Annotated in this window: 48 protein-coding genes, 1 other RNA gene and 1 pseudogene (1 of these 50 running past the window's edge); 21 read left to right on the forward strand and 29 right to left on the reverse strand. The window is 35.7% G+C overall.

Annotation, left to right across the window (positions count from 1 at the left end; translation table 11 throughout):
• Positions 1–568 precede the first annotated feature (568 nt).
• The 3 genes from FKR84_RS05050 to msrB (FKR84_RS05060) are packed head-to-tail and all read right to left on the reverse strand — an operon-like array spanning position 569 to position 2026.
• Positions 569–1120, reverse strand: a complete 552-nt coding sequence (locus FKR84_RS05050; protein WP_141421214.1) for an LptM family lipoprotein — start codon at positions 1118–1120, stop codon at positions 569–571.
• Positions 1121–1140: 20 nt separating this feature from the next.
• Complete coding sequence (msrB, locus tag FKR84_RS05055) at positions 1141–1533, reverse strand: peptide-methionine (R)-S-oxide reductase MsrB (RefSeq protein WP_141421215.1); 393 nt, start codon at positions 1531–1533, stop codon at positions 1141–1143.
• A 4-nt stretch (positions 1534–1537) separates the two neighbouring features.
• Positions 1538–2026, reverse strand: a complete 489-nt coding sequence (msrB, locus tag FKR84_RS05060) for a peptide-methionine (R)-S-oxide reductase MsrB (RefSeq protein ID WP_141421216.1) — start codon at positions 2024–2026, stop codon at positions 1538–1540.
• A 141-nt stretch (positions 2027–2167) separates the two neighbouring features.
• On the opposite strand from msrB (FKR84_RS05060), the gene FKR84_RS05065 reads away from it, so the two are divergent.
• On the forward strand, positions 2168–2989 hold the full coding sequence (locus FKR84_RS05065; RefSeq protein ID WP_233357671.1) for a M48 family metallopeptidase: 822 nt from the start codon (positions 2168–2170) through the stop codon (positions 2987–2989).
• A gap of 105 nt (positions 2990–3094) precedes the next feature.
• Here the strand turns inward: FKR84_RS05065 and FKR84_RS05070 are convergent, their stop codons facing one another.
• The 6 genes from FKR84_RS05070 to recG all read right to left on the reverse strand — a co-directional run bounded on the left by FKR84_RS05070 (position 3095) and on the right by recG (position 10219).
• On the reverse strand, positions 3095–3331 hold the full coding sequence (locus FKR84_RS05070) for a putative signal transducing protein (RefSeq protein ID WP_141421217.1): 237 nt from the start codon (positions 3329–3331) through the stop codon (positions 3095–3097).
• A 75-nt stretch (positions 3332–3406) separates the two neighbouring features.
• Complete coding sequence (locus FKR84_RS05075; protein ID WP_141421218.1) at positions 3407–4129, reverse strand: hypothetical protein; 723 nt, start codon at positions 4127–4129, stop codon at positions 3407–3409.
• An 81-nt stretch (positions 4130–4210) separates the two neighbouring features.
• Entirely contained in the window at positions 4211–4657 is a 447-nt protein-coding gene (locus FKR84_RS05080) for a hotdog fold thioesterase (protein WP_141421219.1), read from the reverse strand.
• A 173-nt stretch (positions 4658–4830) separates the two neighbouring features.
• On the reverse strand, positions 4831–7257 hold the full coding sequence (gene pheT / locus FKR84_RS05085) for a phenylalanine--tRNA ligase subunit beta (RefSeq protein ID WP_141421220.1): 2427 nt from the start codon (positions 7255–7257) through the stop codon (positions 4831–4833).
• A gap of 213 nt (positions 7258–7470) precedes the next feature.
• The gene (locus tag FKR84_RS05090; RefSeq protein ID WP_233357672.1) at positions 7471–8040 is read right to left on the reverse strand and encodes a hypothetical protein; all 570 of its coding nucleotides are present in this window, start codon (positions 8038–8040) and stop codon (positions 7471–7473) included.
• Positions 8041–8113: 73 nt separating this feature from the next.
• Complete coding sequence (gene recG, locus FKR84_RS05095) at positions 8114–10219, reverse strand: ATP-dependent DNA helicase RecG (RefSeq protein WP_141421222.1); 2106 nt, start codon at positions 10217–10219, stop codon at positions 8114–8116.
• Between the two features lie 91 nt (positions 10220–10310).
• Here recG and FKR84_RS05100 point away from each other — a divergent pair, with 91 nt between their 5' ends.
• Both FKR84_RS05100 and FKR84_RS05105 read left to right on the forward strand, forming a co-directional pair.
• On the forward strand, positions 10311–12389 hold the full coding sequence (locus FKR84_RS05100; protein ID WP_141421223.1) for a M1 family metallopeptidase: 2079 nt from the start codon (positions 10311–10313) through the stop codon (positions 12387–12389).
• A gap of 1 nt (position 12390) precedes the next feature.
• A complete protein-coding gene (locus tag FKR84_RS05105) occupies positions 12391–13299 on the forward strand; it encodes a patatin-like phospholipase family protein (protein WP_141421224.1) in 909 nt (302 codons plus the stop codon).
• A gap of 5 nt (positions 13300–13304) precedes the next feature.
• On the opposite strand, the gene FKR84_RS05110 is transcribed toward FKR84_RS05105, so the two are convergent.
• Entirely contained in the window at positions 13305–13826 is a 522-nt protein-coding gene (locus tag FKR84_RS05110) for a DUF7935 family protein (protein WP_141421225.1), read from the reverse strand.
• Positions 13827–13848: 22 nt separating this feature from the next.
• On the reverse strand, positions 13849–15453 hold the full coding sequence (locus FKR84_RS05115) for an FMN-binding glutamate synthase family protein (protein ID WP_141421226.1): 1605 nt from the start codon (positions 15451–15453) through the stop codon (positions 13849–13851).
• A gap of 137 nt (positions 15454–15590) precedes the next feature.
• Here FKR84_RS05115 and FKR84_RS05120 point away from each other — a divergent pair, with 137 nt between their 5' ends.
• The 4 genes from FKR84_RS05120 to FKR84_RS05135 all read left to right on the forward strand — a co-directional run bounded on the left by FKR84_RS05120 (position 15591) and on the right by FKR84_RS05135 (position 19745).
• Positions 15591–17912 (forward strand): ATP-dependent helicase, encoded by a 2322-nt coding sequence (locus FKR84_RS05120; protein WP_141421227.1) that lies wholly within the window; start codon positions 15591–15593, stop codon positions 17910–17912.
• Between the two features lie 161 nt (positions 17913–18073).
• The gene (locus FKR84_RS05125; protein WP_141421228.1) at positions 18074–18691 is read left to right on the forward strand and encodes an L-threonylcarbamoyladenylate synthase; all 618 of its coding nucleotides are present in this window, start codon (positions 18074–18076) and stop codon (positions 18689–18691) included.
• A gap of 157 nt (positions 18692–18848) precedes the next feature.
• Positions 18849–19253, forward strand: coding sequence for a peptidase associated/transthyretin-like domain-containing protein (locus tag FKR84_RS05130; protein WP_141421229.1), 405 nt, complete (start codon positions 18849–18851; stop codon positions 19251–19253).
• A 15-nt stretch (positions 19254–19268) separates the two neighbouring features.
• A complete protein-coding gene (locus FKR84_RS05135; RefSeq protein ID WP_141421230.1) occupies positions 19269–19745 on the forward strand; it encodes a hypothetical protein in 477 nt (158 codons plus the stop codon).
• A 15-nt stretch (positions 19746–19760) separates the two neighbouring features.
• Here the strand turns inward: FKR84_RS05135 and uraH are convergent.
• The 3 genes and pseudogenes from uraH to FKR84_RS05150 all read right to left on the reverse strand — a co-directional run bounded on the left by uraH (position 19761) and on the right by FKR84_RS05150 (position 23267).
• A pseudogene (uraH, locus tag FKR84_RS05140) lies at positions 19761–20167 on the reverse strand (hydroxyisourate hydrolase).
• A 164-nt stretch (positions 20168–20331) separates the two neighbouring features.
• Complete coding sequence (gene acs, locus FKR84_RS05145) at positions 20332–22260, reverse strand: acetate--CoA ligase (RefSeq protein WP_262710716.1); 1929 nt, start codon at positions 22258–22260, stop codon at positions 20332–20334.
• Between the two features lie 80 nt (positions 22261–22340).
• Positions 22341–23267, reverse strand: coding sequence for a tryptophan 2,3-dioxygenase family protein (locus FKR84_RS05150; RefSeq protein WP_141421232.1), 927 nt, complete (start codon positions 23265–23267; stop codon positions 22341–22343).
• 204 nt (positions 23268–23471) lie between these two features.
• Between FKR84_RS05150 and trxB the strand changes: the two genes are divergently transcribed.
• Positions 23472–24443 carry a thioredoxin-disulfide reductase gene (gene trxB / locus FKR84_RS05155; protein WP_141421233.1) on the forward strand — a complete coding sequence of 324 codons (972 nt, stop codon included), beginning with the start codon at positions 23472–23474 and terminating at the stop codon, positions 24441–24443.
• Positions 24444–24552: 109 nt separating this feature from the next.
• A complete protein-coding gene (gene serA / locus FKR84_RS05160; RefSeq protein ID WP_141421234.1) occupies positions 24553–26445 on the forward strand; it encodes a phosphoglycerate dehydrogenase in 1893 nt (630 codons plus the stop codon).
• A gap of 14 nt (positions 26446–26459) precedes the next feature.
• Here the strand turns inward: serA and FKR84_RS05165 are convergent, their stop codons facing one another.
• Together FKR84_RS05165 and FKR84_RS05170 are read right to left on the reverse strand one after the other, a co-directional pair.
• On the reverse strand, positions 26460–27125 hold the full coding sequence (locus FKR84_RS05165) for a ZIP family metal transporter (RefSeq protein WP_141421235.1): 666 nt from the start codon (positions 27123–27125) through the stop codon (positions 26460–26462).
• Positions 27122–27862 carry a class I SAM-dependent methyltransferase gene (locus FKR84_RS05170; RefSeq protein WP_141421426.1) on the reverse strand — a complete coding sequence of 247 codons (741 nt, stop codon included), beginning with the start codon at positions 27860–27862 and terminating at the stop codon, positions 27122–27124. Before FKR84_RS05170 ends, FKR84_RS05165 begins: the two co-directional genes overlap by 4 nt.
• 45 nt (positions 27863–27907) lie before the next feature.
• On the opposite strand from FKR84_RS05170, the gene FKR84_RS05175 reads away from it, so the two are divergent.
• Positions 27908–29071, forward strand: coding sequence for a THUMP domain-containing class I SAM-dependent RNA methyltransferase (locus FKR84_RS05175; protein WP_141421236.1), 1164 nt, complete (start codon positions 27908–27910; stop codon positions 29069–29071).
• Here the strand turns inward: FKR84_RS05175 and FKR84_RS05180 are convergent.
• Genes FKR84_RS05180 through rlmD form a run of 3 tightly spaced genes read right to left on the reverse strand, consistent with a single transcriptional unit; the run spans position 29068 to position 31692 of the window.
• Positions 29068–29799 carry a DUF6048 family protein gene (locus FKR84_RS05180; RefSeq protein WP_141421237.1) on the reverse strand — a complete coding sequence of 244 codons (732 nt, stop codon included), beginning with the start codon at positions 29797–29799 and terminating at the stop codon, positions 29068–29070. The two genes, FKR84_RS05175 and FKR84_RS05180, sit on opposite strands and share 4 nt — an antisense overlap.
• On the reverse strand, positions 29765–30283 hold the full coding sequence (locus tag FKR84_RS05185) for a DUF6452 family protein (protein ID WP_141421238.1): 519 nt from the start codon (positions 30281–30283) through the stop codon (positions 29765–29767). Before FKR84_RS05185 ends, FKR84_RS05180 begins: the two co-directional genes overlap by 35 nt.
• A complete protein-coding gene (gene rlmD, locus FKR84_RS05190; protein ID WP_141421239.1) occupies positions 30280–31692 on the reverse strand; it encodes a 23S rRNA (uracil(1939)-C(5))-methyltransferase RlmD in 1413 nt (470 codons plus the stop codon). Before rlmD ends, FKR84_RS05185 begins: the two co-directional genes overlap by 4 nt.
• Positions 31693–32074: 382 nt before the next feature.
• Here rlmD and rocD point away from each other — a divergent pair, with 382 nt between their 5' ends.
• A complete protein-coding gene (gene rocD, locus FKR84_RS05195; protein ID WP_141421240.1) occupies positions 32075–33325 on the forward strand; it encodes an ornithine--oxo-acid transaminase in 1251 nt (416 codons plus the stop codon).
• 77 nt (positions 33326–33402) lie between these two features.
• Here rocD and FKR84_RS05200 read toward each other — a convergent pair whose 3' ends face one another.
• The 3 genes from FKR84_RS05200 to FKR84_RS05210 are packed head-to-tail and all read right to left on the reverse strand — an operon-like array spanning position 33403 to position 35932.
• Complete coding sequence (locus FKR84_RS05200; protein ID WP_141421241.1) at positions 33403–33738, reverse strand: CCC motif membrane protein; 336 nt, start codon at positions 33736–33738, stop codon at positions 33403–33405.
• Positions 33739–33756: 18 nt separating this feature from the next.
• Complete coding sequence (locus FKR84_RS05205; RefSeq protein ID WP_141421242.1) at positions 33757–34032, reverse strand: DUF2752 domain-containing protein; 276 nt, start codon at positions 34030–34032, stop codon at positions 33757–33759.
• Position 34033: 1 nt separating this feature from the next.
• A complete protein-coding gene (locus FKR84_RS05210; RefSeq protein WP_233357673.1) occupies positions 34034–35932 on the reverse strand; it encodes a T9SS type A sorting domain-containing protein in 1899 nt (632 codons plus the stop codon).
• A gap of 106 nt (positions 35933–36038) precedes the next feature.
• Here FKR84_RS05210 and FKR84_RS05215 point away from each other — a divergent pair, with 106 nt between their 5' ends.
• Both FKR84_RS05215 and FKR84_RS05220 read left to right on the forward strand, forming a co-directional pair.
• On the forward strand, positions 36039–36233 hold the full coding sequence (locus FKR84_RS05215; protein ID WP_141421244.1) for a hypothetical protein: 195 nt from the start codon (positions 36039–36041) through the stop codon (positions 36231–36233).
• Positions 36214–36768: a Smr/MutS family protein gene (locus tag FKR84_RS05220; RefSeq protein WP_317129104.1), complete on the forward strand. Its 555-nt coding sequence runs from the start codon at positions 36214–36216 to the stop codon at positions 36766–36768. The genes FKR84_RS05215 and FKR84_RS05220 overlap by 20 nt, the downstream gene beginning before the upstream one ends.
• Here the strand turns inward: FKR84_RS05220 and FKR84_RS05225 are convergent.
• Complete coding sequence (locus FKR84_RS05225; protein ID WP_141421245.1) at positions 36765–37763, reverse strand: hypothetical protein; 999 nt, start codon at positions 37761–37763, stop codon at positions 36765–36767. The genes FKR84_RS05220 and FKR84_RS05225 overlap by 4 nt on opposite strands.
• 110 nt (positions 37764–37873) lie before the next feature.
• Between FKR84_RS05225 and FKR84_RS05230 the strand changes: the two genes are divergently transcribed.
• Entirely contained in the window at positions 37874–39034 is a 1161-nt protein-coding gene (locus tag FKR84_RS05230) for a cysteine desulfurase family protein (RefSeq protein ID WP_141421246.1), read from the forward strand.
• A gap of 3 nt (positions 39035–39037) precedes the next feature.
• Here the strand turns inward: FKR84_RS05230 and FKR84_RS05235 are convergent, their stop codons facing one another.
• Both FKR84_RS05235 and FKR84_RS05240 read right to left on the reverse strand, forming a co-directional pair.
• Positions 39038–41503, reverse strand: a complete 2466-nt coding sequence (locus tag FKR84_RS05235; RefSeq protein ID WP_141421247.1) for a TonB-dependent receptor — start codon at positions 41501–41503, stop codon at positions 39038–39040.
• Positions 41504–41514: 11 nt separating this feature from the next.
• Positions 41515–43212: a M23 family metallopeptidase gene (locus FKR84_RS05240; protein ID WP_141421248.1), complete on the reverse strand. Its 1698-nt coding sequence runs from the start codon at positions 43210–43212 to the stop codon at positions 41515–41517.
• A 343-nt stretch (positions 43213–43555) separates the two neighbouring features.
• Between FKR84_RS05240 and FKR84_RS05245 the strand changes: the two genes are divergently transcribed.
• The 6 genes from FKR84_RS05245 (at position 43556) to FKR84_RS05270 (ending at position 48990) form a co-directional block, all read left to right on the forward strand.
• Positions 43556–43846: a hypothetical protein gene (locus tag FKR84_RS05245; RefSeq protein ID WP_141421249.1), complete on the forward strand. Its 291-nt coding sequence runs from the start codon at positions 43556–43558 to the stop codon at positions 43844–43846.
• Positions 43847–43851: 5 nt separating this feature from the next.
• On the forward strand, positions 43852–44145 hold the full coding sequence (locus tag FKR84_RS05250; RefSeq protein WP_141421250.1) for a cell division protein ZapA: 294 nt from the start codon (positions 43852–43854) through the stop codon (positions 44143–44145).
• Between the two features lie 55 nt (positions 44146–44200).
• Positions 44201–44309: non-coding RNA, 6S RNA (gene ssrS / locus FKR84_RS05255), on the forward strand.
• A 49-nt stretch (positions 44310–44358) separates the two neighbouring features.
• A complete protein-coding gene (rny, locus tag FKR84_RS05260; protein ID WP_141421251.1) occupies positions 44359–45933 on the forward strand; it encodes a ribonuclease Y in 1575 nt (524 codons plus the stop codon).
• A gap of 217 nt (positions 45934–46150) precedes the next feature.
• On the forward strand, positions 46151–48310 hold the full coding sequence (locus tag FKR84_RS05265) for a M3 family metallopeptidase (RefSeq protein WP_141421252.1): 2160 nt from the start codon (positions 46151–46153) through the stop codon (positions 48308–48310).
• A gap of 2 nt (positions 48311–48312) precedes the next feature.
• Positions 48313–48990 (forward strand): M15 family metallopeptidase, encoded by a 678-nt coding sequence (locus FKR84_RS05270; protein ID WP_141421253.1) that lies wholly within the window; start codon positions 48313–48315, stop codon positions 48988–48990.
• 78 nt (positions 48991–49068) lie between these two features.
• Here the strand turns inward: FKR84_RS05270 and FKR84_RS05275 are convergent, their stop codons facing one another.
• The 3 genes from FKR84_RS05275 to clpB form a co-directional block, all read right to left on the reverse strand.
• The gene (locus FKR84_RS05275; RefSeq protein WP_141421254.1) at positions 49069–52095 is read right to left on the reverse strand and encodes an AAA family ATPase; all 3027 of its coding nucleotides are present in this window, start codon (positions 52093–52095) and stop codon (positions 49069–49071) included.
• An 11-nt stretch (positions 52096–52106) separates the two neighbouring features.
• Complete coding sequence (locus tag FKR84_RS05280) at positions 52107–53312, reverse strand: exonuclease SbcCD subunit D C-terminal domain-containing protein (protein ID WP_141421255.1); 1206 nt, start codon at positions 53310–53312, stop codon at positions 52107–52109.
• Positions 53313–53428: 116 nt separating this feature from the next.
• Entirely contained in the window at positions 53429–56041 is a 2613-nt protein-coding gene (gene clpB, locus FKR84_RS05285; RefSeq protein WP_141421256.1) for an ATP-dependent chaperone ClpB, read from the reverse strand.
• Between the two features lie 223 nt (positions 56042–56264).
• Between clpB and ytxJ the strand changes: the two genes are divergently transcribed.
• The gene (gene ytxJ / locus FKR84_RS05290) at positions 56265–56657 is read left to right on the forward strand and encodes a bacillithiol system redox-active protein YtxJ (protein WP_141421257.1); all 393 of its coding nucleotides are present in this window, start codon (positions 56265–56267) and stop codon (positions 56655–56657) included.
• 91 nt (positions 56658–56748) lie between these two features.
• On the opposite strand, the gene fahA is transcribed toward ytxJ, so the two are convergent.
• Positions 56749–57671, reverse strand: partial view of a fumarylacetoacetase gene (gene fahA / locus FKR84_RS05295; RefSeq protein WP_141421258.1) — the 3' portion only. It continues 361 nt past the right edge of the window; the window shows 923 of its 1284 coding nt (coding positions 362–1284); its start codon lies beyond the right edge, outside the window; the stop codon is at positions 56749–56751.

Raw genomic sequence — 57671 nt, forward strand, 5'->3', positions numbered from 1 at the left:
GCAGTTGTAAAACGGAGAACGCCATATGTTGATACCTTGAAATATGCAGCTTAAAAATGTTGAAAATTTTAACTAAAAAGCTTTTTTTAACCATAGAATACGGGAGAACCAATCCCCAACTCTAGTTGGGGACTAGGCTTGACCGAATTTTGCTAAAAATTTCCCTCGTTACGGCGCAAACTGAGGGTATTAGCTGGTTTTCATAAATTTTTAAAGCTCAAAGCTCTTACTTGTGTCTATTCAATTTTTTACGGCTGGCGCTAGTTTGCTTAACCCTCCACTCATATCATTTTTTTGTGCATTACTCTCGTCATTCTTCCTCATCGTATGCGAGAACTTCGCTTAGGCCATTAAAAAATAAAAAATCTTATAGCGAGATGTTATACTATAAATCTCTCGAACCCTAGGCTATTATTGGCGTGTCATCCGTTTTTTAATTAATTTAATCGAATATTAGTACTATAGAATAATAAGTTTTCGCACTTTAAGGGAATTACTTTTTTTTGCGTATTGTTCTTGTTGTTTTGCTAGTTTGCTTCAGTAGAAAAAAACTAATATAATTTCTACATTATTTGGTTTGAAGACTTACTTTTTGCAAATCTTTACCTCTGTTTTTCACCGCTTTTTGTAAAGATTCAAAAGAAGAAAGGTCTATTTTTGGGTCTTTTGCAAAATCTGCCGGAACAACTACAATTCTAAAATGTTGGTTGTTAAAATAAATATTTGGATCTATCGCGTTAAAATCTGCCGTGCCTTCTACAAACAATCGAACATCATTAAAAGTGTGGTCAAAATTATAGGCTAATTCTGTCCCGTTATTAAAATAAATGGTTTGCGGTAATTGTTTCCAAACCTTAATAGGTCCGGAAGGGTCAGCTATAGATTCTTCAGACCGGTAAACCAAAACCGCATCCGATTCAAATACTTCTATGCCGTCGTCTGCAAACACATAAATAAATTCGTTATTGAGCGGAAAATCTATAGTAAATTCTGTTGTTGTGCCAATATAGCCATTATTACCATCTTGTCCCGGAGGTCCTTGCGGACCGCGATCTCCTTCACAAGCAGTAAGTCCAAAAATGGTAACCAAAACAAGTGTAAATATTTTAAATGTTTTCATAATAGATGATTTTAAGTTTTTTATTTATCAAAGTTAAGGCTTGCGGAATTGATGCAATACCTAGTTCCGCTTTCGGTTGGACCGTCGTCAAAAACGTGACCTAAATGCCCGCCGCAATTAGCGCACAAAACTTCTATACGCTGCATACCAAAACTATTGTCTTGCACATATTCTATACTTCCTTCTATAGCGTTATCAAAACTTGGCCAACCGCAGTTGCTTTTAAATTTACTTTCGCTTTCAAAAAGCTTAGTACCGCAACCGGCGCAATTGTAGCTACCATCGTCAAAATGAAGATTGTATTTTCCTGTGTGTGGAGCTTCTGTTCCTTTTTTTCGTAAAACCCTGTACTGCTCAGGTTCTAATTGATTTTTCCAATCTTCTGTCGATTTTTCTATACTGTATTTTTTCATGCTTTTAGGATTTTTCGGGAATAAATTTCATTGCATCGCCGTTCATACAATAGCGCTTACCGGTGGTTTCTTTAGGGCCATCGTTAAAAACGTGGCCTAAATGTCCGCCACAATCGGCGCATAAAACTTCGTTTCTGGTGTAGCCCAGTTTGTTATCTTTACTTATAAAAACGCCTCCTTCTATAGGCTGGTCAAAACTTGGCCAACCAGTACCGCTTTCAAATTTATTTTTTGTTTTATAAAGCTCTTTTCCGCAGGCAGCGCAAACAAAAGTACCAGCTTCTTTAATATTGTTAAGCGGGCTAGAGAAAGGTTTTTCTGTTCCGGCAGAACGCAAAACGTTGTATTGGGCGGCAGTAAGTTCTTTCTTCCATTCTTTTTCTGTTTTTTGAATGGGGAATTGTTCGGCCTTTGGTTTCTTTTGAGCTTTACCAGTACAACTTAGCAAAGTAAAACTAAGAACCATTAATAATAAAGAAGGTATCTTGTTCATTTTAAACATTTATCGATTCAACTTTTAAATAAAATTACAAATACCGTTCCGTTATCTACTTATACTTCTGTTAAAGGCATGATAAAATTTTAAATTTAACTGGTGCATTTTTGTAGTTTTAATTCAGAAAAAATCAATGTTATGAAAATTTCGAACATCAGTATAATTTTTAGTGTTTTATTTCTGCTGGTTTCTTGTAATAAAAATCCGTTTACCGGAAAGAAGACCTTAGCCCTGGTATCTAATTCTCAAATTTTGCCAATGGCATTTCAGGAGTATGACCAATTCTTGAAAGAAAATGATGTAGTAAAAGGTACTGCTGAAGCGAGAATGGTAAAAGAAGTTGGGCAAAAAATTGCTGCGGCTTCCGAGCGTTGGTTGAATGCCAATGGTTACCAAGGTTATTTAGAAAATTACAGATGGGAGTATAAACTAATTAAAGAAGACGATATGGTTAACGCTTGGGCAATGCCCGGCGGAAAAATTGCCGTTTATACCGGTTTATTGCCGGTAGCAAAAGATGAGGCCGGTTTGGCAGTAGTGTTGGGGCACGAAGTTGCTCACGCTTTGGCAAATCACGGTCAACAACGTATGAGCGCCGGCCAGCTACAACAATTAGGTGCGGTAGCAGGCAATATAGCTTTTAACGAGACAGAAAAACAGCAAATTTTTAATAGTGCTTATGGTGTAGTTTCACAAGTTGGAGTAATGCTGCCTTTTAGCAGAAGTCACGAAACCGAAGCAGATAAAATTGGTTTAACCTTAATGGCAATTGCCGGTTACGATCCTGAGGTGGCGCCCGATTTATGGCGAAGAATGCAGCAAGAAAGTGGCGGCCAAGCTTCACCCGAATGGTTAAGTACCCACCCGTCTAACCAAACTAGAATAAATAATTTAGAGTCCTGGGCAGCAAGCGCTAAAGCCGAAGCTAGAAAATTTGGAGTTACCAACTTTCAGAAATAAATTAAAATTTTAATAAAATTAAAGCTGTTTAAATTACGATGTTAAGCATTAAAAAAGTTTAAACGGTAATTTAAACAGCTTTTTTACTTTACGGAAAAGGAAAAATTATTCCTCTTCAAAAGCCGCTTTCGCTATTTTTCTAGCTTCTTCTGCGTGCGATTTTTGTACTTGTAATTGCACTTGTCCGGGTAAACCGCCACCAAAACCAGCGCGTAAACCAGATTCAAAATTATTTTTAACGATTGAAGAAATGCTAGCTTTTCTTAAGACATTTTGTAAGTATTGTACATTTACTTCAGAACCGGTATAGATAGTTTCGTAATGAGGATCTTGATTTGCCATATAACTTAGTTTTAAATAAAAATAACTTTTATAGCCTAAACAAAACTTGTTTTAAGTAGAGATTAACGCATTTTTCTATGCATTAAAATATTTACTATTCCAGATAGCGGTACTAAAGTTTTTACCTTTTTTAAAGCCATAAAAAATAACCAAGCCTGCAACCCATTTTGCGGTAAATAACGATAAAATTAGATATTCTGAAAAGCTGTTGTTTTTAGAAAACATATTTTCAGGAAACATTGCGCCTACTGTAAAACCAATTGCTAGGATGGTAATCAAAATATTTTCCATACTTCTAAAAGGCCACATTAGCCATTTTCTTAGCGGATGCAGATCTCTTCCCCATTTGTGAACAAGATAGTAATAATCATTACCAATTGGGGCAAAAAGCAATGGGTCGTCTGCGTTTTTAAGCTGAAAAGCTTTGGCCGGGGCCATTATTTTAAAACCCGAAAGCTGGGTTTCGTGCTCTTTTTCTAAGCGCTTTATTTTCTGTATAGCTTCTAAGGGTAAATCTTCTTTAAACAAGCTACTGTTTAAAAAGCGAAGTCGGTATGTAAAGCAAATCTCTTTTATTTGCTCTATATGATAAATGTTTTCGCTTTTTAGAGCGTCAAATTTAAAAGTATTTCCACCGTTATTGTCGCCGTTACTTTCTAAAGTATCTTTTATTTTTTCTTCGTGTAAAGTATCCTCCGAAAGTATTTTTTCTACTGTGTCTAATAAGCTTTGCTCCGAGATATGTTTGTCCCGATAATTCTTAAGCTTAGTCTCAATATTGGTTCGCGTCACTTTCATCCTCTTTTATTTATACTAAAATACGTATTAAAAATTATCTATTTTGCTCAACCTCAATATTTAACAATTGCTAGAAAAAATTTATTGTTTTTTTTGGTCAGATTTTTTTAACCGAATAAAATTATAAACACCTTTTCCTTCGGCAACCAAATCGTGTTCGCCTTCTTCATAAGCTCGCATCCGGGTAACCATTATCCGGTTGCCTAAGCGCACCAATTCTCCCTCTACAATTAAGGCTTTGCTTTGAGCTGCTTTTAAATAATCTACGCGCAAATCTATCGTGGCCATTTTATCTTTGGTAGTAGTGCTAAATGTGGTGCCAACAATGCCACCAACAGAGTCCATTACTGTGGCAATAATTCCGCCGTGCCAACGATTGTTGCGTACATCGCCAACTACTTCTTTTCTGTACGGAATTTTTACTTTTACATAACCTTCTTCTAAAGCTATAATTTCTAAACCTAAAAATTTGTGTAACGGAATTATTTCTTCCGCCATTTTTTTGATAAATTCTTTGTTTATTTCCATATAGTTAAATGTGTTTTTTTACGGAAATTTAAAACTAAAATTCTAAAAAGAAAAAAATAGTTTAATGCGAAGGGGTGTTACTATTTGCATTTAGTTTCGGTTAAAACAAAAGATAAATAAAAAGCCTGCAAAATTAAATGCAGGCTAAAGTAAAATGTAAAATCGACAAAATTTTATCGCAAACTGGCACCAAGTTGTTTTTCAAACTTTTGTTGAAGTTTGTTCATAATCTTATCAATATGCTTATCTGTAAGGGTTTTCTTTTCGTCTAAAAACGTAAAACTTACCGCATAACTTTTTTTGCCTTCCGGCAAGTTTTTGCCTTCGTAAACATCAAAAAGATTTACGTTTTTTAAGAGGCTTTTTTCGGTTTTAACCGCAATATCATAAATGTCATTAAAGGCAACTTCTTTATCTATTAATAAAGCAAAATCTCTTCTAATGGAAGGAAATTTAGCAATTGGTTTAAAGATCTTTTGTTGTTGATTTACCAGTTTAATAAGCGCGTCCCAATTAAAATCGGCAAACAAAACTTCTTGTTCTATATCAAAATGTTTTAGAACAGAATTGCGCACCACACCAAACTCTACCAAGGTTTGCTTTTTGTAGTCAAGCTTTAAACCTTCACTAAAAATAGCAGAAGAACTAGCCTTTGATTTTGTTTCCGTAAAGCCCAAACGCTCCAATACTGCTTTTATAATTCCTTTAAGATAAAAGAAATCGCTTTTTTGAGTAAGATTGTTCCAACGTTCTTGCGAGCGATTTCCGGTAACTAGCAAAGATAGGTGTTTTTTCTCTTCTCTGCCCGAAGGAAAATTATGATAGGTTTTCCCGAACTCAAACAACTTTAAATCTTCGTTTTTTCGGTTAAGGTTGTATACCACCGCTTCTAAGCCGCTAAAAAGCATAGATTGTCGTAACGCAGACAAATCTTGGCTCAAAGGGTTAAGCATTTCTACCGTATGTTCCGGATTTAAAGTTTGGTCTAAATTGACGTAGGTTTTGGTGGTTAAAGAATTGGCCATCATCTCATAAAAACCTTGCCCCACAAGTTGATTGGCAATTAAATTTTGCAATTTAAAATCTTCAAATCGCGAAGAGTTTGATATAGAAGCGTTTAGTTTTTCGTTAAACTCGACATTGTTATAACCATAAACACGTAAAATTTCTTCAATTACATCTACTTCACGTTGTACATCTACGCGATAGGCTGGTATTGTAAGTCCTAAGCCGGTTTCTGTAACGTTATTTACACGAATATCTAGCGAAGCCAAAATAGATTTTATCGTGTCGCTTGGTATTTCCTGTCCAATTAATTTATTGATTTTACTAAAGGTTAAAAACACCTGAAAATCTTCAATTTTATTTGGATAAATATCATCTATATCGCTAGAAACATAGCCGCCGGCGTTTTCTAAAATCAGTAAAGTAACGCGTTTTAGCGCATATTTAGTGATACTTGGGTCTACCCCGCGTTCAAATCTAAACGAGGCATCTGTATTTAGACCGTGTCTTTTTGCCGTTTTTCTTACGCTAACCGGATTAAAATAAGCGCTTTCTATAAAAACACTGGAAGTTTTTTCGGTTACCCCGGAATGTAAACCGCCAAGAACTCCGGCAATAGCTAAGGGTTTTTCTGTATCTGTTATAATTAAATCCTCTTCGTGCAACTCGCGTTCTACCTCATCTAAAGTGGTGAACTTTGTACCTTTTTTTGCCGGTTTTACCAGAATTTTATTGTCGGTAATCAAGTCGGCATCAAATGCGTGAAGCGGTTGTCCTAATTCGTGCAAAACGTAATTGGTGGCGTCTACGATATTGTTTTTAGGACTAATACCTATAGCTTTTAATTTGTTTTGCAACCAAGCAGGCGAGGGGCCAACTTTTACTCCCGAAATGCTTACGCCGCAATAACGCGGAGCTAAATCGTAATTTTCTACCTCTACAGTTATACGTTTGCTACGGTTTTCTACGTGAAAATTACTAACCGAAGGAGAAACCAAAGAAGTGTTTATTTCTTGCTGCAACAAACCGGCTTTTAGGTCTCGCGCCACTCCAAAATGGCTCATTGCGTCTGCGCGGTTTGGCGTAAGGCCAATTTCGTAAACAAAATCTGTTTCTACGTCAAAGATTTCTTTTAGCGGCGTGCCCGGAGCCAGTTTTTCGTCTAAAACCATAATGCCTTCGTGGCTTTTTCCTAAGCCTAACTCGTCTTCCGCGCAAATCATGCCTTCGCTAACTTCGCCCCGAATTTTACCTTTTTTAATTTTCCAAGCTTCGCCTTCTGGTGTGTAAAGCGTAGTGCCAATTGTGGCAACCGGCACATTTTGTCCTGCTGCAACATTGGGTGCACCGCAAACAATTTGCAACGGCTCATCTGCACCAATTTCTACTGTGGTAAGTTTTAACCTGTCTGCGTTTTGGTGTTTTTCGCACGTTAAAACGTGTCCAACTACAATACCTTCCAGTCCGCCTTTTACAGATTCAAACTGCTCTATGCCTTCTACTTCCAAACCTAAATCGGTTAGGAGTTTGCCGGTTTTTTCGGCATTCCAGTCGGTTTTTATAAATTGTTTAACCCAGTTATACGAAATCTTCATATTGTTGCTCTTTTTCGAGCCGCAAAGATAGTATTAATTCATAAAAAAAAAGATTGGATTGGCGTGCATTTTATAGAAATAAAAGCTTTTAAAATTGTAAGTCAACTTTTATGATGACAATGACAATTGCGGTTAATTTCTATAAAATAGGCTCAACAAAAAAAGATGCCTGAAAAAATCTCAGGCATCTTTTTTTGAATTTTATATTTATTTTTAAAGTACATCAGATGTTTTTTCATACTCCAAATAAAGTTCTACCTCTTGCCATTCTCCGGAGGAGGTATAAAATTCTTTTTTGAGTGTAAAATATACCCAATCTTCTTCCCACGTCATAGTTAAAATTTCTGTTTTAAAATCTGCCGCAAATTCATCCCAATGGTCAGATTGCCCCAACTTAATTGTGTTGTTTGGTACATCAAATTCAAAGGGATAGGCTAAACCTTTATCCCGGATACAGGTTGTAGGAAGATAGTGTTCTATAAACTCAGAGGTGGGTACTTCGAAATATACTTTGTCATAAGTTGCCTTATGTGTAATTCTACACGAATAGGAAACCAAGTTAAGCGTATTATTGCAGTAACGCACCTCTTCAAAAAGGTTGGTTTGCGGCACCCCATCCAAATTTATGTCTATTGGTACACTAGAAGTGGCTGCCCGTAACCTATACAAGCCATGAACTTTTTCTATGAGTTCTTGTTTTTTTAAATCAACAGTGTTTGAATCGTCTTTACTACAAGACAAAACTAGCACCGCCATTAAAAATAAAAGTGTTTTTTTTAGCATAATATTTATGGGTTGGTTATTGCACTCAAATATTGAAAAAGTTAAGATTTATTTAAAACTATTCCAAATCTATCTAACTAATATAATTCCAGATGCTTTTATTTTTATTGATTTTTAAATAGGTGTTTTTAATCGGTTGGTTTTGGGTTTCGGTAAGTTTGGGGTCTTCTTTTAGTAATTGTATAGCTTCTTGTCGGGCTATTTTTAAGATTTGATTATCTTTTACAATATCGGCAATTTTTAGGTTTAAAACGCCACTTTGTTGGGTTCCCATAATATCTCCTGGGCCGCGTAGTTTTAAATCTACTTCGGCAATTTCAAAACCATCGTTAGTTTGTACCATTGTGTCTAAGCGGGTTTTGCTGTCTTGTGAGAGTTTATGGCCGGACATTAAAATACAATAACTTTGCTCTGCGCCACGACCAACCCGACCTCTAAGTTGGTGCAATTGCGATAAACCAAAACGCTCTGCACTTTCTATCACCATTACGCTGGCATTGGGTACATTTACGCCAACTTCAATAACTGTTGTGGCAACCATAATTTGTGTTTCGCCTTTAGCAAAACGGTTCATCTCAAAATCTTTATCTGCCGGTTTCATTTTGCCGTGTACAATAGAGATTTGATAATCCGGCATAGGAAACTCGCGTACAATACTTTCGTAGCCATCCATTAAATCTTTATAATCCATTGCCTGGCTTTCTTCAATCAACGGATAAACAATATATATTTGTCGGCCTTTTTTTACTTCATCTTTTATAAATTTAAAAACTGCCAAACGGTGACTGTCAAAACGGTGCACGGTTTTTATAGATTTTCTTCCCGGCGGCAACTCGTCTATTACAGAAATATCTAAATCGCCGTAAAGGCTCATTGCCAAGGTACGCGGAATTGGCGTAGCCGTCATTACCAAAATGTGTGGTGGCAAGCTGTTTTTCTTCCATAATTTGGCACGTTGGGCAACCCCAAAACGGTGTTGCTCGTCTATAATTGCCAAGCCAAGATTTTTAAATTGTACTTTATCTTCTAAAACCGCGTGGGTGCCAATTAATAAATCCAGCTCGCCGCTTTCTAGTTTTTCGTGTAAAATACGACGGTCTTTGGTTTTGGTAGAGCCCGTGAGCAAGGCAATTTCTATCCCAGATTTATCGCCCATTTCTTTTAGGCTATTATAATGTTGCGTGGCCAGAATTTCTGTGGGCGCCATTAGGCAAACTTGAAAATTGTTATCAAAAGCAATTAAACTAACCAACCAAGCGACCATGGTTTTTCCCGAGCCAACATCGCCTTGTAGCAATCGGTTCATTTGGGCACCGGTACCTAAATCAAATCGTATTTCTTTTACCACGCGTTTTTGCGCTTTGGTAAGTTCAAAAGGTAAATACTTTTGGTAAAAAGTATTAAAATAATCGCCTACTTTATCAAAAACAAAACCTTTTATTTTTTGCTTTCGGGTTTGGTTTTTAACGATAAGTTGTAACTGAATAAAAAATAATTCTTCCAGCTTTAAGCGGAATTGCGCCTTAGATAATTTTTCTGCATTCTGCGGAAAATGCACTTGCAACAAAGCTTCTGATTTGGACAATAGCTTATACTTTTCTATGATTTTCGCAGAAAGCGTTTCCTTAAAACCGGCGCGGTTTTCTCTAAAAATTTGTTGAATACATTTTATAATTACCCGGTTGCTCACGCCTTGTTTGGTAAGCTTTTCGGTAGAAGGGTAAACCGGTTGCATAGCAATACGCGTGTTTTTTTTATGCTCGCTAAGCAATTCCATTTCGGGGTGCGGCATAGAAAAACTGCCGTTAAACCAATTTACTTTACCAAAAATCACATAAGCCTGGTTTATTTTTAAACTTTCTTTTATCCATTTATGGCCGCGAAACCAGACCAGTTCCATTTTGCCGGTATCGTCTATAAATTGTGCCACTAAGCGCTTGCCGCGTTTTTGTTCTACAGTTTTTAGGTGTACAATTTTACCCACTATTTGCACTTCTGCAGAATTGCGTTGTAGCTCTCTAATTTTATAATATCGGGTTTTATCTATATACCTATTGGGAAATAAATTGAGCAAATCTGCATAAGAAAATATTCCCATTTCTTTTTTTAGCAGCTCTGCACGGTTTGGTCCAACCCCTTTTAAATACTCTATTGGCGTATGCAAATTTTCGGAATTCATAAAAACGAAGATAGTAAATTTCAAAAACAGGAATACTACATTGGAATAAAATGATTTTTGTACTTTGCAGTACGATATCAATCAAAAAATAATGAAGTACTTTTTTTGCTGTTGCTTTGCACTTTTAACCCAAATTTTGCCCGCGCAACAATTAGATAAGGTAGATTTTTTACAACTAAACGCCGCCTTAGAAATTTTCCCTGAAAAGGAATTGATACAAGGAGACGTAGAACTAAATTTTAAAATTCTTGAAGCTACAGATTCTATTTATGTAGACGCCAAAAATATGCAAGCCACTTTGCAAAAAGGTTCGACTTTTGACGCTACTTTACACCTTGCAAAAGACAAAATATGGATTTTAGGCAATTTTAAAAAGAACAAAACCTATACGTTGCATTTTAGCTATTCGGTACAACCAAAACAAACCATGTATTTTTTAGGATGGGATAGTGGTGGCAGCAAACAAGTTTGGACGCAAGGCCAAGGTAAATATACTTCGCATTGGTTGCCCAGTATAGACGATGTAAACGATAAATTAATTTTTTCGATAGATTATAAAATTCCGAAAAAATTAAAGCTGGCTGCCAATGGTAAGTTGGTAGACACGTTGGTTACTGCCAACAAGAAGCTTTGGCGTTACCAGATGCAAAAACCTATGAGCAGTTATTTGGTAGCAATGGCTTTTGGAAATTATGCTTATAAAACTATAGAAGCAGAAAATGGCACGCCGCTTAAATTGTATTACGAACCCAAAGATTCTTTAAAAGTAGAACCAACCTACCGGTATACAAAAGAAATTTTTGACTTTTTGGAAGCAGAAATCGGGGTAGATTATCCTTGGCAAAACAACAAACAAGTTCCTGTGCGCGATTTTTTATATGCCGGCATGGAGAATACCAGTCTTACCATTTTTTCAGAAAGTTTTGTAACAGATTCTATTGGGTTTATAGACCGTAATTATGTAAACGTAAACGCGCACGAGTTGGCGCACCAATGGTTTGGAAATCTGGTTACCGAAACATCTTCCACGCATCACTGGTTGCAAGAAGGTTTTGCAACCTATTATGCTTTATTGGCAGAACGCGAAATTTTTGGCGACGATTATTTTTACTATAAACTCTACCAAAGTGCCGAACAGTTACGCGCTTTAAGCGAAAGCGGAAAAGGAGAAGCTTTGCTTAACCCTAAAGCTAGTAGCTTAACGTTTTATCAAAAAGGCGCTTGGGCTTTACATATTTTAAAAGAGAAAATAGGAAAGGAGGCCTTTACGGAAGCAATACGCGCTTATCTAAAAAAATATGCTTATAAAAATGTAACAACAGACAATTTCTTTACGGAAGTAGAAAAAGTAAGCCAAACAGACCTAACCGAATTTAAGAAAAATTGGATGCTACAATCTGCTTTTCAAGCGCGAGAAGCTTTAGAGAGTTTAAAGAAGTCTTCTTTTATGCGAGAGTATTTAGATTTGGCAGCTTTGCGTACAAAAACTTTAGAGAGTAAACGCATAGATCTGCAAAAAGCTTTATCTTTTCCGGTAAACGATTATTTGGGGCAAGAAGCAGTGTATCAATTAGCTTCCGAAAATACTGCTTCTGTTATAAATCTATATAAAAAAGCCTTTGCCAGTAATAATATTTTGGTGCGGCAAGCTATTGCCTTGCGCTCAAATAAAATTCCGAAAAATTTACAAACCCAATACGAAAGTCTTTTGGAAGATGCTTCTTATCTTACCAAAGAAAAAGCTTTGTTGAGTTTATGGCAAAACTTTCCGCGAAAGCGTCATGAATATTTAGATAAAATGCGCGGTATTGAAGGTTTTAGAAATAAAAATATAGAGCTTTTATGGCTTACTTTAAATTTGGCCACTCCAGATTATGAGCCGGCAAAACAACAAGATTATTACAATAAATTATCCGGTTATACAGCGCCAAAATACGATTATGCAGTGCGCGAAAATGCTTTTGGTTATTTGTACCAGATAAATCTTTTTTCGGTAAAAAATTACAAAGATTTATTGCAAGGCACGACGCACGAAGTCTGGCGTTTTAGAAAGTTTTGCAGGCAGTTGTTGGCGCAATTGTTAAGCGAACAAGAGCACAGAGCAGAAATACAAGCTTTGGCAAACGATTTGCCTGCAAAACAACAAAAATATTTAGAAAAACAATTATAGTATGCGGGCATTGGTAATCTCTGGAGGAGGAAGTAAAGGAGCGTACGCCGGCGGGGTGGCAGAGCATTTAATTAGAATACAAAACAATAAATACGATATTTTTGTGGGTTCTTCTACCGGTAGTTTGCTGCTTACCCATTTGAGCATAAATAAGATTAATAAATTATATCAAATTTATACCAATGTTAACCAACGAAGCATTTTTAGTTTAAATCCGTTTATCGTAAAAAAACGCGAAAACAGAGAGTACGTTAGTATTAATTATACCAATACTCTTTTTCAATTTTTAAAAAGTAAACGCACTTTTGGCGAGAGTAAAAACCTGCGGAAATTAATACGAAAAAGCATTACCAGAGAAGATTTTGAAGAAGCAAGAAGGAGTGCAAAAGACTTGGTGGTAACAGTTTCTAATTTATCCCGAAACAAGATAGAGTATAAAAGTATTCACGAATTTTCTTATAAAGAGTTTTGCGATTGGATTTGGATCTCCTGCAACTACGTGCCATTTATGAGTTTAGCAGAAAAAGATGGTTACGAATATGCAGATGGTGGTTTTGGCTGTGTTGTTCCTATACGCGAAGCCATAAGAAGAGGTGCCACAGAAATTGATGCTGTAATTCTAGAGTCTGAAAATCTAGAGCATAATAAAGTGCTGGGACAAAACCCGTTTTCTTTAATGGTAAACTTATACGGTTTTGTAATAGACCAAATAGAGCGTAGTAATATTATAGAAGGTAAATTGGCGGCTGCCAACAAAGATGTTTCTTTAAACCTATATTATACGCCAAGTAGACTTACAGAAAACTCGCTGGTTTTTAATAAAAAACTAATGCGCAGCTGGTGGGCACAAGGTTTTGATTATGCCGAAAAAAAGTCAAAAGAGCTTAAAGAAAACATCTTAAAAGAATAAACTTTTTACCACAGGTTTTTTACTTCTTGCTTTATATAAGCCAAACCAGTAGCACTGGGCGGATTCTTATCTACCAACTCAGACAAAATAACTTCTCGTAGCTTAGCGGGACTGTCTACTTTCTCGCTCATATTAGTTTTTCTTATCAATGCAATGGTAGAATTTTTTGTAGCTTTTATAGCATACCAACATTTATCACTTATATAGATTTGTTGTGCCAAATTATGTTCAAATTCCTGTTCTATATGTTGTATTAATAAATTTTCATAATCGTGTTTATTGTTGTTGTAGGGTTTAATCCTAACCAACAAACTACCCGGGTCTATACGTTCTAAAAAAAGCGTCATACGTTCCATAGCTTGCAAGCGTAGCGGTAAAGAAGTTTTATTGTTTTCCCGTCGTAACATATAATAACGGCGTTCTTCTTCGTTTTTTAAAAAAGAATTAAAAAAATAATAAGCAACAAAACCAACGATTAAGCTGGGTAATACGTACAGTAAAATTTGGAGTAGGTTAATTTCTTGCATAAAAAATTGGAGTAAAATTTAATTAATATCTAATGGTGTTTTTGTCTATTTTTTTCTCTTTAATCATTTCTCTGTAGCTACCACCTAAATCTGGACAATCTTGCAGTGCTTTCATCCCTTCAAAAGGCACTTCTACCTTGTGGTATTCATAAGAATCTGCCAGACTTTTAGTAAAATCTTGATCGCTTAGGTTAATATCTACATCATCCATCGTGTATTGACAAGGATGTTCATAGCCTGAGGCGTGGGTAAGTTCTATAAATTCTTTACGGAAATTTTTAAAATAGAAATTTACTCGCGTAGCTTTATCTTTTACATTAATGCCGGCTTGCAACCATTTGCTTTGGGTAGCAACTCCCGTAGGACAACGATTGGTATGGCAAGCTTGCGCTTGAATGCAACCAATGCTCAACATTGCTTCTCTACCAACATTTATACAGTCTACGCCCATAGCAAAAGCCATAGTTGCCGAAGAAGGGAAACCTAAACGGCCGGCGCCAATTAGCACCAAACGTTCTGTAAGATTGTGATTTTTTAGAATTTTATACAAATCTCTGAAACCATACATAAATGGTAAAGCAACGTGGTCTGCAAAACTCGGCGGGGCAGCTCCGGTACCGCCTTCGCCACCATCTACGGTAATAAAATCTGGTCCGCAATCTTTAGCTTCCATAATGGTAGCCAATTCTACCCATTGGTCCATTTTACCAATAGCAGCTTTAATACCCACCGGCAAACCGGTTTCTTCGGCTATAGCTTCTATCAAATCTACCATTTCATCAATATTTGAAAAAGCCGTATGATATGGCGGGGAAACCACATCTTTATTTAGCGGTACTTTCCTGATTTGTGCTATTTCTTTAGTAATTTTAGAAGCCGGTAAAACCCCACCCTTTCCGGGTTTTGCTCCTTGTGATAGTTTAATCTCAATGGCTTTTATACAAGGATTTTTGTCTACCAACTTTTTTAATTCTTTTAAGGAAAAATTTCCCTCTTTATCGCGCACGCCAAAATAACCGGTTCCTATTTGGTAAATTATATCTCCGCCCTTTTTATGATAAGGAGATAAACCGCCTTCGCCAGTATTGTGATAAGCATAAGCTTTTTTTACGCCTCTGTTTAAAGACTCTATAGCTTTGGCAGATAAACTTCCAAAACTCATAGCAGAAACATTAATTACAGAAGCAGGGCGGTAAGGTTTTCTACGCTTATTGTGTTTACCCATCACTTTGGCGCAAGGTAAAAAATAAGGATCTTCAATATTAGGATGATTTTCCGGCATTCTGTAAGGAATCATCGCATTATTGATAAAAATATAATTGGTTTCAAATATATCTCTATCTGTGCCAAAACCTTCGTAGTTATTTTGGTTTTTGGCAGAAGCGTAGACCCAGCCTCGTTCAATTCTATCAAAAGGTAATTCTTCGCGATTATTGGCAACAATATATTGCCGTAGCTCCGGGCCTATACTTTCTAAGATATATCTAAAATGCCCTACTACCGGAAAGTTGTGCTTAATGGTATGTTCTTTATTAAAAAAAACGTCTTTAATAGCAATAAGCAAAACGAAAATTATAATCCATTGCCACCAAGTAATTTGCCCTAAAAAGTCTAATATGGCATCCATACAGTTGTGTTTTAAAATACTAATATATTTAAAATTATAATGCCACAATTAAAATTATACAATGTTTATAAAATGTTTTGGCTTGCCGGCTTAATTTAGGATTTTTGTAACTTTACGGTTTTAAAAAAGCATTTAGATTGGAAAAGTATTTAGAAGGATTGAATGAAGCGCAATTAGCGCCTGTTTTGCATAAAGAAGGACCATTAATTGTGATTGCCGGAGCCGGTTCTGGTAAGACCAGGGTATTAACCTACAGAATTGCACATTTAATGCATGAAGGAGTAGATCCGTTTAATATTTTGTCGTTAACTTTTACCAATAAAGCCGCGCGCGAAATGAAAAGCAGGATTGCGCAAATTGCCGGGGCTAGCGAGACAAAAAACCTCTGGATGGGAACTTTTCACTCTATTTTTGCCAGAATTTTAAGAATAGAGGCAGATAAACTGGGCTATCCTTCTAACTTTACTATTTACGACACCAAAGATTCGCAAGCACTTATTGGTAGCATCATTAAAGAGATGAAATTAGATAAAGACGTTTATAAATATAAACAGATTTATTCACGTATTTCCTCTTTTAAAAATAGCTTGATTACGGTAAAAGCTTATTTTCAAAATCCTGAATTGCAAGAGGCAGATGCAATGGCAAAACGCCCCAGAATGGGCGAAATCTACGACCAATATGTAAAACGCTGCTTTAAAGCCGGTGCGATGGATTTTGATGATTTACTTTTACGCACCAACGAGTTACTAACCCGTTTTCCAGATGTGTTGGCAAAATACCAAAACAGGTTTCGGTATATTTTGGTAGACGAGTACCAAGATACCAACCACTCGCAATATTTAATTGTGCGAGCACTTAGCGATAGATTTCAAAACATTTGTGTGGTAGGAGATGATGCGCAAAGTATTTATGCTTTTAGAGGAGCCAATATTAATAACATTTTCAATTTTCAAAAAGATTACGACGATGTAAAAACTTACCGATTAGAACAAAACTACCGCTCTACCAAAAATATTGTAAATGCAGCTAACTCTATAATAGATAAAAACCAAACCAAATTAGAAAAAGTAGTTTGGACAGAAAATCAAGACGGTGGAAAAATTATCGTAAACCGTTTACTTACAGACGGAGAAGAAGGCAGATTTGTGGCCAGTTCTATTTTTAAGAATAAGATGAATCACCAACTTAAAAATGGTGAGTTTGCGGTGCTTTACAGAACAAACGCACAAAGTAGAGCTATAGAAGATGCTTTACGGAAAAAAGGTATTCCGTATAAAATTTTTGGTGGAACTTCTTTCTATCAACGCAGAGAAATTAAAGATGTTTTAGGATACTTACGGGTAATTACCAACCCTAAAGACGAAGAAGCTTTAAAGCGAATAATTAACTATCCGGCAAGAGGAATTGGTGCTACTACAATGGATAAATTGATGATAGCTGCCAACCAATACGACAGATCTATTTTTGAAGTTATAGAAAATATTGCAAAAATAAACATCAATATTTCTAAAGGTATTCGTACCAAACTTACCAATTTTGTAAATATGATAAAGCATTTTCAGCTTATTTCGGAAAGAGAAAATGCATTTGTACTTACAGAAAGCGTTACCAAGCAAACTGGCTTGATTCAAGAGCTTAAAAAAGACGGTACGCCAGAAGGTATTGCGCGTATCGAAAATATGGAAGAACTTTTAAACGGTATAAAAGATTTTGTAGAAGAGCAAAAAGAAATAGATGAAGCCACCGGCTCGATAACCGAGTTTTTAGAAGATGTTGCCTTGGCCACAGATATGGATAAAGATACCGATGATGAAGATAAAGTTGCTTTAATGACCATTCACTTAGCTAAAGGATTGGAGTTTCCTTATGTGTATATTGTTGGTCTAGAAGAAGATCTTTTTCCTTCCGGAATGAGTATGAATACCCGGGCAGAATTAGAAGAAGAACGCCGCTTGTTTTATGTTGCCCTTACAAGAGCAGAAAAACAAGCTTATTTAACCTACACACAATCGCGTTACCGTTGGGGAAAATTGATAGACGCAGAACCCAGCAGGTTTATAGAAGAAATAGACGAAACTTATATAGACTCGCAAATACCGGATGATAATTACCGCTACCAGCCAAAAATAGATTCAGATATTTTTGGCGAAGTAGACAAGAGTAAATTACGCCAACAAAAACCCGTAAAAGGCACTCCGCCACCAGCGCACAAACCTACAGAAGAGCAGTTGAAAAAATTACGGCGTTTGCGTCCTGTAGGAAGTGATAGGGTTGCAAAAAACACCAACGATAATTTGCAACTCACCCAAGGGCAAGAAGTAGAGCATTTGCGTTTTGGTAAAGGGAAGGTTTTGCAAATAGAAGGAGTAGGACAAGATAAAAAAGCTGAAATTGATTTCGAAAATGGCGGAATAAAAAAATTACTATTGCGTTTTGCTAAATTAAAAGTGTTGTAAAACAGTTTTAGAAAAACTTCAAGGTTTCAGCTAACAAATTAAGAGCGGAAAAAGCCCGTTTTAGTAAAATTAGTAAAACTTTAAAGAAAAGGAGGTGGCTTATTTGGCTTACTTATGCAAAAAATTTCGTAAATTTTATGGCTTAAAAAAAATCAGATATTATGGCAGAACTTTTAAGAGTTTATGAAGAAAACCCATCGCCAAAAGCTATAAAAAAAATAGTGGAAGTTTTAAAAAATGGCGGTTTGGTAATTTATCCTACAGATACGGTTTATGGTTTGGGCTGCGATATTAATAATACCGCAGCTTTAGAAAAAATTGCGAAAATAAAAGGCGTGAAACTAGAGAAATCTAATTTTTCTTTTATTGTAGAAGATTTGAGCAATCTTTCTGAATACACACAACTTAACAACCAAAATTTTAAAATTTTGAAACGCAGTTTACCGGGACCGTATACTTTTATTTTGCCGGGCAGTAATAACCTGCCTTCTGTGTTCAAAAAGAAAAAAACAGTTGGGATTCGCGTTCCAGACAACGGCATTGCAAAAGCCATTGTACAAGAATTGGGCAACCCAATAGTTTCTACTTCTATAAAAGACGACGATGAGGTGTTGGAATACACCACCGATCCTGAACTTATAGCAGAAAAATGGAATAAATTGGTAGATCTGGTAGTAGATGGCGGTTATGGAGATAATGTTGCTTCTACCGTAATAGATTTAACCGGAGAAGATCCCGTAGTAGTAAGAGAAGGAAAAGGCGATTTATCTATTTTTTAAAAAATTTCAGTAGCTAAAAAACTATAAAGCTATCTATAAGCTTAGAATTATAGGTAGCTTTTTTTGATAGGATTTTTTTATGACTAATTACTTGATAGATGTTTATAAAAAATTGGGGGCAAAATTTTGCTAAAAGTCTATTGATAACATGTTAATTATGAGGAAATTATTCTATTTATTGTTTTTTACTAATATTTTTTTTGGAAATACCTTTGCGCAAGATTTTATTGTGGTAGATTCTGTTAGTCAAAAACCCATTTCTTATGTAGATATACAGCTTGATAAGAAGAAAGGAATTTACTCCAATGCATTTGGCAGGTTTGATTTATCGAAAAATATTGAAGTAGATAGTCTAAAATTTTCACACATAGGCTATCACGATTATGTGGTTGCCACCGAAGCTTTAAAGGATAGTATTTTTCTTGTTCCAAAAACAAATCGGTTAACAGAGGTAAGGATTATAAAACCCAAAAACATTAAAAAAATCGATTTTTTAAAAACAACAAAAAAGTTCGGAAGTAAACATTTAAATCCGAAGCAAGAAATTCTAGTTCACATCTAACCGAAAGAAGAAATAATGGAGAATTTTGTAAAAAAAATAAAATTTTCTTTTGATGAAAACAGTAAAGCGCTCCAAAAGTACTTAAAACGAAAATATAATATATCTCCTGAAAATCAACGAAATATACTGGCAAGGGTAAATGTTTACCAAACACCTAAAGACAAAATTTTTAGTAGTAAACCCTTGAATATAAAATCAGGTACTAAAGAAATCATTTCGGTTAGCCTACAAAACAAACTAGTGAAGTTAAAAAAGCAAGGGTTATATTTTGGTATCGAAATTATAGGACTTGCAAATTCTAACTATAACAATGACAGCAGGATTAGGCTCCGGCCGCAACTAACCGGTAAAACTTCTGAGTTCTACGACGCTACAACTTATATTAGAAATGTTTTTGCAGATAAAAAATTAACACCTTTAAAAGATTTACTGAATTTTAAAGGCAAAGATTTTAAACGCAATCTGAATTTGTCTATAACGGTTTTTGAGTGATAATTTTGAATAAACTTAACTGCCACGATAAGTAGAGTAGCCAAAGGCTGAAAGCGTAATAGGAACGTGGTAATGCTGGTTTTCTGTAATATTAAAAACAACTCCTATAAAAGGATAAAAGCTTTTTTTGCCTTGGTTTTTAAAGTAGGACTCGGTATAAAAAGTAAACTTATACGTGCCGTTGTTTTCTTTAGTAAGTGGCAAAAAATTGTTTATACGACCGTTTTCCATAGTTCTCTTAGCAGAAATATATTCCCATTTACCGTTTTAGCATTCATCTTTTCCAATTTTATTTTTACGTTTTCTGCCGGTATACCTTCAGAAATGTCTAAAATATGCGTAGATAATTGATATTCTTTTTGCTGTGCAAAGCCCGCTGCACTAAGTAAAATGAATAATAGATCTAAAATTCTTTTTTTCATAACTTTCACTTTTAATTTTTTTAAAAATTTAAAAGCTTGTTGTCCTCTTAAAGGTTGAACTTTAGTTAATGTTTTCTATAAACTATTATGCCGTTACATAAAAAAATATCTGGATGAATTTTGCTTATAATTGGTCAATTTTAGAATTAGCAGGAATTAACTTCTTAAGCTTTATTTTTCTGAATTTCTTCTACCACATCGGGATTTAATAGAGTAGAGGTGTCTCCCATATTTTCGGTTTGGTTGGCGGCAATTTTCCGTAAAATTCTTCGCATAATTTTACCGCTTCTGGTTTTTGGCAACTCAGTCACAAATTGTATTTTTTGTGGTTTGGCAATAGCCCCAATATTTTTGGTGACTATATCGCGTATTTCTTGTTTTAAAGCATCGGAAGCGTCTTTGTGATTATACAAAATTACATAAGCATACAAAGCATTGCCTTTAACATCGTGCGGGAAGCCTACAATAGCACTTTCCGAAACTTTTTCGTGCTCGTTTATGGCATTTTCTATAGGGGCTGTTCCCAGATTATGGCCGGAAACAATTACCACATCGTCTACGCGGCCGGTAATTCTATAATTTCCAACGGCATCGCGATAGGCGCCATCTCCGGAAAAATAATAACCCGGATAGGCAGAAAAATATGTTTCTTTATAGCGTTTATGGTTGTTCCATATTGTTCTGGCAATGGCAGGCCACGGCGCTTTAATAGCTAATTTTCCTTCGGCTACTTTTCCGTCAAATTCTATTTCGTTACCATCATCGTTCATTATTGCAGGTTGTACACCTGGCAGAGGCAAAGTTGCAAAAGTTGGTCGTGTTGCTGTTACCCCAGCAAGCGGCGATATCATTATAGAACCGGTTTCTGTTTGCCACCAGGTGTCTACAATGGGACATTTTGTTTTTCCTACATTATCGTTAAACCAGTGCCATGCTTCTTCGTTAATTGGTTCGCCTACAGAGCCTAAAACTTTTAAGGAGTCTAAATTGTGTTTTTCTACGTATTTTATGTCTTGTTTTGCCAGTGACCTAATTGCAGTTGGCGCGGTATAAAAATGGGTGATTTTAAATTTTTCTATAATTTCCCAAAATCGGTTAAAATTAGGATAACTCGGCACCCCTTCAAACATTACCGTGGTGGCGCCGGCGCATAACGGTCCATAAATTATATACGAATGACCGGTAATCCACCCGATATCTGCCGTACACCAATAAATATCTTTTTCGTTGGGTTGAAAGGTGTTTTGAAAAGTATAGGTAGTGCCCACCATATATCCGGCTGTGGTGTGTACCATTCCTTTTGGTTTTCCGGTAGAACCGGAAGTATATAATATAAATAAAGGATGTTCTGCTTCTACCTCTACCGGATCGCATTCCGCGTAAGCTTTTTGCAATTCGTCAAACCAGAATTTATCGCGGCCTTCTTTCATAGGGGTAGCATTTACCGTTCTCCTATAAACGATTACTGTTTCTACAGAAGGTGTATTGTCTAGCGCTTCGTCACAAATTTCTTTGAGTTTGATAGATTTTCTGCCGCGATAATAGTCGTTGGCCGTTATGAGCATTTTACAACCAGAATCGTTTATTCTGCTTGCTACCGCCTTGCTTGAAAAACCCGCAAAAACAATAGAATGAATGGCACCAATTCTAGCACACGCAAGCATAGCAATTGCCAGTTCGGGTATCATTGGCATATAAATACAAACCCTATCGCCCTTTTCTATGCCATTTTGTTTTAAAACATTGGCAAAGTTGCAGACTTTTACTTGCAGTTGTTTATAGGTTATGTGGCGTGATTCTTCGTTGGGGTCATTAGGCTCCCAAATTATGGCGTTTTTATTAGGATGCTTTTCTACGTGCCTGTCTAAACAATTGTGTGTAATATTTAACGTGGCACCTTCAAACCAATTTACTTCCGGCTTTTTAAAATCCCAAGAAAGTACGTTATTCCATTTCTTGTTCCAAGTAAAATTTTCGGCCACTGCTTCCCAAAAAGTTTCGGGTTCTTCTATACTTTTTCGGTAGGTTTTTTTGTATTCCGCAAAGGTTTTTATTTGCAAATTATTTTTGATTTCCATAAAATAGCTAAAGATGTGTGATTTTAACTAAATGTATGAAAAATCCGTAAATAGCTAAAAAAACTTTGGTGTTAAATACTTGCCTGTTTGCTTATTTAAAATGATTCTGCCAAATCTGCTTCTCCCCATCTAATCATTTCTTGTTCGCTCCATAATTTTGGAAAAAACCTACGTTGTTGGTATTTTGGGTGTAAATATTTTTTCCATTCAGAACCTCCTGTGGCCGCTTTGGTTTTACCTTTTTTATCTAGATAATGCTCGGCAGTTTTTAAATGCACTATTGGCCAATCTACATTATAGTAATGGTCAAAAGCTTTGGCTGCTTTTATTAAATCTTCAGACGGATTGGTAAAACGCTGGATTCTTTCTGCTAAAGTTTTACCTTGAAGTTTTTTAGCCAAATCTATAAAACTCTCTAAATACTTTTCTTCAAAAAGGCGTAGGGTAAGGGTTTTTTTACCGGTTTTTCGGTTATGTCCTGCGTCTTTCCAATAAATATTTTCAAAATAATCTTCTATAGTTGGGTTTTCCGGTAGACGTTTTTTGCCTTCTTTATTTATGAGATTTTTTATTGGGGTGCAATAGATTTCCAAATATCTAAATTGCGCACTCTGAAAACCGCTAGCAGGTGCTAATGTTGCTCTAAAGGTGTTATAATCGTCATAATCCATTCCGTAACGCATAACATCAAAAGATGTCATTAAAAGATTGGTGTATCTTTTTAAACGCTTCAGTTTATCTATAAAAGTAGCTTCGCTTTCAATTTCATCTAAAGTAAGTTGTTTTAATTCATGAATTATCAATTTTAAGCTTAACTCGGTTATTTGGTGGTACATAATAAAGATTTCCTCATCTTTAAAATTGGTACGTGGTTTCTGTAAAGATAGCAAAGCGTCTACGTCTATATAATCCCAATAAGTAATTGGTTTGGCGTGTAAAAGTCCGTTAAGGTAAGTTTCGGGATTTTCTCCAAGGACTTTGTATTTCTTTTCTATTTGTTCATTTAGGCTCTTATCGGTCATAATTTAGGGTGGTTTTTTAACAAAAATATTAAATAATATCAACTTTTGCCGTAAATTAAGCCTCGATTATCTTGTAAAACTTAGACAGAATGTACTACTTTTCTGTATTAGTTTTCTTTATAAAGAAATAAGAAGTTTTATAGCAAAATAATTCTCTCTTGTGCTAGAACTTCTTATTTTTACATTTGCAAAAAAGACGAAAGTATGGAAGAGCAATCAATAGAGAGAATAAAGTGTTTAATTATTGGCTCTGGGCCCGCAGGTTATACTGCAGCCATTTATGCCGCAAGAGCAGATTTAAAACCTGTAATGTATACAGGAATGGAGCCAGGTGGACAGCTTACTACCACAACAGAGGTAGATAACTTTCCCGGTTACCCGGAAGGTATAGACGGACCAACTATGATGGTGCAATTACAACAACAAGCAGAAAGATTTGGCACCGATGTACGCATGGGAATGGTAACCGAAGTAAAATTAAGCAAAGACCACGGTGGTATTCATAAAGCTTGTGTAGACAATAAAACTTGGGTAGAAGCAGAAACAGTAATAATTTCTACCGGTGCCACGGCAAAATATTTAGGTTTGCCAAGTGAGCAACGTTTGCGCGGAGGTGGCGTTTCGGCTTGTGCAGTTTGCGACGGTTTTTTCTATAAAGGTCAAGATGTCGCCATTGTAGGCGGCGGCGATACCGCGGCAGAAGAAGCTACCTACTTGGCAAATATTTGTAACAAAGTAACTATGTTGGTAAGAAAAGGAGAGATGCGAGCTTCAAAAGCTATGCAACACCGCGTTACCAATACAGCAAATATAGATTTGCGCTACTTTACGGAAATAGACGAAGTTATAGGGGAGCAAGTGGTAGAAGGTTTACAAATGGTAAACAACCAAACCAACGAAAAAGAAGAAATTAAAATAACCGGATTGTTTATTGCAATTGGGCATAAACCCAACACAGAAATTTTTAACGGTCAGTTAGATATGGACGAAGCCGGGTATTTATTAACTAAAAGTAAAAGTACCAAAACCAATCTTCCGGGAGTTTTTGCCAGTGGCGATGTGCAAGATAAAGAATACCGTCAAGCCGTTACTGCGGCCGGCACCGGTTGTATGGCTGCGCTAGATGCAGAACGTTATTTGGCAACTGTAGAAACAAAAGAAGAAGTGAAAGCTTAAAGGTAAAACTTACCTACTTAAAAACTGCTAATTTTAAATAATACATTTAGAATTAGCAGTTTTTTTGTGGAAAAAAACGAAATGAGATAATTTTTTATAACTTTAGAAAATGGCGGAGAATAAAAATTTTATAATAGATTTTGACAGTACTTTTACCAAAGTAGAAGGATTAGAAGCACTTGCCGAAATTGCGCTACATAACAAACCAAACAAAAAGAAGATCTTAGAAAAGATAGAAACCTTAACAGAAAAGGCTATGCAAGGCGATATTTCTTTTCGGGAATCTTTAGAGAAGCGTTTGGCATTATTACCGGCTAATAAAGACCATTTAAAATTATTAATTGTGCGACTTCAAAAACAAATAAGTACTTCTTTTAACAGAAATCCTACTTTTTTTACGCAGTACAAAAATTCTATTTATATTGTTTCCAGCGGATTTAAAGATTTTATTATTCCGGTAGTAGAACGTTTAGGCCTTAGCGCCAAAAATGTCTACGCCAATACATTTACCTACGATAAAGAAGGAAATATTACTGGTTTTGATGAAGATAACATTTTGTCTACCAACAATGGTAAAGTAAAACTTTTACAGCAGCTCGATTTGCAAGGCGATGTTTATGTGGTAGGCGATGGTTATACTGATTATGAAATGAAGGCAGCCGGCTTAGCCAATAAATTTTACGCCTTTACAGAAAACGTTGCCCGCGAAAAAGTAATGCACAAAGCGGATCATATTACACCTAGTTTAGACGAATTTTTATACGTACACCAAATGAATAGAACTCTCTCTTATCCTAAAAACCGGATTAAGGTTTTATTGTTAGAAAATATACACGCAGATGCTAAAAAGATTTTTGAAGAAGAAGGCTATCAAATAGAATCTTTATCAACTGCTTTAGACGAAGCAGAATTAGCCGAAAAAATAAAAGATGTCTCTATATTAGGAATACGTTCAAAAAGCCTACTAACAGAAAAAGTCTTAAAACAAGCAAAACGTCTTATTGGCGTTGGTGCTTTTTGCATCGGCACTAACCAAATAGATTTAGAAGCTTGTGCCAAAAAAGGAGTTTCGGTGTTTAATGCGCCATTTAGCAATACTAGGTCTGTGGTAGAATTAGCAATTGGCGAAATTATATTCCTATTGCGCAACTTACCAACAAAAATGCAAGCAATGCAAGATGGTAATTGGCAGAAATCTGCACAAAACAGCTATGAAATTCGCGGTAAAAAGTTAGGAATAATTGGTTATGGAAATATTGGTGCTCAACTCTCTGTTTTGGCAGAAAATATGGGGCTAGATGTTTATTATTACGATATCGTAGACAAACTCCCTTTAGGCAATGTAACCAAATGCAAAAGCCTGAAACAGCTTTTAACAACCTGCGATATTATTAGTTTGCATGTAGAGGGAAAAACTGAAAATAAAAATCTTCTTGGCGAAGAAGAATTAAACGCGATGAAAAAAGGTAGTATTTTACTGAATTTGAGTAGGGGAGAGGTTGTAGATTTAAATGCCTTAAAAAAAGCACTTGAAAGCGGCAATCTAGCCGGAGCAGGAATAGATGTCTTCCCCGAAGAACCCAAAACCAATCAAGAAAAATTTACTTCTGTTTTACAAGGTATGCCAAATGTTATACTAACGCCACATATTGGTGGTAGTACAATAGAAGCTCAAGAAAATATTGCCAATTTTGTTGCTAATAAAATAATTAAGTACGTAAATACAGGAAGTAGCACGAGCAGTGTTAATTTTCCTAATTTACAATTGCCGCAGTTACAAGATGCCCACCGTTTGCTGCATATACATTACAACCGTCCGGGAATTTTGGCCGAGATAAATTCTATATTTGGGCAGCACAATATAAATATTGATGGGCAATACCTTAAAACCAATCAGCAAATTGGCTATGTTATTACAGATGTAAACAAAGCTTACGATGAAGCAGTGGTAAATAAATTAAAATCTTTAGAAGGCACAATTAAATTTCGGGTGTTGTATTAAATGCTTGAGATAATTTACAAAAAATATGCAATACAAATCCCTAAAATAATTGATAAGGTTTTAGAAAAATCAAATTGATGGTTTTTAGAAGATTCAAACAAAATTGTTGTAGAAACATGTAAAAATATACCAATAACTAACGCATGAATGTATTTTTCAATATGTTTTAATTCTTCAAAATGTTGGTTTACATAGCTTCCTATAGGTGTCATTAAAGCAAAAATTACTAGAAATAAAATAGATTTTGTGCGACTTAGCTTTGCTTTCAGTAAAAAAGTAGAGATGATTATTGCCACCGGAATTTTATGAATTACTACTCCGAAAAGCAAATGTTCATTTTCGTGCAAGGGGTATCCTTCTATAAGCGCATGAATACACAAACTTATAAAAAGCAAATAAGGAAAGTTTTTTTGATTAGGGTCTTGGTGCATATGGCCGTGTTCTGCACCACGCGATAAAAACTCTAAAAACACTTGCAATAAGATACCAATCATTATAAAAAGCCCAACGGTTTTAGAGTAGGATTGGTAAACTTTTGGTAAAAACTCAAACACTGTTATAGACAGCAATAAAGCGCCACTAAATGATAGCAACAATTGTATGGCAGCTTTGCCGGTTTTAATAAAATAAGCGATTAAAAAACCGATTACTACCGCCAAAATTGGTAAAATAAAACTCATTCGTTGGTGTCAAAAATTAAAATTAAACGATCTGATTTTTCTTCATCGAAAGAATTTAAGTCATAATCGCCAAAATAAGCTTTTAAGTGCATTCCTGCGGCTTCAAAATAGGTTTTAAAATCTTTTAAGGTTAAAGCTTTTACTTTTTCCACAAAGGTAAAATGCTCGCCTTTGTCTTCAAAATTTATCGTTTTTATAATAAAGTTGTTTTCTACTTTTCTCGAAATATGAAAATTTATTCCTTCTACGGTTTTTACCTCTTGCGGCACTAAATTTTTAATGCTTCGTTGGGCATTCATAAAATCTATTACGCCACAACCGCCTGGTTTTAATTCTTGTTTAATAGCATTAATGGTGGCATAATTGTCTTTTTCGTCTTCAAAATAACCAAAGCTTGTAAACAAATTAAACACCACATCAAAATTTTCTTGTAAAGGAACACGCATATCGTGTACGAGAAAATTTAAACTTTGGTTGCTGTGTTTTTTGGCCGTTTCAATATTATTAACAGATAGATCTATACCGGTAACTTGGTAGCCCAATTCATTAAGGTAAATAGAATGCCTGCCTTTGCCGCAGCCCAAATCTAGAATAGAAGCGTTTTTTTTCAAATCTAGATAACGCAACAAATTATCCATAAAGAGTTGTGCTTCTTTAAAATCTCGATTTCCGTATAGAATGTGGTAATATTTGGTGTTGAACCAAGAAGAGTACCAATTTTTTGTCTGCATAACCATAGGCCGCAAAATTAATGTATTTTTGTGCGAAGATAACTTATTGCTATGGGAAATAATTATAAAATGTTGGCAAAAACCTTATATGGGTTTGAAGATTTGCTGGAAAAAGAATTGCGTAACCTCGGTGCGATGGATGTTAAAAAGGGCGTAAGAAACGTGACTTTTGTGGGCGATAAAGGTTTTATGTATAAAGCCAATCTAGCTTTACGCACGGCTATAAAAATTTTAAAACCAATACGAAGTTTTAAAGTCTTTACGGAAGAAGACCTCTATAACAAAATACGCACTATAGATTGGAGTGATTATTTGAGTGCCAACCAAACTTTGGCCATAGATTCTACCGTGCATTCTAAGGTTTTTACCCATAGCAAATTTATAGCTTTAAAAACCAAAGATGCTATTGTAGATCAATTTCGGGAGAAAACCGGTCACAGGCCAAGTATAGATTTAGATTATCCAGATTTACGCATAAACATTCATATAGAAGATAAGTATTGCACGGTTTCTTTAGATAGCTCCGGGCAATCTTTGCATAAAAGGGGTTACCGTTCTGCTACCAATCTTGCGCCAATAAACGAAGTTTTGGCAGCAGGAATGTTAATGCTTTCCGGTTGGGACGGCCGTTCAGATTTTCTAGACCCCATGTGTGGTAGCGGTACCATTTTGGTAGAAGCTGCAATGATTGCTTGTAATATTCCGCCAAACTTAAATAAAAAAGAATTTGGTTTTGAAAAATGGAAAAATTGGGATGTAGAGTTATTCGAAAAAATAGAAGAATCTTTACTGAATAGAATACGCGGATTTGAACACAAAATTATTGGTTACGACAAAGCTTCTTCGGCTGTTTATAAAGCTGTAGAAAATGTAAAAAATGCCAATTTATCAGACTTTATTGAAATTGAACAGTGCGATTTTTTCCGTACAGAAAAACCGGTGAATGGACCGTTACATATGGTTTTTAATCCGCCTTACGGCGAACGTTTAGAACTGCTTAATCTAGAGAAATTTTATGAAGATATAGGCAATACCTTAAAACGGAATTACCACGAGACGCAGGCTTGGTTTATTGTTTCTAATTTAGAAGCTATTAAAAATGTAGGTTTACGACCTTCTAAAAAAATTAAACTATACAATGGTAAATTAGAATCGCGCTTTTTGAAATATGAAATTTACGAAGGTTCTAAAAAAGCTAAAAAAGAAAGCGATTAATCGGGTATTTTCTTTTTATGTTCTTTTTTATAAATAGGAATTAAATAAGAAAGCGAATAGCCCCAACCTACACCAAAACTGCTATTACCGTAAGTACGGTTAAAACCCGGAATAAATAAATTATCAAAATTATCTGGCTCAGTAGCGGTTACGCGCTGTTTTATTTGTACGTGAACACCCAAGAAGAGGTTATTAAAAAGCTCTGCTTTTAAACCCAATTGTAGTTCTGCCCAATGCGCGGACAAGTCGTTAAAATCTTGGTTTACCTCGCGGGTGTCTACTCCAAAATAATTATCTGCCGTATAAATATTATAGCGATATAAAGTATGCGAGAACGTGGCAAAACCATATCGTAAACCAACATAAATCTCGTTTTGCATATTGAGCCAGTTTTCGTAGGTGTTGTAATTAACGCCTATTTTCGCATAACTTCCTTTGCTGGTAATGTCTAAATAAGGTTCTGTGTAATGGTATTTCTCGTTTCCAATTTCCGCGGCAGCGTAAAAATTCTTTAAAAATCTGTAATCGCCAATAAGTTCAAAACCTGTATAATTATCGTCTAACAAGGTTTTAATGGGTTTGCTTAAATCTGCGCCAACCCTAATGCCGTATTTGTCTTGAAGCACCAAAGAGTCTTTAAGGGTATCTTGTTGGTTTTGCGCATTTGTTTTTTGACAAATGCCTACAACCAAACTAATGATAAATATAAAGGTGCGTTGTAAATTCATTTACAATATTATTTGGTTGTTGTACATTTATGTTGTCTATCCAATTGGCATCGTTTTGCTCGCCAATAAGGTTTGCATCTAATTCTAAGAATTCGGTTTTATAACCGCAAGCTCTGCTTACAAAAGCATCTACGGGAGTGTAAATAAAGTTTATTTCATCGGGATTTGGTTCTGGCGTATCTTCTTCTTCGGTGTTTTCTGTGTAGTTAAATACAAACTGATAACGTGTATTTCCCATACTTGTCTTTAGCGGCAATTTTACGATTGTATCGTTAACGGGAGTTTCAAAATAAAAATTTTCTTCGCCAATTGCTTTTGCGTTAAAATTTTCTACTTTTTTAGTTTTGGTAGGGTCTTCTGCATCTCTAAAAACTATTACCAATTTTGGAGTGGTAATAGTTGTTTCGGCGCAAATATCGTCTCTTTCGCAACCAAAAGAGAGCGTTAAAAAAATACCGACCAAAAGAAAAATTATCTTTTTCATGAGCGTCTGTCTAATCTAACCACATTCTCTACGTGGTGCGTTTGCGGAAACATATCTACCGGTTGTACTTTACTTACTTTATAATGTTCGTCTAACAAAGCCAAATCCCGAGCTTGTGTGGCGCTGTTGCAACTAACGTAAACAATACGTTTTGGTAAAATTTTAATTATTTGTGCAACCACATCTTTATGCATGCCGTCTCGTGGAGGGTCTGTAATAATAACGTCCGGTTTGCCGTTTTCTTCTATGAAAGTATCTGTAAATACTTTTTTCATATCGCCGGCATAAAAAGCTACATTATCAATATTGTTTAATTCGGCGTTTTTCTTGGCATCTTCTATAGCTTCGGGCACGGCTTCTACACCTACTACTTTTTTAGCTTTTTTTGCAACAAATTGTGCAATTGTGCCGGTGCCGGTATATAAATCGTACACCAAATCTTCTTCGTTTAAATCGGCAAAATCACGCGTAATTTTATACAATTCGTAAGCTTGTTGCGAGTTGGTCTGGTAAAAAGATTTGGCATTTATTTTAAAACGCAAACCTTCCATCTCTTCAAAAATATGATCGCGGCCTTTGTAGCAAACAACTTCCTGGTCGTAAATAGTGTCGTTTCCTTTTTCGTTAACTACATAAAGCAAAGCGGTAATTTCCGGAAAGCGTTCTGCTATAAAATTTAATAATAATTCCCGATTGTGTTTGTCTTCATAAAAAAACTGCACCAAAACCATAAGCTCGCCGGTAGAGGAAGTTCTAATCATTAAGGTGCGTAGAAGACCTTTTTTATCGCGGGCATTAAAAAAAGAAATATTGTTTTGGGTGGCAAAATCCCGAACTTCGTTTCTAATAGCGTTGCTCGGATCTTCCTGTAGATGACATTTTTGAATATTCAAAATCTTATCCCACATTCCCGGAATGTGAAATCCTAATGCGTTTTTATCTTCAATTTCTTTTCCGCTATTAATTTCATTTAAGGTAAGCCATCTGCTGTCGCTAAAAGAAAACTCCATTTTATTTCGGTAAAAATAGATTTCTTCACTGCCTAAAATTGGAGTGATTTCCGGCAGCTCTATTTTTCCAATTCTTTTTAGGTTATTGAACACCTCGTTTTGTTTTGTTTCCAATTGGTACTTGTAATCCATATTTTGCCATTTGCAGCCACCACAAGTGCCAAAATGTTGGCAAACCGGTTCGGTGCGTTTATCGGAATAGGATACAAAACTGGTGACTTTGGCGTGGTAATACGCTTTTCTTTTTTTGTAAGTTTTTAGATTTACTACATCGCCGGGTACAGCGTGGTCTATAAAAATAACCCTGCCGTCTGGAGATTTTGCAATTGCTTTTCCTTTAGCGCCAGCGCCAGTAACTTCAATTGCTTCAAACTCTTTTTTTCTGTTTTTTCTTGCCATACCACAAAAATAGTAAGAATATTGAATTAGCGCTTTTATCCAGCTTTAAAACTGTAATTATTATTTGTAGGATGGGAAATAGAAAATAGCTATACGCTTTACGCTTTACGCTGTATGCGTTAAATTTTGAATTTTTTAGTCTTTATCAATAAATTAATTCTTTACGTATATGAAGCAAAAAACAAAAACCCGCTTTTCAGTAAAAATTACAAAAAAACTTAGGATAGAATAATTGTTTAAAATTATGCTAAGTAATAAGCAATCTGTTTTATAAGTGCGGCATATTTAGTAATTTGCGCTTTTGGATGATTTCTCTCCAAAATGGGCTTAAAATAGCTTTTTAAGTAGGAATCGATAAAGTAAAAATTGAAAAGATAAAAGAATGTCAGTTTTAGAAATTAAATCATCACAACACGCAATTGAGGTAGAAGAAAAGTACGGAGCGCATAACTATCACCCTTTACCTGCTGTGTTAAGTAAAGGCGAAGGAGTCTATATGTGGGACGTAGAAGGAAAACGCTACTACGATTTTTTGGCAGCTTATTCTGCGGTAAATCAAGGTCATAGTCATCCTAAAATTCTAAAGGCAATGACAGACCAAGCCGGAACTTTGGCGTTAACTTCTCGCGCATTCTATAACGATGTATTGGGGAAATACGAAAAATTTGCTACAGAATATTTTGGTTTTGATAAACTTCTACCAATGAATACCGGGGCTGAAGCTGTTGAAACTGCTATAAAAATTTGTCGTAAATGGGCGTATGAAAAGAAAGGTGTAAAAGAAAAAGATGCACAAATTATAGTTGCAGAAAATAACTTTCACGGTAGAACTACTACTATTATTTCTTTTAGTAATGATGAAGAAGCCAGAAAAGACTTTGGTCCTTATACTCCGGGTTTCTTAAAAATACCGTATGACGATACAGAGGCCTTAGAGAGAACTTTGGAAGCAAACGATAATATTGCAGGTTTCTTAGTAGAACCAATTCAAGGAGAAGCTGGTGTCTATGTTCCTTCTGAAGGTTATTTGAAAAAGGCTAAAGAATTATGTAAAAAACATAACGTATTGTTTATTGCAGACGAAATACAAAGTGGTATTGCCCGTACCGGAAAATTATTGGCAGTAGATCACGAAAATGTAAAACCGGATATGGTAACTTTAGGGAAAGCTTTATCGGGTGGTCTTTATCCTGTATCTGCTGTTTTAGCCAATGATGAGGTAATGAATGTGATTAAACCAGGCCAGCACGGTTCTACCTTTGGTGGTAATCCTGTTGCAGGAGCTGTTGCTATTGCTGCTTTGCAAGTGGTTAAAGATGAAAACCTGGCAGAGAATTCAATGAAACTGGGAGAGTTGTTCCGTAGTGAATTAAACAAGTATATCGAAAACTCTTCGGTAGTTAATAAAGTTCGAGGTAAAGGTTTGATGAATGCAATTATCATTAACGATACAGAAGATAGTTCTACCGCTTGGGATATTTGTATGGCGCTAAAAGAAAACGGTTTGTTGGCAAAACCAACCCACGGTAATATTATTAGATTTACACCACCTTTGGTAATTACAGAAGAGCAATTGAGAGATTGTATTTCTATAATCACAAAAACTTTAGATAGTTTTGAAGGAAAAATTTAAGGTATAAACTTTTATAAATAAAAAAAATCCGGCAAGAACTTGCCGGATTTTTTTATGCTCTATTTTAAATAAATTCACTAAGAAACTTGTTGTCCGTATTCTCTTTGCATTTCTTCAATCATATCAAAATAAGCTTCTATGCCACCCAGAGATATAAGGGTTACGATCATAGTTATTAAAGTTAACGCACTTAAAACAAGGCTGATAATAGCCAAAATACGTGCTGTTTTTACTTGGCCATAATTATCATAAAATTCGGGGTTTTGTATGTATAAAGCTTTATCGCGATTGGCTAAATACAAGGCGATTCCTGCTAAGATAATTCCGCCAAGGCCCCAAAAGCAGCAACCAATAAACGAGATGATTGCTAGTACTAAGGCAATAGTAGCATTAGGTAGTTTTTGATTTTCCATAAAAGATAATTTTAGTTGTTAATAGATTTGGTGGTAAGCATAGTTAGCGATTATTATTAATACGTTAATTATTGCTAATATAGATATTATTTTATCGAAATTTTTGAGCTTTACAAATAAATTGATTGCAATTAAAAGAAATAATGGAATAAGCGAATATAAAGGTGGGTACATAAAAAAAGCTTTGACAAATTCCCCGTCAAGGAGAAATGCCAAAGCTCTTTGTCCGCCGCATCCCGGGCATTGAACTCCAAAATACTTATTAGAGTAGCACGAGAGCATATAGTCTTCCATCTTATCTACCTTTAAATACGGTGATTTTTTTGGTAAGAGTATTGTTTTTAACTGTTGTAATCTTTACTACATAAATAGCTTGCGCTAAATTTTGGGTAGAAAAAGAAAAACGCTCGTTGTTTCCTACATTTTGTTTGTTTAAAATTTGTTTTCCGGTCATATCGAAAACGCTAACCGCTTGTACATCCATAAACTTAGGATTGTAAATCTCTAATTGTTGTGCAGGGTTGTTTTGCACGACTACAAAGTTATCTGCAATTTCATCTTCCACAGAAAGACTACTGTCATCTTGAAATCTAAGTTCAAACCTGCCAGAGTAATCACCTTCCGGTAAAGTTATGTAGAAGTAATCGTTTTTAATTGAATAGTATTGGTCTGTTTCTGTATCGTATAAAAATACGTTATCTGTATCAAAATTTTCGAAATTGTTGATATTAATTGCAATATCCGATTGGTTTGATAAAGTCAAAAATAACGGAATTGCATCTTCTTCATCATACGGTCTAATATCTATCACATAGTTACTCCCGTTTAACAAAGAACCGGCATCTGAGCCTAATCCATCTGTGTTGGCAGCATCCATAGCTATATCGTAACCCGTAGTGGCATTATCTGAAAATGCTACTGCCATTTGTCGCGTATACGCCTCGTTAAATTCTATATTAACACGCATTTTAGGAACCACATTAGGAGCGTATTCTTGCGTTTGTGTTTGGCTATTTGCAGCTCTATCAAAATATGATTCATTGCTAACTCCTTCCTTTACAAATACTCGTTGTGCATTGCTAAATTGAACCGGAGCAATAGTTCCCGCAGGAGCGTTTAATTTAAAACCTTGTGCAATAGGAAGAAATCTTCTGTTAGCTTTTTCATCCGCTGTTTGCGTCTCTCCGCTTCCTACAATAATTTCGCCCGCAGAGGTATAATTATAAAAAACCGGCGGCGTATAAACGCCAGAAGAATTACAATCTCCTCCAGTAGAGTAAGCAGCATAACCACCTACGTAATCTGCTACATAATGCGATTGCACGCTTGGGTCACTATCCCAGAAATATGCGATTCCCGTTGTAGCATTTCTTCTTTGAATAGTTTCAGAACCGCAAGAAAAAGTACCGTTACCGGAATTTTCTATTAAAAAGTAATTTAAATTTATAGCAGAAGGATATGGGTTACCTACAATCATCATTTCACCTTCAGTGGTTGCCGGGGTTAACTCTATTAAACCATTATTTGGCCTTCCTCTAAAATCATAACGTTGATTACTGCCGGGATTATTTTGCACGCCATTTACTATGTTTGGATCTGTACCATCTACTCCTTTCATAGTAAAGCCTTCTCCCGGATTTATGCCATAATTAGCTCCTACTTGTATCCAACTAAAATATTCGTCATCACCGGTGCCAATAAATTTGTAAATCCAGCGTCTAGAAATTGTTAACGGATTGGTAGAACCTTCGTAATTACCAGTTATATTGGCAGGAAAACTTGCCAAAGTAGTATTAGGATCTTCTAAAGCTTGAATTCCAAAACTTTTATTGCCGGCTCCAGTTTCATTTCCCATTAAAACACCTACAGGAGAACCCCAGTAATTATAAGCATAAGCATCACTAGTACCTTCTTGGTATACAGAAAGTAAACCGGTGCCAGAATTAGGGCTGCTTTCGTCTTTTTGAACAAACTGGCCTTTTTCCCTAAGGTAAATACTGGCTATGTCTGTATCGTTGTTTTTTGTTAATTCTGTATTTCCTTCTACACTAACTACAGTACCTTTTACGTAAATGTAAAAATCTTTGGAATCTTCTGTAGCTTCATTGGCATAGCTAGTTGGCTTTACTGTTAGTTGGGCAAAGCCAATAAATCCAACAAATAATAGAAAAGATAGAGTAGAAATTTTTTTCATGGACACTAATTTTATACAAAAATAATACATTTGTGATGATAATGTATGAAAATTATCTGAATTATTAGATTGTTTTCTTAAAAATAATTTAAAATTACTTGGTCTTATGAATTCACAATTGCTTAATACACTTATCATTGTAGCGGGTAGTGCACTTTTATTATATGCGGTAATTACCGCCTCAGATAATGTTTACATTAAGATTATCGGTCTTATTTTGCTGATGTATGGCTTATACAATGCTACACAAAAGTGGGTAAAAGATAATAAAGGAGATGTTAATGATGAAGAAAATGATTAAAGTGGGCGATGCGGTAGAAGTTTTGGACGAAGCTATTTCCGGAAAGGTGAAATTTATAGACCACAATCTGATAAGTATTGAAACAACCGATGGTTTTATTATGGATTTTACGGAGGAGCAGCTAATTCTAAAGCCGAAAAAACCACTTTCTATCAAACAAGAAGATCTTTTGGAAAATTTAAAAGCCAAAAGAATTAAGAAGGAAAATCCCAAAAAATCGGTTAAACCATCTAAGAAGGGCACGGCTCCGCCTATGGAAGTTGATTTGCATATTCACAATTTAGTGAATTCTGTAAAAGGAATGTCTAATTTTGATATGCTAAACATTCAATTAGATACCGCTAGAAGCCAGATAGAATTTGCTATTAGAAAGCGTATCCCTAAAGTAGTTTTTATTCACGGGGTAGGAGAAGGGGTTTTAAAAACCGAATTAGAAACGGTTTTAAGCCGGTACGACAACCTCAAATTTTATGAAGCCGATTTTAAAAAATATGGTTTTGGTGCTACCGAAGTTTATATTTTTCAAAATGCTTAATCAGGCACAATTATCTCATTGTTAGATGTTACATCTAGATAACCGAGTACCAGCGTTTCTAAAACAATCACCTCGTTACTATACGTGCTTTGCATAGTAATATTTTTGGCTACAACTCGAGTTCTAAATGTGCGACTTATTATGTTATCACGAAAAATATCTATTTCCAATTCCTCAGAATCTTCGGGATCTAAATAATTGGGTATGTCGTTATCGTTAGTATCATCGTCTTGTGGGTTTAATATTGGGTTGCCATCACTATCTGCATTTACGTAAGCGTTTAAATCTTCGTAACGCGAAATTGTACCATCGTTATCATCGTCTTCATCTAAATAGTTGGGTATGCCATCGCCATCGGTATCTGGAAAATCATTTTCTGTAAGAATAGGAGCATCAACTTCTATCTCTACTTGTGTTGGTACATTGTCGTTATCGTCATCGGTATCTAAAAAATTAGGAATTCCGTCATTATCGGTGTCATCGTCAAAATAATTTCCGTTATTATTTAAATCTTCCAACTCTTTCTCTACGCCATCGTTATCGTCTTGGTTAATAATTGTAGTAATTAATTGTACACTTCCGCCAATAGCGCTAGTATACTCCTCAATTACCTTAGGATTACTAGGAGGTAAATCTCCGCAAAAATATTGGTTGCCATTTATAGATCCGGTATACGTGCGGTAAACTATTTTGTTATTAGCATTTAACTGAATATTTAAAGTATCTGCCGAGGTAAGTCCTTCAAATTTACCGGTAAAATCTTGGTTAATACTTAGCGAAATACTTTCGTTGGGCTCGTTATTGGTGGTATAAAGTATATATATATTTTCATCTGTTTCTTCTAGTGTATTACCTTCAGAATCAAAACCTTGATTTTCTCTGCAAGCATTTAGTTGAGTTTCGTTATCAAAATTGAAAGTGGTAACTATAATATCGCCATCATCACAAGCAGTTAAAAAACCTATGCTGAATAATAAAAACAGTATTTTTTTCATCGACTTAATTAATTTAGAAGACAAAATTAAACATAAAGTAGATTTATAATGGTTAAACTTTAAAATATATTTAAATGTTTTAGTTTTGTAGAAAATTGTAGAAAAAAGTTATGAAAAATGTTTATTTAGATAGCGCAGCCACTACTCAAATGCGCAAAGAGGTAGTAGATAGAATGACAGATGTATTACATTCTACCTTTGGTAATCCTTCTTCTACGCATACTTTTGGTCGCTCTGCCAAGGCTATTGTAGAAGATGCCCGTAAAACTATTGCAAAATATCTAAATGTTTCTGCATCTGAAATTATTTTTACTTCCGGCGGCACCGAAGCAGATAATCTCGCCCTAAATAGCGCGATAAGAGATCTGGATGTAAAACGCATTATTACTTCCAAAATAGAACATCACGCTGTACTTTATACAGTAGCTCAATTAAAAAATTGCCACGATATAGAAATTGAATATGTAGATTTATTAGAAGATGGCAATGTAGATTTAGATGATTTGGAAAAAAGATTAAAAGCATCTAACCAAAAAACTTTGGTGAGTTTAATGCATATAAATAACGAAATAGGTAATATGCTGGATATTGAAAAAACCGGCAATTTGTGTAAAGAATATAATGCATTGTTTCATAGCGATACCGTGCAATCTATTGGGCATTATGAAATGGATTTAAAAGCTTTACCGGTAGACTTTACAGCGGTTAGCGCACATAAATTTCACGGCCCAAAAGGCGTTGGTTTTGCGTATGTACGGAAAAATACCGGCGTAAAACCCTTAATTTTTGGCGGAGAACAAGAAAGAGGTGTTAGAGCGGGGACAGAAGGCGTGCATAATATTGTAGGTTTGGCAGAAGCCTTTAAAATAGCTTACGATAATTTAGCCGAAGAAAAAGCTTATACCACCAATCTTAAAAAGCATTTTATAGAGCAACTTAAAGCTAATATACCGAACGTTAAATTTAACGGCACTTCAGGTTCTTTAGATAAAAGCACCTATACTCTTGTAAATGTATGTTTACCAATTTCTGCAGAAAAAGCCGGTATGTTGCTTTTTCAATTAGACTTAAAAGGTATTGCTTGTTCTAAAGGTAGTGCTTGCCAAAGTGGTAGCGAAAAAGGAAGCCACGTACTCAATGCTATTTTACCAAAAGAAGATTTAAACCGGCCATCTATACGTTTTTCTTTCTCGAGTTTTAACACCAAAGAAGATTTAGATTATGTTGTACAAACGCTTTCAGATTATATTAAAGAAACCGCAACAGCATAAAAATTAAAAACGCATTCCTAAACGAACATTAAAAACGCGGGGAGATAAATAATTGGGAACCGCATACATTTGTTTGGAATATACATCCCTCACAAAAGTGTTGGTTATAGAATTTTGATTATCGAATAAATTAAATATTTCAAAACCAACTGTTAACTCTTTAAAGACAGCAAGCCAGTTTGGCACGCTGTCTTTTTTATTTTCATCTACCACAACATAAGAAAATCCGACATCTGCCCGTCTATAATCCGGCAATCTGCTTTGGTAATTGTACGGATCTGCATAATTTGGCGAGCCGCCCGGCAAACCGGTATTATAAACCAAATTTAAATACACTTTTAAATCCGGTATTTTAGGAACATAATCTTGAAAAAGTACGCCAACTTTTAGACGTTGATCGGTTGGTCGTGCAATATACCCGCGATTATTTATATTTTCTTCGGTTTTTAAATAACCCAAGCTTACCCAACTTTCTGTACCCGGAACAAACTCCCCGTTTAGACGTAAATCTAAACCGTAAGCATAAGCTTTTGCGTTATTTTTGGCTTCATAGCGTATGCGTACATTTTCTATGGTGTACGGATTTACGTTGGTAAGATGCTTATAATAAGCTTCAGAAACCAATTTAAAAGGTCTCCCGCCCATTTTAAAACTAAAATCATTAGCCAAAACAATATGGGCAGATTGTTGTGCCTTTACGGAAGGGATTACGCGCCCGTCTTCATTCCGTAAAGCTCTGTAAAATGGAGGTTGGTAATATAAACCACCCGAAAGCCTAAAAAGCATATCGGTTTCCCAATTTGGTTTTAAAGCAAATTGCGCCCGCGGACTAACAACTGTTTGTGTTTCTGTCTCTATATTTTCTCCGTCAACAATCCAGGTATGCGAACGCAAGCCGGCATTAAACCAAGCTTTGCTGTTTCCTAAAGAAGTGTTGTAGCTCCATTGTATAAAATTTTGGAATCTGTTTATTTTGGTTTGGTTGGTAGCTCTTACATTGTTGTAAGGTTCTATTGGTGCAGTATAAGGTTCGTAGGGTTCGTTGTTTTGAAAATCTTCTAAAGGCGGCCTAATAGAGAAACCGGCAGAATCTATTACTTCCCACTCCCTAATTCTATCCCTAATATCTTCGTGGGTGTATTTTATGCCATAATCTATTTGATGCTCGTCATATTTAAAAGTCCCCCGATGTTGAAAATTCATAATCAAAGCATCCAAATCGTTACGGCCGTGATTGAGTTGCGACCCAATGCCTTGGCTAAACTCTACCTCGCCAAAATCGTTACTGCTAATGTCTGTGTTAACATTACCTAATCTATACTGCCCTAAAATATCATAATGTTCTTGCTCTTGGGTGTTGTATACCGAAGCAATTAATTTTGAAGTATAATTTTCAGACACTTTATAAGTAGCTTTTAGAGCGCCAAAATAAGTTTCGTACTGGTCTTTTTCTTGGCCTTCATAAAAAACCAATAAAGCTCTGGGGTCTTGTAAAGTGCCAAAGTTGGTTTGTCTTGTTAATGGCTCGTAATCGTATTTATTTATGGAAATATTTCCTAGAAAACCCAATTCGAATTTTTTACTGAATTGATACGTTAAATAGGTTTGCGCATCTGCAAAGCGTGGTTTAAAGTTAGTTTCGGTCTCTTTTGCATTTACAAACAAACTATTATCCCGATAACGAATACCCAAAATACCCGAAAACTTATTGTTGCCGGAAACACCTTCTATAGAAGCGCTACCGCCCAACAGACTCATTTCTAAAGAGGCGCCAAAATCTACCGGTCTACGATAATCTATAGCCAAAACAGACGAAAGTTTATCGCCGTATTTTGCTTGAAATCCGCCAGCAGAAAAATCTACATTTCTAACCAAATCTGTGTTTACAAAACTTAAACCTTCCTGTTGGCCGGAACGGATTAAAAACGGTCTGTAAACTTCAATTTCGTTTACGTACACAAGATTTTCATCATAATTACCACCCCTAACCGAGTATTGGGTGCTCAATTCGTTATTAGAACTTACGCCCGGCAAGGTTTTTAAAAGGTTTTCTACGCCGGCATTGGCCCCGGGAATTTTACGAACCGTTTCCGGACTTAAATTTACCACGCCTTCTATGCGCTTTCTATTTTCTCCGGTAAGAATAATCTCGCCAATTTGTTCTACATCGCTTTTTAAAACAGGGTTAAACTCTATTTCTTCGCCGGATTTTAGATTTTGGGTAAAACTTATTTTTTTTAGTCCAACATAACTAATAGAAATTTCTACTTTTTGGTTTGCCGGAATTTCTAAATAATAAAAACCATTGGCGTTGGTAGTTGTGCCATTTTGCGAATAGCTCACGTTTGCGCCGGGAATTGGTGTTCTGTTTTCGTCAAAAACAATTCCTTTAATGGTAGCGGTTTGCGATAAAGCTGTAAACGGAAGCACAAGGCAGCATAAAATGCTTAGGAAATAAGTGTTTTTCAAAAGTATAAAGTTTAGTTTTTTCTGAAAAAAGTGCCCTCAAATGTACTACTATTTCCAACATTATCTACAACAATGAGCTTTAAATTGTTCTTGGTCTCTTTAATTACGTCATCGTTAAAATCGTGAATTAACATTCCGGTTTTATAATCATATTCCATCAAAATAAATTTTCCGTTAACGGTTGCTCTATAGCTGCTAATGCCAGATTCTTTGTCTTCTACTTTAAATTTGAGGTAACGGTAATTTGACATCCATTTTTTATTTTTAAAATTTACTGGTGTTATTTCTGGTGCATCCCAATCAGACAATAAAGTGTATTTACCAAAAGTTCTTGTTTTGGTGGTAAAGCGGTTTCTTTTTTTGTAGGTGCTAACGTAGTATGCTTTTCCCCAGTCGGTTACTCTTGCGATGTAAAGTTTGTCTTTATCTTCTGCGCTGTATTTGCTTACATCAAAACCTATGGTCATATTATAATGCAGGGCAATATCTTTTTTTCCTACAATAATACTTTCACCTTCCGGAATTATATTTATGTAAACGTCTTCATAAACGGCGTTTTTTGGAATGTAAATATCAAATTTTCCTATATCAAAAGCGCTGGCTTCGTTGGGTTTTATGTGATAATCAGACACAAATTTTTCCGGTTTTGTAATAAGCGTATCCGGTAAAGCTTTTGCACTTATAGGAATTTTTACCGTGGTGGTATTTTCGGCAAAATCGCTTACCTTTATCGTGTAATTATAATTTAAACTATCTTCTATATTTACAAAACCTTCTCTTTCGGCATTTTTTAAAATACTTAACGGATTATTGGTTTGTAAAAATAATTTCTGAATTTTTTTTCGTTTGTTTTTATAAATTGCATAATCTAAAAACCTGTTGATATACCTGCTTTCCGCAAAGGAAAATTTATTAAAGTTTACCGAAAATATTTTATTTCCGTTAAGGTAACTTTCAATCTTATATACCCCGTTATGATTGGCCGCATAATCTAATTGATCTATGGTTTCTATGCCAAAACCAATTTTACCGTAAGCGTTCACCGTTTCTGCAACATACTCGTTATTGGCTATGGGAATAAGCCTTATTTTTTGGGTTAAACCCGATTCGTCTACGTGCGAATTATTGGTTTGCGGATATGCATATACACTTTTTACCGTAGGAAATTTGGTGTCTTTTATTTCGTAGCCAAAATCTAACGGATTCATAGGTCGTGCGTTGCCGTCTCTTATTTCAAAATGCAAATGTGGACCGCCGCTACCACCGGTATTTCCACTAAATGCTATAATTTCTTGTTTCTCTACAGGCAATTCGCCTGCTTCGGGAAAAAGTTCAATTTCGTAAGTTTCTTTTGCATATTGGCGCTTTTTGACATAGTTGTCTATGGCAGAAGAAAAACCGTTTAAATGTCCGTAAACGGTCGTGTAGCCATTAGGATGTTGCACATAAATTGCTTTTCCGTAACCAAAATGCGATATTTTTATGCGACTAACATAACCTTCGGCAGCAGCCAAAACTTTTAAACCGGTTTGTTGCTTTGTCTTAATATCCATCCCGCTATGGAAGTGGTTAGAGCGCAACTCGCCAAAAGTACCAGACAAAATTAGCGGAACGTCTAAAGGATTAGCAAAATAATCTTGAGGCAGTTCTGACTGAGCATAGGTGAACTGCACACTAATTAAAAGGGCCAAAAGCCATAATTTTTTCATGCGGTATTATCTTTATGTTGCAGGGGAATCGATAAATATAAAGGAAACATCTTAAATTGCAATGTGAGTTGTTTATAATTTTTACAGAACATTTAAAAATAAATTTGTTACCCTCAATTGCGTTAAACGGAATATATTTTAAATTATTTCTGAAAAACGTTTTAAAAAAGCACAATACAGCTAATTTATTAATTCAATTGCCTAAACCTGCCGTATTTAGGTTTTTTAGCTGGTGGGTTTTACCGAATAGAAATGGGCTATTTTAAAAAAATTAGCAAAAAAACTGTTGGCTTATTGCCAAAGGTATATTAACTTTGTGCGTGTAAGCATTACGAGAAAGCAGATGGTTGATTTGATGCAAATAGTTAATTCTCTGGAAGATAAGATCGATCAAATATTGCAAAAGCAAGAAAGATTAGAGCTTAAAAATAGCCGGTTAGAAGAAGACTTACTTCAGCAAGAAGCGGAAAAAAAGCAGCTGAAGGAAAAAATTGAAAGCATTAATAGAGAAAATCAGTCTTTAAAAACTGCAAACGCAATGCTGGGCAGTAAAGAATTTAAGAGAGATACAAAACTCAAAATAAACAGCTTGATTCGAGAAATTGATCAATGTATTGTACAACTTTCAGAATAATATAAATGGCTGAAAAGTTAAAAATAAAAATTTCTATTGCAGATCGGGTTTACCCGTTAACTATTGTGCCAGAACAAGAAGAAGGTTTGCGCAAGGCGGCAAAAAAAATTGAAGCTGTTATAAAACAATTTGAGCAAAGTTATGCCGTTAGGGATAAGCAAGATGTTTTGGCAATGTGTGCCTTACAATTTGCAGGAAAGACCGAGCAGCAATCTATACATAAAAGCATACAAGTGGAAGAAGCAGAAGAAAAGCTAAACGCTTTAAATATAATGCTAGAAAAACATTTGTCGCAATAGCGTTCTTTAAAATAAAACAAGGTTTTACTGCCTGTATTGGTTATTTTTTTGATAAACTCAACACTTACTAATTAAAAAGGGTGAGTCTAAATTGTTAAAGCACGCCGTCTAAGAACGGATCCTTGATCAATTTGTTAGCCCTAAACTTGTATATAACGGAGTTTTATACAAAACCTAATGCCAATACAGGCTTTTTTTATTTAAATATAATCTATGGAAATAATCATAACAGTAGTAGTAGCTATTGTCGCAATTATTATTGGTGCGGCGGTTGGCTATACAATAGCAAACAAAAAACAAGAAAATAATGCCAATTCTATTTTGGCCGATGCCAAAAAGGAAGCCGAAAGTATCTTAAAAGAAGCTAAGCAAGAAGGTGAGAGCAAGAAAAAAGATAAGATATTACAGGCCAAAGAAAAGTTTATCGAGCTTAAATCTGAGCACGAAAAAGTTATCATGGGCCGTGATAAAAAAATAGCTGAAGCAGAAAAACGCACCCGCGATAAAGAATCGCAAGTTTCTAACGAGCTTTCTAAAAATAAGAAATTAAATAAAAAGTTAGAAGAGAAAATAAATAACTACAACCAACGCAACGAGGTTTTAGACAAAAAACAAGATGAAGTAGAAAAACTGCATCAATCCAAAGTAAAACAGTTAGAAGTTATTAGCGGTCTTAGCGCAGAAGAAGCCAAAAAGCAGCTGGTAGAGTCTTTAAAAGAGTCTGCCAAAACAGATGCAATGGCACTTATTCAGGATACGATTGAAGATGCTAAAATGACGGCGCAACAGGAAGCCAAGAAAATTGTAATCAATACCATACAACGCATTGGTACAGAAGAAGCAATAGACAATTGTGTTTCTGTATTTAATTTGGAAAGTGACGATGTTAAAGGGCGTATTATTGGTAGAGAAGGTCGTAATATTAGAGCCTTAGAAGGTGCAACCGGTGTAGAGATTATTGTAGACGATACGCCAGAAGCTATAATACTTTCTTGTTTTGATTCTGTACGTCGTGAAGTAGCTCGTTTGTCTTTGCATAAATTGGTGACAGACGGCCGTATACATCCGGCGCGTATTGAAGAAGTGGTTAAAAAGACCAAAAAGCAAATAAACGAGGAGATTATAGAAATAGGAAAACGAACGGTAATCGACTTAGGAATTCACGGTTTACATCCCGAATTGATTAAAACTGTAGGTCGTATGAAATATCGTTCTTCTTACGGGCAAAACCTTTTGCAACACTCTAGAGAAGTAGCTAAACTTTGTGGCGTAATGGCATCAGAACTTGGGTTAAACCCGAAACTTGCCAAGCGTGCCGGTTTGTTGCACGATATAGGAAAAGTGCCGGAAACAGAAACCGAAACGCCTCACGCTATTTTAGGAATGGAGTGGGCAGAAAAGTTTGGCGAAAAGCCAGAAGTTTGCAACGCTATTGGTGCGCACCACGACGAAATAGAAATGACTTCTCTTTTATCACCAATCATTCAGGTTTGCGATGCTATTAGTGGTGCAAGACCAGGTGCAAGACGTCAGGTTTTAGATTCTTATATTCAGCGTTTAAAAGATTTAGAAAATATTGCATTTGAATTTCCTGGCGTTAAAAAAGCCTACGCTATTCAAGCCGGACGCGAATTACGCGTTATCGTAGAAAGCGAAAAAGTATCCGATGAAAAAGCGTCTAACTTGTCTTTTGAGATTTCGCAAAAAATTCAAACAGATATGACTTATCCCGGACAGGTAAAAATTACGGTAATTAGAGAAACCCGTGCGGTAAATGTAGCTAAGTAAAGCTTATAATTATATAATTAAAATCCGTTAATCAATTTATGATTAGCGGATTTTTTTTATACTTTTTTCCGTAAAGGAATAGGATGAATAGCTAATAAAAATGAATAGATATCTAAATGTTTTGCTTACCTAAGCTTTTTAATTTCCGTAAAGCACTAAGCGAAAACAGCTGCCAATCTCAAAAAATATTTTATCTTTAAGACTTTAAAAAAATATAATGAAAGCAACCACAAAGAGTCTCGGAATTGCAGCGCTTATTCTGTTTAGCGCGTGCCAAAATAATTCCGAAAAGCAAAAAGAAAAACAAGAAATAACGCAAAATATGCCTGAATTATTACAAAAATGGGATGGTCCGTATCAAGGAGTTCCTGCCTTTGACCAAATGCAGGTAAAAATGATTAAACCGGCCATTACCAAAGGTATGGAAATGCATTTGCAACAATTAAATACAATAAGTAACCAAGAGGCAAAACCTAACTTTGAGAATACGATTGTAGCAATGGAAAAAGCCGGTAAACCTTTGGACAGGGCTTTTACTTACTACGGAATTTATAGCAGTAACCTGTCTTCAGAAGATTTTAGAGCTGTGCAAAAAGACTTGGCACCAAAAATAGCCGACTATCAATCGCAAATTTTACAAAACGAAAAGCTTTTTCAGCGTATAAAAAGTGTTTATGAGCAAGCGCAAAAAGATTCATTAAGCAAGCAAAAACAACGTACGTTAGATTTAATTTACGAACGTTTTACAATGAATGGCGCCAATCTTTCTAAGGAAGATAAACAGCGTTATGCCGAAATTCAAAAAGAACTTTCCGGTTTATATACAGATTTTTCAAACAACGTCTTGGCAGATGAAGAAAATTATGTGGTTTATTTAGAAAAAGATCAAATAGACGGTTTGCCCGAATCTTTTGTAAAAGCTTCTGCCACTTCCGCCGAAGAGCGTGATAAAAAAGGGAAATATGCTATTACCAACACGCGTTCTTCTATGGATCCTTTTTTGACCTATTCTACTAATCGCGAATTGCGAGAAAAAGTTTGGAAAAACTATTACTCGCGTGGGGATAACGATGATAAATACGATAATAAAGCGATAATTGCAGAAATTTTAAAGCTTAGAGATGAGCGCGTAGAACTTTTGGGTTACGATAATTTTGCTTCGTGGCGCTTGCAAAATAGAATGGCAAAAGAGCCCGAACAAGCAATGGATTTGATGTTGAAAGTTTGGCCGGCAGCCGTAGAACGCGCTAAAGAAGAAATTGTAGATATGCAAAACCTGGCAGATAAGCTAGGGCACGATATTAAAATCAAGCCGTGGGATTATCGATTTTACGCCGAGAAAGTCCGTAAAGAAAAATACGACTTAGACAGCGAAGAAATTAAAGAATATTTGGTTTTAGACAACTTAAAGCAAGCTTTGTTTTTTACGGCAGGGGAGTTGTTTGATTATAAATTTGAAAAGATTACAGACGGTAGCGTTCCGGTTTTTCATGAAGATGTAGAAGTTTATGAAGTGCACAAAAAAGATACCGACAGTCTTATTGGCTTGTGGTATTTAGATCCGTATGCGCGCCAAGGAAAACGCTCCGGCGCTTGGGCAACCACTTACCGAAGCAAAACTGCTTTAGAAGGAAATAAACCCGTGTTGGCTTCAAATAATTCTAATTTTATAAAACCTGCTCCGGGAGAACCGGTTTTAATTTCTTGGGACGATGCCGAAACATTTTTCCACGAGTTTGGCCACGCTTTACACTTCTTGTCTGCAGAGGTAGATTATCCTACGCTTAATGGTGGTGTACGCGATTATACAGAGTTTCAATCGCAATTGCTAGAGCGCTGGCTTTCTACAGATAAGGTGATTAACAAATATTTGCGCCATTATAAAACAGATGAGGTAATTCCGCAAAAATTGGTAAATAAAATTAAAAAAGCGGCTACTTTTAACCAAGGTTTTGCTACAACAGAGTTTTTAGCTTCTGCCTTGATAGATATGAAATTGCACACCGCAAATCCGGAAAATATTGATGTAGCCGAGTTTGAAAAGAAAACTTTAGATAGTTTAGGTTTACCAGAACAGATTGTAATGCGTCACCGCACACCGCATTTTGGTCATATCTTCTCGGGAGAAGGTTATGCAGCCGGTTATTATGGTTATTTGTGGGCAGATGTTTTAACTTCTGATGCCGCAGAAGCTTTTGCGGAAGCTCCCGGCGGATTCTATGATAAAGAACTAGCGCATAAATTGGTAAAATATTTGTTTGCGCCAAGAAATGCGATAGATCCTGCAGAGGCTTATAAACAGTTTAGAGGTCGCGAGGCAAAAATAGATGCTTTAATGCGCGATCGTGGTTTTGCTGTTCCTAAAGAAAAGCAATAAAAATGAAACAAATTATCTGTTTTCTGTGCGGAATTTTTTGCGTCTGGGTTTTTCACGCGCAAGACGCAAAAATTCCGCCGGAATTTGGATATGTTACTGATTCTTTAGATGTAGCTGTTTTAGAAATTCGTTATGCGGGAAAACATAATTTTACCGGAAAACCGGTAGAAGGCTATCAGCAACCCAAAGCAATTTTAAGTAAAAAAGCTTTGGAGCAACTAGAAAAAGCTTATCGGTATTTTTTACGGAAAGGATACACGTTTAAAATTTTTGATGCCTACAGACCGCAACGCGCTGTAAATAGTTTTATGGAGTGGGCGCGCAAAAAAGATGACACCTTGGCCAAAGAAGAATTTTATCCAAAGGTGGCAAAAAAAGATTTGTTTTCTCTGGGTTATATAGCTACCAAGTCCGGTCATTCTCGTGGTAGTACAATAGATTTAACTTTAATAGATCTAAAAACGGGCAAAGAATTGGATATGGGAAGTCCGTATGATTTTTTCGGTGAGATTTCGCATCACGGCACAAAACAAATCCGTAAAGCCCAAAAGAAAAACAGAAAACTCTTAAAAAAAGGAATGCGTAAATTTGGCTTTATTGCTTATCCCAAAGAATGGTGGCATTATACTTTATATAATGAACCTTTTCCTGATACCTATTTTGATTTTCCTGTGCAATAAATATTTTATCGTAAATAATTCCGTTTTAACTGTAAAAGAGAACTTACTTTTTTTATTTTCATTTTCATCTTCAAGCTCTTAAACCACTTTCAAACTGCTATAACCTTGACCGTTCTGGCTCAACTGAATTTGCGTAGCAATGCGTTCTTTTAAACTGCTAACGTGGCTAATAACACCAATCATTTTAGAAGATTTTGCTTGTAAAACTTCCAAAGTATCTAAGGTCTGGTCTAAAGTCTCTGGATCTAGCGTTCCAAAACCTTCGTCTATAAAAAGACTATTTATTTCTACATTTCGCGAAGCAAAATCCGATAAAGCCAAAGCCAGCGCCAAACTCAGTAAAAAAGTTTCGCCGCCAGATAGGGTTTTTACAGATCTGCGCTGCCCGCCCATATGTTTGTCTATAGCTACCAAACTATCGTCTTCGTCTGCTATAGGCTTGTCCATTTTATAACGATCTGTTAACAGCGCTAAGCGTTTGTTAGCTAAAATAAGCAATTGCGATAAAGTTAAATCTTGCGCATAATCGTTAAATTTATTTCCCGTTGCATCGCCAATTAATTCTTTCAAAATTTTCCAACGTTTATTGATTTGCAATTGATCTCTAATTTCAGATTTTAACTTATTAATCGTTTTTATATTTTGTAGCTGATTGGTAATTATGCGGTGTAATTCGCGCAAATCTTTATCGGTTGTGGCCTGTTTTTGCGTTTCTTGCTCCAAACCTTCTCGTAAATCTTCTAAACTCGTACCAACCACTTTTTCTTGTGCAGCTTCTTGTTGTTTCTTTAAATCGTTTATACGCGTATGCAAACTTATTTGCCTGTTTTTTAAATCTTCGTGCTCTTTTTGATAACTACTTACAAGATTATGCGGTAATAGATTTTTTAAAGCTTGCGGAATAGAAGTATAACCCAAAGGTTTTAAATTGGCTTCTAAGGTTTCGGTATTTTTTTGCAGCTTTTTTTCTATTTCTTTTTTCTCTTCTTCTAAATCGGTTTGTTGTTTTTTTAGTTGTTTTTTTTCCTGACTAAAATTAAAATAATCTTTTTCTGTTGTATTGATTTCCGCTTCAAAATCGTCTCCTTTAAAAAACTTTGCAATTTCTTCTAGTTTGCTTTTTCCTTTTTGCAATAAAAGCTTTAAAGATTTTAGGTTTCTCAAAGCTTTTTCCAATTGCTCTGCTTGTCGCGAAAATCTATCATAAGCCTGCAAAGCATCTAATTTGTCAGTGTATTTTTCTTCCAAATTCGCAAAATCTTGCAATTTTAAGTCTTGTAAGTTTTGAGAAAATTCTGTCTGGTAGCTTTTTTGTTTTTTTTGTATTTCAGCGTTGTTTTCTAAAATAGACTTCTCTAAGCTCTTGTTTTGCGCAAGCGTAGTTTCTAATTTGGTTTCTTTTTGCGTTAACTCTTTCTGTTTTATATTCAGTTCGTTTTGTAATTTTTTTAGTGCGGTTTTAATTTTATCATCTTTTTCCGGGAGGTGTTCTGCGTACGGATGTTCTAAACTTCCGCATAACGGGCACGGTTTTTCTGCTTCTAATTCTTTGCGGTAATCTTCTAGTTTTTTTTGTAACAAAGCTATTTTTTGCTCATTTTCTTTGGCTTCTATCTGCAAGTTGAGCATTTTTACTTCTTGCGTTAATTCTTTTATTCTTTCCGGAAAACCTTCAATTTGTTTTTGCTTTGCTTCTTGCTCTGTTTTAAATTTTGTGACTTCTTTTTCTAATTGCTTAATTTCAGAATATAACTTTTCTGCCGCTCTTAATTCTTTTAGCTGTAGCCGAATTTTCTCTTGCTCCTCATTAATTTTTGTGTTTTCAGAAAAAGCATGTTTCTGTTCTAAACTGTTTTTTTTATTTTCGTTTTGACGCTGTAAATCTTCTAATTGCTGAAGATTTTCTTGTGGATTCTTTTTTGATAATTGGAAGCCAAAATCCTTCAATTCTTGCTGAAGATTTTTTGCCAATGCCTGAAATTCGGTGCCAATACTTTGCTTATCTTTATATAACTCACGAACTTTTAGCTTATAATCTTCAAGTTCTTCTTGAAAATTATCTTCCGTAAAGTCCAAACCGAAAGTAGTGCGAAATACTTCGCCATTTTGTTTTAATTTTGTTTTTATAGCGGCTAATTTTTTTTGGTTGTAGTTCTCTTTTTCATGCAAGTTTACTACTTGTTCAGAAAAATTTTTCCATTGCTGAATTTCTTCCGTAAAGCCTTGTAATTCTTGGTGTTTTTTTAGAGCTGCACCTTTTTCTTTTATAAAATTCTTTAGTTTCTCCTCGTTTTCTTCATTTTCTGTCGTAAGCCTTTGTAGATTTTTTTCTAAGTCAGCTAATTTTTCTTTTTCTCCTATTGCAACTTTAAGTTGGTCTATATTTTTTTGATTTTTTTCTTTTAATTGCCGCAATTCTTCTGCTTGTTTTTGTTTTTCTAAATAAACTTTATCAGAAATTAATTGCTCTTCATAGGTAGAAATCTTGGTTTTTTGCTCGTTTACCGTTTTCTCCAGTTCGGTGTATTTTTTATATGCTAGTTGTCCTAATTGTCTATAAATTCCGGTGCCGGTAATTTTTTCTAAAAGTGCGCCACGTTCTTTTTTAGGAACTTGTAAAAATTTGGCAAAATCTCCTTGCGCCAAAACAACAGATTTAATAAACTGCTCGTAATTAAGGCCAATTAATTCTTCGTTTTTTGTTGGCACTTCAGACTTTTTTAAAGACAAAGTTTTATTTGTAGCAACTTCCGATACAAACATTTCATAATCGCGCAAATTACCAGTTCTAGCGGTAGAAATTTCCCAGCGCGAACAGAATTTCCCTTCCGCGCAAGCGTAAGTAACTTGCGCAAATGCTTCTTTTTGATTACGGGTAAGAATGGCGCCTTTTTTCAAAACTTCTGAAGTGCTCATTTTTCCCAAACGCGGCACTTGGTTAAAAAGTGCCAAAGAAATTACGTCCAGCAAAGTTGTTTTTCCGCTTCCTGTGGGGCCGGTAATTGCAAATAAATTGTTTTGCACAAATGGTGCTCGGGTAAAATCTACTTCGTGTTCGCCTTTTAAAGAATTGATATTTTTAAAATGCAGTTTTAAAATTTTCATTATGCAATTAACTATTCGGTGGTTAGCAGTTCTTTTAATTCATCAAAGGTGTGCAGCAATTCTTGTTTTTCTTCCGGCAAATAAGCTTCTTTTTCTAGTAGCGATTCAAACACTTCTTTGGGTTTTAAATCTTCTAAATTTTGCCTGCTACCAAAAACTTCGCTGCTTTGTTGTTGCTGATTTTTAAACTGCGCCCGGTATTTTATAATTTCGATATTGTCTTTTTTATAATTGCTGATCAAATCATCTAATTGCGCCAATTTTTTAGTACTGTAATCCTGTTCTCGCATTTCTACTTCTACCAAAGTATCTAATTTGCCTTCGTGCTCTAGATTTGCTAATTTATCTTGCACTTCCTCTAAGTTTCCGGCAATTTTTAATAGTTTTCTAAACGGCGGAATTGCAAAGCTTTCTGGTTCAAAACCTTGTTTTGTATCTATTACCAAGACGCGTTTTTCATCTTTACGTTCACTAAACGAAAACATAAGTGGAGAGCCACTATAAAATGTAGGAACCTGAGCATTTACACGCTGCGGCTGATGAATGTGTCCTAAAGCAACATACGAAAAATATTTGCTAAATTGCTCCGCTTTAAAGGCCGCTTGGTTCCCAATTTGTATATCGCGCTCACTTTCTGAGGTGCTTACGCCCGCCGCATACAAATGTCCCATAGCAATGGCGGGAATGTCTGGATATTTTTCTTTGCAGATTGCCGCGGCTTCATCAAACCGTGCTTGAATTCCCTCTCTAATGGCAGCCAATCTATCTTCGTAGGTATTTCCTTCGCTGGCCAAACGCACATCTGCATCGCGCAAATAGGGGAGAGCGGCAATTATAACTTCAGGATTTTTTTGATTTGGTAGCGCAATTATGCAATCTTCTATTTTTTCGGGCAAACCGCCAATAACCGTCATTTCTAAAGCCTGTAACAAATCTTTTGGCGCGTCGAGCATGCTGGGAGAGTCGTGGTTGCCGCCGGTTATAACCAGATGACAGTTTAAACTTTTTAACGCAATTAAAGCTTGGTAATATTGTTTTCTCGCTTCCGCGGAAGGGTTTGCTAAATCAAACACATCACCGGAAACCAAGATAACATCAATTTTTTCTTGATGAATAAGGTCGCAAAGCCAACCAATAAACAAATCGAAATCTTTGTACAAATAATGTTTGTGCAAGCGTTTACCAATATGCCAATCTGCGGTGTGTAAAATTTTCATGAAATAACAATGTTATGAAAGGCTCAATTTACAAAGCCTAAGCGATATTTAATAAAAAAAGCAGTCAAAACTTTTAATGAAGTTTGACTGCTTTTATAATAAATAGTTTACTAATCTTAACTTTCTACGCTTGGGGCGGTTTCGTTCCTAAAAACAATTTCGCCATCAAAAGCATCTATCAAAATTATACTATCTGCAGAAATTTTTCCGGAAAGAATTTCTTTAGAAAGCTTGTTTAAAACTTCTTTTTGAATGGTTCTTTTTACCGGTCTGGCACCAAATTGTGGGTCAAATCCTTTTTGAGATAATACCGCATTTGCTTCTTCTGTAGCGTCTATAGTGATATTTTGCTCTGCCAACATTCTGCTTACTCCTTTTAGTTGCAAGCCAACAATTTCTTTAATATTTTCTTGACTTAACGGACTAAACATTACAATATCGTCTATCCGATTTAAAAATTCGGGTCTTACTTGCTGTTTCAGTAAACCAAGTACTTCCACTTTGGCACTTTCCATAGCGGTTTCAATATCTTGCACCGCATCAAATTTTTCTTGAATCACGTGGCTTCCCATATTAGAAGTCATTATAATAATCGTGTTTCTAAAATCTGCCAATCGTCCCTTATTATCTGTTAACCTACCTTCATCCAAAACTTGTAAAAGTATATTGAAAGTATCTGGGTGCGCTTTTTCAATTTCATCTAGCAATACAACAGAGTAAGGTTTGCGTCGCACAGCTTCTGTTAATTGGCCGCCTTCGTCGTAGCCAACATACCCAGGAGGCGCGCCAACCAATCTACTTACTGAGTGGCGTTCTTGGTATTCGCTCATATCTATTCTGGTCATCGCAGAATCATCATCAAAAAGATATTCGGCCAAAGCTTTTGCTAACTCGGTTTTACCAACCCCGGTTGTTCCTAAAAATAAGAAACTACCAATTGGTCTTTTTTGGTCTTGCAAACCGGCTCGACTTCTTCTAATAGCGTCACTTACCGCTTGTATAGCTTCATCTTGCCCTACAACGCGTTTGTGTAATTCTTCTTCTAAATGTAATAATTTTTCACGTTCGCTTTGTAGCATTTTAGTTACCGGAATTCCCGTCCATTTTGCTACAACATCGGCAATATCTTCGTTGGTAACTTCTTCTTGAATCAACGTTTTAGAACCGCTGGCTTTTTGTTCTGCCATTTCTTTCTGCAGCTTTTCCAGACGTTCTTGGGCTTCTTTTATTTTTCCGTACCTAATTTCGGCTACTTTTCCATAATCGCCTTCGCGTTCTGCACGTTCTGCTTCTAATTTAAAGTTTTCAATGTCTGTTTTGGCTTGCTGGATGTTATCTACCACGCCTTTTTCATTTTGCCATTGAGCATTTAACTCGCTACGTTCTTCTTTAAGGTTGGCTAGATCTGCTTTAAGCGATTTTAATTTATCTTCATCTTTTTCGCGTTTAATCGCTTCAATTTCAATTTCCAACTGCATTATTTTGCGGTCTAAAACATCGAGTTCTTCGGGTTTAGAATTAATTTCCATACGTAATTTAGATGCTGCTTCATCCATCAAGTCAATAGCCTTGTCCGGTAAAAACCTATTGGTAATATAGCGTTGCGAAAGTTCTACTGCCGCAATAATTGCTTCGTCTTTAATACGTACTTTATGGTGGGTTTCGTATTTTTCTTTAATTCCACGTAAGATGGAAATCGCGCTTTCTGTATCAGGTTCATTTACGGTTACGCGTTGAAAGCGACGTTCTAATGCCTTGTCTTTCTCAAAATATTTTTGGTATTCGTCTAACGTAGTTGCGCCAATTGCCCGCAACTCTCCTCTGGCCAAGGCTGGTTTTAAAATATTGGCTGCATCCATAGCGCCTTGTCCGCCGCCGGCACCAACTAAGGTGTGAATCTCGTCTATAAAAAGAACAATATTTCCATCGCTAGAAGTAACTTCTTTTATAACTGCTTTTAGACGTTCTTCAAATTCTCCTTTATATTTTGCGCCGGCAATTAGAGCGCCCATATCTAAGGAGTAAATTACTTTATTTTTCAGGTTTTCTGGAATGTCGCCAGCAATAATTCTATGCGCCAAACCTTCTGCAATTGCAGTTTTACCTGTACCGGGCTCTCCTACTAGCATCGGGTTGTTTTTGGTACGACGTGATAAAATTTGTAAAATTCTGCGTATTTCTTCGTCCCGACCAATAACGGGATCCAATTTTCCGCTTTCAGCCATTTCGTTTAAGTTCTTGGCATATTTATTTAAAGAATTATAGGTTTCTTCGGCACTTTGCGAAGTTACTCGGTCGCCTTGTCGCAATTCTTCAATAGCTGCTTTTAAGTTTTTTTCTGTAGCGCCTTGGTCTTTTAAAATTTGCGCTACTTTAGAATTCGATTTAAAGATTGCTAGAATAAGATGTTCGATAGAAACATATTCGTCATTCATCTTTTTAGCTATGCTAGTGGCTTCGTTAATAGATTTTCCCGCTTCCCGCGAAAGCATTATATCGCCACCACTTACCTTTGCAAAACTTTCTAAAGTTTTGTCCAGTAATTGTGTAAAAAGTGCAACGTTAATACTTAATTTTTTCAGCAAAAAGGGAGTTACATTTTCATCTACCGTACTTATGGCTTTAAAAATGTGCTCGTTTTCTATTTGCTGATGGCCCAATTCCTGCACAAGCTGCTGCGCTTGCTGTATGGCCTCTTGTGATTTTATGGTAAAATTGTTCAAATTCATATTCTTTTGTTTTCCTTTAATTTAGCAATAGATATGCCTTTTTAAAAACACGACAAAAAGTCACCAAGATCTTTGCTGGATACTGTCAAAATTACAGTTTTTGTATTATGGAAAGATACTACAAAAGCCAGTTATTTTAAATATGTAAGCGTTAAGCATTTCTAAAATCCTTTTTAAAATTAATAATTTTAATATCTTACAACACATTTTTAATTACGGAATAATGGGTTTTTTAGATAATTTTTTTGGAAAAGATACAGACACCAACGAAGAAAAGAATTCTTTAGCTTGGAAAGCAATAGGTAGTGAAGCGATGATTAATGAAATGTTAGAAACGTCTCACAACAAGCTAGTGGTGATTTTTAAACATTCTACGCGTTGCGGCATTAGCCGAATGGTTTTAAATCGTTTTGAAGCCGAAGCAGATTTTGATGAAGATAAAATAGCGCTTTACTTTTTGGATTTAATACGTTATCGTGACTTATCGAATAAAATAGCAGAAAGGTTTCGGGTAACGCACCAGTCGCCTCAAGTAATTGTTTTGGAAAATGGTGAAGTTATAGGAGATGCATCGCACCAAGCCATTGATGCCAGTCAAATTGCAAAACATGTATAATAAAAAAAGCTGTTTCAAAAATTTACTACTTTTTGAAACAGCTTTTAATAAACTTACTATTTTTTGGTAGCCGTTTTTTCTGCTTAGCTTTTTATTTGCTTTCAAAAATAGGCAACAACTTTGTGCGCACTTCGCCAAAACCAAGCCGTATAGTTTGATTTTTACAGTAGCCACGCATAATAACTGTATCGTTATCTTCTACAAATTTACGGTCGCCACCATCTTTTAGTTTTACAGGATTTTTACCATTTTCAGAAAGTTCTAATAAAGAACCAGAAGACTTTGGTTTATTTCCCGAAATGGTGCCACTTCCCATCATATCGCCGCTGTTTACCGGACAACCATTAATGGTGTGGTGTGCGAGCTGCTGACTAATATTCCAGTACAAATACTTAAAATTAGAATTGGTAAGTGTTGTCTCTTCTTTATTTCTGGGTTGTAATGCAACCTCTAGATTTATATCAAATGTTTTCTTACCGGAAGTTTGTAAATAAGGTAATTGTTCTACAACCGGTTTTGGTCCTTCTGTACGGAAAGGTTCCAAGGCGTCTAAAGTAACAATCCAAGGGCTTACAGTAGAAGCGAAGTTTTTCGCTAAAAACGGTCCTAAAGGTTTATACTCCCAAGTTTGTATATCGCGCGCACTCCAGTCATTAAATAAAACCATTCCGAAAATGTAATCTTCTGCATCTTCTGCAGAAATAGGCTCACCAATTGGGTTTCCTGCCGTTGTGATAAAAGCCATTTCCAATTCAAAATCTACTTTTCTTGACGGTCCAAAAATAGGTTTTTCTGCTCCCGGCGGCATTTTTTGACCTTGCGGTCTATGCACAGGAATACCACTTGCAACTATAGAAGAGCTTCTACCGTGATAAGCAACCGGCATATGTAACCAATTGGGCATAAGCGCGTCTTCTTTACTTCTAAAAAGTTTACCAACGTTGGTGGCATGTTCTTTACTCGAGTAAAAATCTGTATAATCGCCTACTTGAACCGGCAATTGCATTTCTATTT

It is taken from the genome of Haloflavibacter putidus (assembly GCF_006546625.1).
Taxonomy (GTDB): Bacteria; Bacteroidota; Bacteroidia; order Flavobacteriales; family Flavobacteriaceae; genus Mesonia; species Mesonia putida.

Coding starts and splice junctions, on each gene's coding strand:
- FKR84_RS05220 (WP_317129104.1), top strand. CDS start 36,214: ATGATGAAGAAAATGATTAAAGTGGGCGATGCGGTAGAAGTTTTGGAC.
- FKR84_RS05125 (WP_141421228.1), top strand. CDS start 18,074: ATGGCAGAACTTTTAAGAGTTTATGAAGAAAACCCATCGCCAAAAGCT.
- rlmD (WP_141421239.1), bottom strand. CDS start 31,692: ATGGCAAGAAAAAACAGAAAAAAAGAGTTTGAAGCAATTGAAGTTACT.
- FKR84_RS05250 (WP_141421250.1), top strand. CDS start 43,852: ATGGCTGAAAAGTTAAAAATAAAAATTTCTATTGCAGATCGGGTTTAC.
- msrB (WP_141421215.1), bottom strand. CDS start 1,533: ATGAAAAAATACAGTATAGAAAAATCGACAGAAGATTGGAAAAATCAA.
- FKR84_RS05070 (WP_141421217.1), bottom strand. CDS start 3,331: ATGGCAAATCAAGATCCTCATTACGAAACTATCTATACCGGTTCTGAA.
- FKR84_RS05275 (WP_141421254.1), bottom strand. CDS start 52,095: ATGAAAATTTTAAAACTGCATTTTAAAAATATCAATTCTTTAAAAGGC.
- FKR84_RS05230 (WP_141421246.1), top strand. CDS start 37,874: ATGAAAAATGTTTATTTAGATAGCGCAGCCACTACTCAAATGCGCAAA.
- FKR84_RS05280 (WP_141421255.1), bottom strand. CDS start 53,312: ATGAAAATTTTACACACCGCAGATTGGCATATTGGTAAACGCTTGCAC.
- FKR84_RS05180 (WP_141421237.1), bottom strand. CDS start 29,799: ATGAATTTACAACGCACCTTTATATTTATCATTAGTTTGGTTGTAGGC.
- FKR84_RS05080 (WP_141421219.1), bottom strand. CDS start 4,657: ATGGAAATAAACAAAGAATTTATCAAAAAAATGGCGGAAGAAATAATT.
- recG (WP_141421222.1), bottom strand. CDS start 10,219: ATGAATTCCGAAAATTTGCATACGCCAATAGAGTATTTAAAAGGGGTT.
- clpB (WP_141421256.1), bottom strand. CDS start 56,041: ATGAATTTGAACAATTTTACCATAAAATCACAAGAGGCCATACAGCAA.
- FKR84_RS05115 (WP_141421226.1), bottom strand. CDS start 15,453: ATGGATGCCATATTAGACTTTTTAGGGCAAATTACTTGGTGGCAATGG.
- FKR84_RS05150 (WP_141421232.1), bottom strand. CDS start 23,267: ATGACCGATAAGAGCCTAAATGAACAAATAGAAAAGAAATACAAAGTC.
- serA (WP_141421234.1), top strand. CDS start 24,553: ATGGCGGAGAATAAAAATTTTATAATAGATTTTGACAGTACTTTTACC.
- FKR84_RS05135 (WP_141421230.1), top strand. CDS start 19,269: ATGGAGAATTTTGTAAAAAAAATAAAATTTTCTTTTGATGAAAACAGT.
- FKR84_RS05105 (WP_141421224.1), top strand. CDS start 12,391: ATGCGGGCATTGGTAATCTCTGGAGGAGGAAGTAAAGGAGCGTACGCC.
- FKR84_RS05245 (WP_141421249.1), top strand. CDS start 43,556: ATGGTTGATTTGATGCAAATAGTTAATTCTCTGGAAGATAAGATCGAT.
- FKR84_RS05165 (WP_141421235.1), bottom strand. CDS start 27,125: ATGAGTTTTATTTTACCAATTTTGGCGGTAGTAATCGGTTTTTTAATC.
- ytxJ (WP_141421257.1), top strand. CDS start 56,265: ATGGGTTTTTTAGATAATTTTTTTGGAAAAGATACAGACACCAACGAA.
- FKR84_RS05210 (WP_233357673.1), bottom strand. CDS start 35,932: ATGAAAAAAATTTCTACTCTATCTTTTCTATTATTTGTTGGATTTATT.
- FKR84_RS05270 (WP_141421253.1), top strand. CDS start 48,313: ATGAAACAAATTATCTGTTTTCTGTGCGGAATTTTTTGCGTCTGGGTT.
- FKR84_RS05130 (WP_141421229.1), top strand. CDS start 18,849: ATGAGGAAATTATTCTATTTATTGTTTTTTACTAATATTTTTTTTGGA.
- FKR84_RS05240 (WP_141421248.1), bottom strand. CDS start 43,212: ATGAAAAAATTATGGCTTTTGGCCCTTTTAATTAGTGTGCAGTTCACC.
- msrB (WP_141421216.1), bottom strand. CDS start 2,026: ATGAACAAGATACCTTCTTTATTATTAATGGTTCTTAGTTTTACTTTG.
- rny (WP_141421251.1), top strand. CDS start 44,359: ATGGAAATAATCATAACAGTAGTAGTAGCTATTGTCGCAATTATTATT.
- pheT (WP_141421220.1), bottom strand. CDS start 7,257: ATGAAGATTTCGTATAACTGGGTTAAACAATTTATAAAAACCGACTGG.
- FKR84_RS05225 (WP_141421245.1), bottom strand. CDS start 37,763: ATGAAAAAAATACTGTTTTTATTATTCAGCATAGGTTTTTTAACTGCT.
- FKR84_RS05185 (WP_141421238.1), bottom strand. CDS start 30,283: ATGAAAAAGATAATTTTTCTTTTGGTCGGTATTTTTTTAACGCTCTCT.
- FKR84_RS05110 (WP_141421225.1), bottom strand. CDS start 13,826: ATGCAAGAAATTAACCTACTCCAAATTTTACTGTACGTATTACCCAGC.
- FKR84_RS05065 (WP_233357671.1), top strand. CDS start 2,168: ATGAAAATTTCGAACATCAGTATAATTTTTAGTGTTTTATTTCTGCTG.
- rocD (WP_141421240.1), top strand. CDS start 32,075: ATGTCAGTTTTAGAAATTAAATCATCACAACACGCAATTGAGGTAGAA.
- FKR84_RS05050 (WP_141421214.1), bottom strand. CDS start 1,120: ATGAAAACATTTAAAATATTTACACTTGTTTTGGTTACCATTTTTGGA.
- trxB (WP_141421233.1), top strand. CDS start 23,472: ATGGAAGAGCAATCAATAGAGAGAATAAAGTGTTTAATTATTGGCTCT.
- FKR84_RS05265 (WP_141421252.1), top strand. CDS start 46,151: ATGAAAGCAACCACAAAGAGTCTCGGAATTGCAGCGCTTATTCTGTTT.
- FKR84_RS05090 (WP_233357672.1), bottom strand. CDS start 8,040: ATGCTAAAAAAAACACTTTTATTTTTAATGGCGGTGCTAGTTTTGTCT.
- FKR84_RS05075 (WP_141421218.1), bottom strand. CDS start 4,129: ATGAAAGTGACGCGAACCAATATTGAGACTAAGCTTAAGAATTATCGG.
- FKR84_RS05100 (WP_141421223.1), top strand. CDS start 10,311: ATGAAGTACTTTTTTTGCTGTTGCTTTGCACTTTTAACCCAAATTTTG.
- FKR84_RS05175 (WP_141421236.1), top strand. CDS start 27,908: ATGGGAAATAATTATAAAATGTTGGCAAAAACCTTATATGGGTTTGAA.
- FKR84_RS05170 (WP_141421426.1), bottom strand. CDS start 27,862: ATGGTTATGCAGACAAAAAATTGGTACTCTTCTTGGTTCAACACCAAA.
- FKR84_RS05215 (WP_141421244.1), top strand. CDS start 36,039: ATGAATTCACAATTGCTTAATACACTTATCATTGTAGCGGGTAGTGCA.
- FKR84_RS05200 (WP_141421241.1), bottom strand. CDS start 33,738: ATGGAAAATCAAAAACTACCTAATGCTACTATTGCCTTAGTACTAGCA.
- FKR84_RS05205 (WP_141421242.1), bottom strand. CDS start 34,032: ATGGAAGACTATATGCTCTCGTGCTACTCTAATAAGTATTTTGGAGTT.